Annotated in this window: 60 protein-coding genes and 1 riboswitch (2 of these 61 only partly in view); of the genes, 35 read left to right on the top strand and 25 right to left on the bottom strand. The window is 38.8% G+C overall.

Features of this window, described 5'->3' with window-relative positions:
- Positions 1-309 carry the 3' portion of a recombination mediator RecR gene (recR, locus tag LDM93_RS06455; RefSeq protein ID WP_223891392.1) on the top strand. 261 nt of this gene lie to the left of the window's left edge, so the window shows 309 of its 570 coding nt (coding positions 262-570); its start codon lies beyond the left edge, outside the window; its stop codon occupies positions 307-309.
- A 24-nt stretch (positions 310-333) separates the two neighbouring features.
- Here recR and LDM93_RS06450 read toward each other — a convergent pair whose 3' ends face one another.
- Together LDM93_RS06450 and LDM93_RS06445 are read right to left on the bottom strand one after the other, a co-directional pair.
- Positions 334-1,377, bottom strand: a complete 1,044-nt coding sequence (locus LDM93_RS06450) for a DHH family phosphoesterase (protein WP_223891391.1) — start codon at positions 1,375-1,377, stop codon at positions 334-336.
- 100 nt (positions 1,378-1,477) lie between these two features.
- Positions 1,478-1,876, bottom strand: a complete 399-nt coding sequence (locus LDM93_RS06445; protein WP_223891390.1) for an Rrf2 family transcriptional regulator — start codon at positions 1,874-1,876, stop codon at positions 1,478-1,480.
- Positions 1,877-2,024: 148 nt separating this feature from the next.
- Between LDM93_RS06445 and rpsO the strand changes: the two genes are divergently transcribed.
- The 3 genes from rpsO (at position 2,025) to dnaK (ending at position 4,994) form a co-directional block, all read left to right on the top strand.
- A complete protein-coding gene (rpsO, locus tag LDM93_RS06440) occupies positions 2,025-2,294 on the top strand; it encodes a 30S ribosomal protein S15 (RefSeq protein WP_008244083.1) in 270 nt (89 codons plus the stop codon).
- Positions 2,295-2,548: 254 nt separating this feature from the next.
- Positions 2,549-3,088, top strand: coding sequence for a nucleotide exchange factor GrpE (gene grpE, locus LDM93_RS06435; RefSeq protein WP_223891389.1), 540 nt, complete (start codon positions 2,549-2,551; stop codon positions 3,086-3,088).
- Positions 3,089-3,119: 31 nt separating this feature from the next.
- Positions 3,120-4,994 (top strand): molecular chaperone DnaK, encoded by a 1,875-nt coding sequence (dnaK, locus tag LDM93_RS06430; protein ID WP_223891388.1) that lies wholly within the window; start codon positions 3,120-3,122, stop codon positions 4,992-4,994.
- 225 nt (positions 4,995-5,219) lie between these two features.
- Here dnaK and LDM93_RS06425 read toward each other — a convergent pair whose 3' ends face one another.
- The gene (locus LDM93_RS06425) at positions 5,220-6,542 is read right to left on the bottom strand and encodes a BamA/TamA family outer membrane protein (RefSeq protein ID WP_223891386.1); all 1,323 of its coding nucleotides are present in this window, start codon (positions 6,540-6,542) and stop codon (positions 5,220-5,222) included.
- A 91-nt stretch (positions 6,543-6,633) separates the two neighbouring features.
- On the opposite strand from LDM93_RS06425, the gene LDM93_RS06420 reads away from it, so the two are divergent.
- Complete coding sequence (locus LDM93_RS06420; RefSeq protein WP_223891384.1) at positions 6,634-6,933, top strand: chorismate mutase; 300 nt, start codon at positions 6,634-6,636, stop codon at positions 6,931-6,933.
- Here the strand turns inward: LDM93_RS06420 and LDM93_RS06415 are convergent.
- On the bottom strand, positions 6,930-7,124 hold the full coding sequence (locus LDM93_RS06415) for a DUF6726 family protein (protein WP_223891382.1): 195 nt from the start codon (positions 7,122-7,124) through the stop codon (positions 6,930-6,932). The genes LDM93_RS06420 and LDM93_RS06415 overlap by 4 nt on opposite strands.
- A gap of 126 nt (positions 7,125-7,250) precedes the next feature.
- Here LDM93_RS06415 and LDM93_RS06410 point away from each other — a divergent pair, with 126 nt between their 5' ends.
- Positions 7,251-7,904: a response regulator transcription factor gene (locus LDM93_RS06410; RefSeq protein ID WP_223891379.1), complete on the top strand. Its 654-nt coding sequence runs from the start codon at positions 7,251-7,253 to the stop codon at positions 7,902-7,904.
- Positions 7,861-9,063 (top strand): HAMP domain-containing sensor histidine kinase, encoded by a 1,203-nt coding sequence (locus LDM93_RS06405; protein WP_223891377.1) that lies wholly within the window; start codon positions 7,861-7,863, stop codon positions 9,061-9,063. The genes LDM93_RS06410 and LDM93_RS06405 overlap by 44 nt, the downstream gene beginning before the upstream one ends.
- A gap of 8 nt (positions 9,064-9,071) precedes the next feature.
- Here the strand turns inward: LDM93_RS06405 and LDM93_RS06400 are convergent, their stop codons facing one another.
- The 4 genes from LDM93_RS06400 to LDM93_RS06385 all read right to left on the bottom strand — a co-directional run bounded on the left by LDM93_RS06400 (position 9,072) and on the right by LDM93_RS06385 (position 11,673).
- Entirely contained in the window at positions 9,072-9,464 is a 393-nt protein-coding gene (locus LDM93_RS06400; RefSeq protein WP_223891375.1) for a CBS domain-containing protein, read from the bottom strand.
- Between the two features lie 11 nt (positions 9,465-9,475).
- Positions 9,476-9,826, bottom strand: coding sequence for a transcriptional regulator (locus LDM93_RS06395; RefSeq protein WP_223891373.1), 351 nt, complete (start codon positions 9,824-9,826; stop codon positions 9,476-9,478).
- A complete protein-coding gene (locus LDM93_RS06390) occupies positions 9,823-11,358 on the bottom strand; it encodes a DUF1538 domain-containing protein (protein ID WP_223891371.1) in 1,536 nt (511 codons plus the stop codon). The genes LDM93_RS06395 and LDM93_RS06390 overlap by 4 nt, the downstream gene beginning before the upstream one ends.
- Positions 11,359-11,475: 117 nt before the next feature.
- Positions 11,476-11,673 carry a DUF2892 domain-containing protein gene (locus LDM93_RS06385; protein WP_223891370.1) on the bottom strand — a complete coding sequence of 66 codons (198 nt, stop codon included), beginning with the start codon at positions 11,671-11,673 and terminating at the stop codon, positions 11,476-11,478.
- A 316-nt stretch (positions 11,674-11,989) separates the two neighbouring features.
- Between LDM93_RS06385 and LDM93_RS06380 the strand changes: the two genes are divergently transcribed.
- The 4 genes from LDM93_RS06380 to LDM93_RS06365 are packed head-to-tail and all read left to right on the top strand — an operon-like array spanning position 11,990 to position 14,705.
- Positions 11,990-13,243, top strand: a complete 1,254-nt coding sequence (locus LDM93_RS06380) for a porin (RefSeq protein WP_223891369.1) — start codon at positions 11,990-11,992, stop codon at positions 13,241-13,243.
- Between the two features lie 14 nt (positions 13,244-13,257).
- A complete protein-coding gene (locus tag LDM93_RS06375; protein WP_223891368.1) occupies positions 13,258-13,785 on the top strand; it encodes an FMN-binding protein in 528 nt (175 codons plus the stop codon).
- Between the two features lie 6 nt (positions 13,786-13,791).
- Positions 13,792-14,265 carry a hypothetical protein gene (locus tag LDM93_RS06370; protein ID WP_223891367.1) on the top strand — a complete coding sequence of 158 codons (474 nt, stop codon included), beginning with the start codon at positions 13,792-13,794 and terminating at the stop codon, positions 14,263-14,265.
- The gene (locus LDM93_RS06365; RefSeq protein ID WP_223891366.1) at positions 14,262-14,705 is read left to right on the top strand and encodes a hypothetical protein; all 444 of its coding nucleotides are present in this window, start codon (positions 14,262-14,264) and stop codon (positions 14,703-14,705) included. The genes LDM93_RS06370 and LDM93_RS06365 overlap by 4 nt, the downstream gene beginning before the upstream one ends.
- Here the strand turns inward: LDM93_RS06365 and LDM93_RS06360 are convergent.
- Positions 14,591-15,637: an FAD:protein FMN transferase gene (locus LDM93_RS06360; RefSeq protein ID WP_223891364.1), complete on the bottom strand. Its 1,047-nt coding sequence runs from the start codon at positions 15,635-15,637 to the stop codon at positions 14,591-14,593. The genes LDM93_RS06365 and LDM93_RS06360 overlap by 115 nt on opposite strands.
- Entirely contained in the window at positions 15,637-17,571 is a 1,935-nt protein-coding gene (locus LDM93_RS06355; RefSeq protein ID WP_223891362.1) for a thioredoxin domain-containing protein, read from the bottom strand. Before LDM93_RS06355 ends, LDM93_RS06360 begins: the two co-directional genes overlap by 1 nt.
- Before the next feature lie 100 nt (positions 17,572-17,671).
- On the opposite strand from LDM93_RS06355, the gene dsbD reads away from it, so the two are divergent.
- The 8 genes from dsbD to LDM93_RS06315 all read left to right on the top strand — a co-directional run bounded on the left by dsbD (position 17,672) and on the right by LDM93_RS06315 (position 26,575).
- Positions 17,672-19,459, top strand: coding sequence for a protein-disulfide reductase DsbD (gene dsbD, locus LDM93_RS06350; protein WP_223891361.1), 1,788 nt, complete (start codon positions 17,672-17,674; stop codon positions 19,457-19,459).
- 183 nt (positions 19,460-19,642) lie between these two features.
- Complete coding sequence (locus tag LDM93_RS06345; protein WP_223891360.1) at positions 19,643-20,899, top strand: hypothetical protein; 1,257 nt, start codon at positions 19,643-19,645, stop codon at positions 20,897-20,899.
- Positions 20,900-21,028: 129 nt separating this feature from the next.
- Entirely contained in the window at positions 21,029-21,889 is an 861-nt protein-coding gene (locus LDM93_RS06340; RefSeq protein WP_223891359.1) for a S1 RNA-binding domain-containing protein, read from the top strand.
- 35 nt (positions 21,890-21,924) lie between these two features.
- A complete protein-coding gene (locus LDM93_RS06335) occupies positions 21,925-22,371 on the top strand; it encodes a YidB family protein (RefSeq protein ID WP_223891358.1) in 447 nt (148 codons plus the stop codon).
- Positions 22,372-22,564: 193 nt separating this feature from the next.
- A complete protein-coding gene (locus tag LDM93_RS06330; RefSeq protein ID WP_223891357.1) occupies positions 22,565-23,488 on the top strand; it encodes a glutaminase in 924 nt (307 codons plus the stop codon).
- A 172-nt stretch (positions 23,489-23,660) separates the two neighbouring features.
- Entirely contained in the window at positions 23,661-25,223 is a 1,563-nt protein-coding gene (locus tag LDM93_RS06325) for an endonuclease/exonuclease/phosphatase family protein (protein ID WP_223891355.1), read from the top strand.
- A 2-nt stretch (positions 25,224-25,225) separates the two neighbouring features.
- Entirely contained in the window at positions 25,226-25,660 is a 435-nt protein-coding gene (gene hemJ, locus LDM93_RS06320; protein ID WP_223891353.1) for a protoporphyrinogen oxidase HemJ, read from the top strand.
- Positions 25,661-25,780: 120 nt separating this feature from the next.
- Complete coding sequence (locus LDM93_RS06315; protein ID WP_223891351.1) at positions 25,781-26,575, top strand: DUF2231 domain-containing protein; 795 nt, start codon at positions 25,781-25,783, stop codon at positions 26,573-26,575.
- 15 nt (positions 26,576-26,590) lie between these two features.
- On the opposite strand, the gene LDM93_RS06310 is transcribed toward LDM93_RS06315, so the two are convergent.
- The 7 genes from LDM93_RS06310 to glmU form a co-directional block, all read right to left on the bottom strand.
- Positions 26,591-26,944 carry a c-type cytochrome gene (locus LDM93_RS06310; RefSeq protein WP_223891350.1) on the bottom strand — a complete coding sequence of 118 codons (354 nt, stop codon included), beginning with the start codon at positions 26,942-26,944 and terminating at the stop codon, positions 26,591-26,593.
- Positions 26,945-27,010: 66 nt separating this feature from the next.
- A complete protein-coding gene (truA, locus tag LDM93_RS06305; protein ID WP_223891349.1) occupies positions 27,011-27,736 on the bottom strand; it encodes a tRNA pseudouridine(38-40) synthase TruA in 726 nt (241 codons plus the stop codon).
- A gap of 22 nt (positions 27,737-27,758) precedes the next feature.
- Entirely contained in the window at positions 27,759-28,781 is a 1,023-nt protein-coding gene (locus tag LDM93_RS06300) for an LptF/LptG family permease (RefSeq protein WP_223891348.1), read from the bottom strand.
- Positions 28,774-29,511, bottom strand: coding sequence for an A24 family peptidase (locus tag LDM93_RS06295; RefSeq protein WP_223891347.1), 738 nt, complete (start codon positions 29,509-29,511; stop codon positions 28,774-28,776). Before LDM93_RS06295 ends, LDM93_RS06300 begins: the two co-directional genes overlap by 8 nt.
- Positions 29,508-30,197 (bottom strand): di-trans,poly-cis-decaprenylcistransferase, encoded by a 690-nt coding sequence (locus LDM93_RS06290; protein WP_223891346.1) that lies wholly within the window; start codon positions 30,195-30,197, stop codon positions 29,508-29,510. Before LDM93_RS06290 ends, LDM93_RS06295 begins: the two co-directional genes overlap by 4 nt.
- The gene (coaBC, locus tag LDM93_RS06285; RefSeq protein WP_223891345.1) at positions 30,190-31,434 is read right to left on the bottom strand and encodes a bifunctional phosphopantothenoylcysteine decarboxylase/phosphopantothenate--cysteine ligase CoaBC; all 1,245 of its coding nucleotides are present in this window, start codon (positions 31,432-31,434) and stop codon (positions 30,190-30,192) included. Before coaBC ends, LDM93_RS06290 begins: the two co-directional genes overlap by 8 nt.
- A 1-nt stretch (position 31,435) precedes the next feature.
- Positions 31,436-32,728, bottom strand: a complete 1,293-nt coding sequence (gene glmU, locus LDM93_RS06280) for a bifunctional UDP-N-acetylglucosamine diphosphorylase/glucosamine-1-phosphate N-acetyltransferase GlmU (RefSeq protein ID WP_223891344.1) — start codon at positions 32,726-32,728, stop codon at positions 31,436-31,438.
- A 76-nt stretch (positions 32,729-32,804) separates the two neighbouring features.
- On the opposite strand from glmU, the gene trmA reads away from it, so the two are divergent.
- Positions 32,805-33,935, top strand: a complete 1,131-nt coding sequence (gene trmA, locus LDM93_RS06275; RefSeq protein WP_223891343.1) for a tRNA (uridine(54)-C5)-methyltransferase TrmA — start codon at positions 32,805-32,807, stop codon at positions 33,933-33,935.
- Between the two features lie 8 nt (positions 33,936-33,943).
- Here the strand turns inward: trmA and LDM93_RS06270 are convergent, their stop codons facing one another.
- Entirely contained in the window at positions 33,944-35,524 is a 1,581-nt protein-coding gene (locus tag LDM93_RS06270; RefSeq protein WP_223891342.1) for a glycosyltransferase family 39 protein, read from the bottom strand.
- A gap of 315 nt (positions 35,525-35,839) precedes the next feature.
- Between LDM93_RS06270 and LDM93_RS06265 the strand changes: the two genes are divergently transcribed.
- Positions 35,840-36,565, top strand: coding sequence for a glycosyltransferase (locus tag LDM93_RS06265; RefSeq protein ID WP_223891341.1), 726 nt, complete (start codon positions 35,840-35,842; stop codon positions 36,563-36,565).
- Positions 36,562-37,203, top strand: a complete 642-nt coding sequence (locus LDM93_RS06260) for a lipid-A-disaccharide synthase N-terminal domain-containing protein (protein WP_223891340.1) — start codon at positions 36,562-36,564, stop codon at positions 37,201-37,203. Before LDM93_RS06265 ends, LDM93_RS06260 begins: the two co-directional genes overlap by 4 nt.
- Before the next feature lie 321 nt (positions 37,204-37,524).
- Here the strand turns inward: LDM93_RS06260 and LDM93_RS06255 are convergent, their stop codons facing one another.
- From LDM93_RS06255 to LDM93_RS06245, 3 genes are all read right to left on the bottom strand, one after another.
- Positions 37,525-39,888: a hypothetical protein gene (locus tag LDM93_RS06255; RefSeq protein WP_223891339.1), complete on the bottom strand. Its 2,364-nt coding sequence runs from the start codon at positions 39,886-39,888 to the stop codon at positions 37,525-37,527.
- A 331-nt stretch (positions 39,889-40,219) separates the two neighbouring features.
- Entirely contained in the window at positions 40,220-40,900 is a 681-nt protein-coding gene (locus LDM93_RS06250) for a toxin-antitoxin system YwqK family antitoxin (protein WP_223891338.1), read from the bottom strand.
- 17 nt (positions 40,901-40,917) lie between these two features.
- Positions 40,918-41,349, bottom strand: a complete 432-nt coding sequence (locus LDM93_RS06245) for a CoA-binding protein (protein ID WP_223891337.1) — start codon at positions 41,347-41,349, stop codon at positions 40,918-40,920.
- 53 nt (positions 41,350-41,402) lie between these two features.
- On the opposite strand from LDM93_RS06245, the gene ilvA reads away from it, so the two are divergent.
- From ilvA to LDM93_RS06215, 6 genes are all read left to right on the top strand, one after another.
- Complete coding sequence (gene ilvA, locus LDM93_RS06240) at positions 41,403-42,614, top strand: threonine ammonia-lyase (protein WP_223891336.1); 1,212 nt, start codon at positions 41,403-41,405, stop codon at positions 42,612-42,614.
- The gene (locus LDM93_RS06235) at positions 42,614-43,522 is read left to right on the top strand and encodes a phosphatase (RefSeq protein ID WP_223891335.1); all 909 of its coding nucleotides are present in this window, start codon (positions 42,614-42,616) and stop codon (positions 43,520-43,522) included. Before ilvA ends, LDM93_RS06235 begins: the two co-directional genes overlap by 1 nt.
- 52 nt (positions 43,523-43,574) lie before the next feature.
- Complete coding sequence (locus tag LDM93_RS06230; protein ID WP_223891334.1) at positions 43,575-45,269, top strand: acetolactate synthase large subunit; 1,695 nt, start codon at positions 43,575-43,577, stop codon at positions 45,267-45,269.
- Entirely contained in the window at positions 45,269-45,748 is a 480-nt protein-coding gene (gene ilvN / locus LDM93_RS06225) for an acetolactate synthase small subunit (protein ID WP_223891333.1), read from the top strand. Before LDM93_RS06230 ends, ilvN begins: the two co-directional genes overlap by 1 nt.
- Before the next feature lie 69 nt (positions 45,749-45,817).
- Positions 45,818-46,777, top strand: coding sequence for a UDP-3-O-(3-hydroxymyristoyl)glucosamine N-acyltransferase (gene lpxD / locus LDM93_RS06220; protein WP_223891332.1), 960 nt, complete (start codon positions 45,818-45,820; stop codon positions 46,775-46,777).
- Between the two features lie 50 nt (positions 46,778-46,827).
- Positions 46,828-47,058: a hypothetical protein gene (locus LDM93_RS06215; RefSeq protein WP_223891330.1), complete on the top strand. Its 231-nt coding sequence runs from the start codon at positions 46,828-46,830 to the stop codon at positions 47,056-47,058.
- Positions 47,059-47,094: 36 nt separating this feature from the next.
- Here LDM93_RS06215 and LDM93_RS06210 read toward each other — a convergent pair whose 3' ends face one another.
- Complete coding sequence (locus LDM93_RS06210; protein ID WP_223891327.1) at positions 47,095-47,547, bottom strand: PAS domain-containing protein; 453 nt, start codon at positions 47,545-47,547, stop codon at positions 47,095-47,097.
- A gap of 78 nt (positions 47,548-47,625) precedes the next feature.
- Positions 47,626-47,701: riboswitch (cyclic di-GMP riboswitch) on the bottom strand.
- A gap of 122 nt (positions 47,702-47,823) precedes the next feature.
- On the opposite strand from LDM93_RS06210, the gene metH reads away from it, so the two are divergent.
- On the top strand, positions 47,824-51,330 hold the full coding sequence (metH, locus tag LDM93_RS06205) for a methionine synthase (protein ID WP_223891325.1): 3,507 nt from the start codon (positions 47,824-47,826) through the stop codon (positions 51,328-51,330).
- Between the two features lie 132 nt (positions 51,331-51,462).
- On the opposite strand, the gene LDM93_RS06200 is transcribed toward metH, so the two are convergent.
- Positions 51,463-52,047 (bottom strand): cytochrome b/b6 domain-containing protein, encoded by a 585-nt coding sequence (locus LDM93_RS06200; protein WP_223891323.1) that lies wholly within the window; start codon positions 52,045-52,047, stop codon positions 51,463-51,465.
- A gap of 104 nt (positions 52,048-52,151) precedes the next feature.
- Between LDM93_RS06200 and LDM93_RS06195 the strand changes: the two genes are divergently transcribed.
- Positions 52,152-52,370 (top strand): DUF1653 domain-containing protein, encoded by a 219-nt coding sequence (locus LDM93_RS06195; protein ID WP_223891321.1) that lies wholly within the window; start codon positions 52,152-52,154, stop codon positions 52,368-52,370.
- Here the strand turns inward: LDM93_RS06195 and LDM93_RS06190 are convergent.
- Entirely contained in the window at positions 52,367-52,549 is a 183-nt protein-coding gene (locus LDM93_RS06190) for a CPXCG motif-containing cysteine-rich protein (RefSeq protein ID WP_223891319.1), read from the bottom strand. The two genes, LDM93_RS06195 and LDM93_RS06190, sit on opposite strands and share 4 nt — an antisense overlap.
- Before the next feature lie 54 nt (positions 52,550-52,603).
- On the opposite strand from LDM93_RS06190, the gene LDM93_RS06185 reads away from it, so the two are divergent.
- The gene (locus tag LDM93_RS06185; RefSeq protein WP_223891318.1) at positions 52,604-53,896 is read left to right on the top strand and encodes a M20/M25/M40 family metallo-hydrolase; all 1,293 of its coding nucleotides are present in this window, start codon (positions 52,604-52,606) and stop codon (positions 53,894-53,896) included.
- A 23-nt stretch (positions 53,897-53,919) separates the two neighbouring features.
- Here LDM93_RS06185 and nth read toward each other — a convergent pair whose 3' ends face one another.
- Positions 53,920-54,570, bottom strand: a complete 651-nt coding sequence (gene nth, locus LDM93_RS06180) for an endonuclease III (protein WP_223891317.1) — start codon at positions 54,568-54,570, stop codon at positions 53,920-53,922.
- 114 nt (positions 54,571-54,684) lie between these two features.
- On the opposite strand from nth, the gene LDM93_RS06175 reads away from it, so the two are divergent.
- The 4 genes from LDM93_RS06175 to fbaA all read left to right on the top strand — a co-directional run.
- Positions 54,685-55,533, top strand: a complete 849-nt coding sequence (locus LDM93_RS06175) for a peptidylprolyl isomerase (RefSeq protein ID WP_223891316.1) — start codon at positions 54,685-54,687, stop codon at positions 55,531-55,533.
- Positions 55,534-55,561: 28 nt separating this feature from the next.
- Positions 55,562-56,167 carry a hypothetical protein gene (locus LDM93_RS06170; protein ID WP_223891315.1) on the top strand — a complete coding sequence of 202 codons (606 nt, stop codon included), beginning with the start codon at positions 55,562-55,564 and terminating at the stop codon, positions 56,165-56,167.
- A 71-nt stretch (positions 56,168-56,238) separates the two neighbouring features.
- Entirely contained in the window at positions 56,239-56,724 is a 486-nt protein-coding gene (locus LDM93_RS06165) for a hypothetical protein (RefSeq protein WP_223891314.1), read from the top strand.
- A 22-nt stretch (positions 56,725-56,746) separates the two neighbouring features.
- Positions 56,747-57,299: the 5' portion of a class II fructose-bisphosphate aldolase gene (fbaA, locus tag LDM93_RS06160; protein WP_223891313.1), read on the top strand. It continues 521 nt past the right edge of the window; only the first 553 of its 1,074 coding nucleotides appear in the window; its start codon is at positions 56,747-56,749; the stop codon falls past the right edge of the window.

The following is a 57,299-nucleotide window of genomic DNA, read 5'->3' as shown; positions in this document are numbered from 1 at the left end:
CAAAGTGCTAAAGATATCTTGACCATTGAAGAGAGCGGACAGTTCGATGGTGTCTATTATGTGGTTACAGAAGTACATGATCTGGATGACGCACATTTGTTCTATGCCGTAGGAGGTGTAGATGAGATCATCTTTGCTTTCCCTCCGAGTATTGCTACAGATACGATGATACTTTATATAGAAGATAAGCTTAAAGGTCTTGATATACACTTTACCAAGATAGCGCAAGGTGTTCCTACAGGGGTAGAGTTGGATAATATAGATGTGATGTCACTCTCACGCGCATTAGAAGCGAGAGTGAAGATCTAGCAGCGTATCTATCGGATATATAGTTTATTCGCACTTCTTATCGATATAATCCTGTACAAACTTACGCACATCAGCATAGACAAAAGAATCTTTGTACCCTTCTATCTTTCCACCGCTTGCATTGGGGTGTCCCCCACCATTCCCTATGTGAGCAGCCATTGCTGAGACATCCAGTTTATTGTTGCTTCTGAGTGAAAAGTGCCCTCTGAAGTTCACATCCATATAGAAGTCATAGTCATCATTTTCTACCATACAGGTATTTCCTATAATGGATGTATTGCCCACATTGTAGCCAAGTATCCCCTTATAACCTTTATAGGTTATAGTAAGACGTTGTTTGTCTCTTGTGAGCAGGTCTGTGACATAAAAGGCAACGAGATTGTCTTTGGTGTTGTTCTCTGCCTGTCTAAAAAAAGATTTTTTAATCTGGTGTAGATCATCATCTAGTTGTATAGGTGCATTTTCATCATTGACTCTTTGTTTCGCTGCTTCTATAAGAGAGAGTTTAAAGGCTCTGTCCTGTGCCGGAAATAAAATACGGTTGACTTCTCTTGCTCCGGAGATCATACCAAGCATTACTTTTCCATATTCAAAAAGGGTGTCCTCACTAAGCCAAATATCTATGGCATTGATCGCTTTTACGATGCTAGCTAAGTCACTATTCTTATCAAAGTCATAATGTTGTTGCAGCCAGTCATAGGTGATCAGTGTAGCACAACGTGTTGTGTCAAGTTTATACCAGGCAAAACGTTCTGCAGCACTTGCTCCTGTAGCATGATGATCAAGCAGTTGGAGCTTCGCACCGATACGTACAGCTTCTTTTTCTATCCAGGTACCTTCTTTGGTAGTGAGGTTGAGGTCTGTGATGAGAATGAGTGCTTCGACATCATCTCCATGTAAAAACTTATCCTGTTCTATCTTTTTAACAATCTCGCCAAGTCTTGCGGGTACTTCAGGACCATAGTTTGCATTATAGCAGTCGATGGTGTCGAAACATTGTTCCGAGAGATATTGACATCCATAGCCATCAAGATCTATATGGGAGAGGTGGTAAACATGTTGTTTCATAAAAATATGCCTTTTTGAGGTTAAAATATAAGTGCATTATACAATGAAGTACTTGTAGGGTCGATAGAGTCAACCCTGAAGAGGAGAAAGAAGTGTGTATTTAAAGTATGTCGCCTAGCGTTAAACCATTTAAAAAGTCATCTATCTTCGTTTGAAAATTTATCAGAAAAGGTGAGATGGCACAGCTTCCTATGGTCCCGTTTGGACAGGTACTTGTATAGCTGGTACAGTCAAACACAGCAGGTGATTTACCTTCAGCAGCAAAAATGATATCATTCACACTGATTTCATTCACATCTTTGGCTAAGATAAATCCGCCATGTGCACCTTTACGTGATTCGAGGATGCCTTTTTTTGCAAGACTTTGTAAAATCTTTGCAAGAAAACTTTTAGGGATACACAGTTCATTCGCCAACTGTTCTGCACCGATAGGAATGTCAGATTTTCGTATAGCATCTAAAGAGAGTAGAGCATATTCACTTGCACGGGTCAATAGCATAATAAAACCTTTTTATTAATTAGGAGTATTTTACTCTAATTTACATTAAAGTAGGCATGGTATGTGTCAATATTCGTCTAAGCTTATTATGCTATTATTGCGTTCCCAAATTGAATTTTGGAAATTAAATACCAATCAGGAGGTCATTATGGCTTTAGATCAGGCGAAAAAAGCAGAAATTATTGCTAAATATGCTAGAGGAAACGGCGACACAGGTTCAACAGAAGTACAAGTAGCTCTTATTACAGAGAGAATCAAATACTTAACTGATCACCTTAAAACAAACAAAAAAGATCACTCTTCAAGACTAGGACTACTTAAACTAGTAGGTCAAAGAAGAAGACTTATGAGATATCTTAAAAATACAGATCTTGCTAGATGGAACACTATCAAAGCAGATCTTGGTATTAGAAACTAATACTGCATCCCTTATCAGCCTTTGGCTGGTAAGTTTTATACACATACATACACACTTTTCCCCCTCAAATCACCAAAATTTTCACTCGTACACACAAGTTACACATCAATCTGCTAACCTATCTTTAGGCACATTCTATTAAGTTTAGTCATATTCACTCAAGTAGTACTTGACAAAGGTACACTCAATGTTGTATAATTGCCGCAAGCATTAGATATGAAGGTGCAATATTTATAACCAAAGGAGGTCTGTATATGAGTCAAGAGAATGAAAATCTTGAAGAGTCTCAGGCTGAAGAAGTCGAAGAGCAAACAGAAGTAGAGGAGACTGCGGAAGTTGACCCTCTTGAAGCTGCGCTTGCAGAAGCTGCTGACTATAAAGATAAGTATCTCAGAGCCCATGCTGACTTTGAAAATGCTAAAAAACGTTTAGAGAAAGATAAAATGAATGCAGTGGCTTATGCAAATGAGAGTTTTGCAAAAGACATTTTGGCAGTCATGGACTCTTTTGAAAATGCATTGGCATCTATGGAAGAGAGTGGAGACAGTTCTGAAGTCTTAGAAAAGATGAAAGAGGGTGTAAACCTTACGCATGAACAACTGAAAAAGGTTTTAGAAAAAAACCATATCAAAGCAGTTGAATGTGAAGGTGAATTTGATCCGGAAGTACATCAAGCGATCATGCAAGTTGAAAGTGATGCACATGAAACAGGTGAGATAGTTCAAGTGATGCAAAAAGGGTATACGATAAAAGATCGTGTACTCAGACCAGCGATGGTTTCAACCTGTAAATAAACAAATAAAATAGAATAGTTAAGGATTTAATATGGCAAAAGTATTAGGAATAGATTTAGGAACAACAAACTCTGCAATGGCAGTGTTTGAAAATGGTGAAGCAAAGATCATCGCTAACAAAGAGGGTAAAAATACGACACCTTCTATTGTTGCATTTACAGATAAAGGTGAAGTACTTGTAGGAGAGTCTGCAAAAAGACAAGCGATCACAAACCCTGAAAAGACAATTTATTCTATTAAAAGAATTATGGGTCTTATGATGAGTGAAGATAAGGCTAAAGAAGCGCAAGAGAAACTTCCTTACCACATTATAGACAGATCTGGTGCATGTGCGATCGAAGTGGCAGGTAAAACCTATACACCACAAGAGATCTCTGCAAAAGTACTTATGAAAATGAAAGAAGATGCAGAAGCATACCTTGGTGAAGCAGTAACAGATGCAGTTATTACAGTACCGGCATACTTCAATGATGCACAAAGAAAAGCAACAAAAGAAGCTGGAACGATCGCAGGACTAAATGTACTTCGTATCATCAATGAGCCTACAGCAGCTGCACTTGCGTATGGGCTTGATAAAAAAGAATCAGAGCAGATCGTAGTTTACGATCTTGGTGGTGGTACATTTGACGTTACTGCACTTGAAACAGGTGACGGTGTGGTTGAAGTTATGGCAACAGGTGGTGATGCATTCCTTGGTGGTGATGACTTTGATAACAAGATCATTGATTTTGTAGCAAATGAATTCAAAGCTGAGACTGGTATCGATGTTAAAGCGGATGTGATGGCACTTCAAAGGGTTAAAGATGCGGCTGAAACAGCAAAAAAAGAGCTTTCATCATCAACTGAAACAGAAATAAACCTTCCGTTCATTACGGCTGATGCATCAGGACCAAAACACTTAGTGACAAAGATCACTAGAGCAAAATTTGAATCACTTATTGGTGACTTGGTAGCAAGTACGATCAAAACGGTTCAAGGTGTACTTAAAGATGCGGGTCTTAACACTTCAGATATCAATGAAGTGGTGATGGTCGGTGGTTCTACAAGAGTACCATTGGTGCAAGAAGAGATGAAAAAATTCTTTAGTAAAGAGCTTAATAAATCTGTGAATCCGGATGAAGTGGTTGCACTTGGTGCAGCTATCCAAGGTGGGGTACTTGCAGGTGATGTGAAAGATGTACTTTTACTTGATGTAACGCCATTGAGTCTTGGTATTGAAACGTTAGGTGGAGTAACAACGAAAGTGATCGAAAAAGGAACAACGATCCCAGCGAAGAAGTCACAAGTGTTCTCAACGGCAGAAGACAATCAACCAGCGGTGAGCATCCATGTACTTCAAGGTGAAAGAGAGTTCTCAAAAGACAACAAATCACTTGGTATGTTCGAGCTTAGAGATATCCCGGCAGCACCAAGAGGTGTACCACAGATCGAAGTCACATTTGATATTGATGCGAACGGTATCCTGACTGTATCTGCGCAAGATAAAGGTACGGGTAAATCTCAAGAGATCAAGATCACTGGTTCGTCTGGACTTTCAGATGAAGAGATCGAAAAAATGGTTCAAGATGCTGAAGCACACAAGGCTGAAGATGAAAAAAGAAAAGAAGTAGTTGAGGCAAGAAACCAGGCGGATGCATTGGTTCACCAAACGAAAAAGTCATTGAGTGATCTCGGTGAAAACTTTGATGCGACAGAAAAAGCAAGTATCGAAGCGGCTATCGAAGAGCTTGAAACTATACTTAAAGATGACTCTGCAACAAAAGAGCAGATAGAAGAAAAAGTAAAAGCATTGACTGAAAAAAGTCACAAGCTTGCTGAAGCTATGTACGCTAAAGAACAAGGCGGTGCAAACCCTGAAGCAAAAAAAGCAGATGATGACGATGTTATCGATGCAGAAGTAGAGTAAGATTCTACTTTCATAAGCAATACTTTGTATAAGAGGCTCACGCCTCTTATACTTAGGATAAAATTGAAAATAAGAAATAATGATTTTTTATTTTGAGTTTTACTAAGTTTGTAAATACGACAAGTCGTATGAGCCAACTGCTGAAGTGCCCAACGGAAATGCCCTTGGGGTATGACTCAGCGTCAGTGTAGCTTCATTGGCTTTGCCAATGAAGCGTTCTATGAATCAAAAGTCAAACGGATGCTGTGCCATCAGCCACATATACGTACCTTCTTCTCCATATGCTACATCAAACCGTACCGGTAACTCCGATACGAGGGCCCGTATGCTGAGACCCGCATCATATTTCATGTCCTTTACAAGATCAAGATTGTATTGGTCATGCACCCGTCCTGCCTCTGCAAAGAGAACGACCTGAAACCAATCTACTTTTGCGGGTATCCAATCAATGTCCTTTAGAGGATTGTAGTCGATGATAGCCCTGTATTCCGCAGTCACGTAAAAGGCTGCTTTGTCTGAAAAACGATCCTGGTCATAGCCTCTCATTCTGTTGAATCCGCCTAATCTGGCACCTTCCCACATAGGGGGACGATGTGCATCAAACCCGGGAGAGATCTCAGTGTCGTTGTCCCAAGAGAAAGAGTAACCTGTCCACATACTTAGGGCAAGAACATTTTGTTTGGTAAAAGAAAAAGTATCAAGCTCAATGTAGTGATTGTATTTAAACTCTAAAAAATCCCAACTCTGAAGGGAGTCTCCCCAGCCAAAATCTTTGGAGTATTGCAGTTGGAACTGGTAGCCTCTGGAGGGATTAACATCAAAATCTGTATTATCATGGGCAAGGAAAAACCTTAGACCATTGGTATTCCATGTGGGTAGATCTGTCCCGTTTTCCCACCAAATAGAATCTTGCCACAACTCTGTATTCTCCGTATTGTCTGTTTGGAAAAATGTCTTTATTCCTATAGAAGTTCTACCGCTTATAAAAGGTATACCACCTCCGCAATCCTCTCTTCCCACACAAAAACCGCCTTCTAGTCTGTAGAGACCCTCAGGATTATCTACTCCTTCTCCTATGGGAAGTGTATATCTGAAGGTAGTCGTGAAGAAGTCTGAATCCCCTGAACTGATGTAGACATTATCTTTGTCTGAGGTGTGTGAGCCCTCTATATAGTAGCGGTTTTTGGGAAAATAACTTTTTAAACCCATAAAGGAAAAAAAGAGTCGATCAGTGTAAGGAAGTTTAAAGTCAGAAAAAGAAATAAACCCTCCGGAAAAGGTTGCTTCATCTGGTTGTTCATTGATGATAACATCTTGAGGCAGACCAGTAAACAGAGTTGCAGCAAACCTGGTTTGGGGTTGAAACAATCCTCTCTTAACAGCACTGATCCCACCTGCAAATCCTGTAGCGTCACTGGAAAATGCATAAGGTAAAAAAATCCACTTTTTATTTTTTGTTACATTTGTATCTTCTGCCGCATTTAATAGACTACTTAAGAGAAGCATGATGCTAAACAAATATTTAAATATAATTTTTTTATTTTTCATTTAACCATTATAGCAAAGAATGTAAAGAATATTATTTAAGATATTTTTAGGCTATAATACAGCTATTATAGAGAGTATCCAAGGATAGAATATGGAAATTAAAAAGTGTAGCACGCTTGAAGAAGCGAGACATGAGATTGACAGTGTAGACAGAGAGATAGTAGAATTGATCGCTAAACGCAATGAGTATATTAAACAGATAGCACATTTTAAAACCAGTGTAGAAGAGGTCAAAGCAGAGGATAGGATAGCAGATGTGATCGCCCATGTAAGAGAACAAGCTATTTCTCTTGGCTTGTCTCCTAATCTTATCAATGATCTCTATGTAAGAATGATAGATGAGATGGTGGAAAGTGAAATTTCTGAATTTAAGAACGCACAGAGGTATTAATCCTCTTCGTTCTCATTTTCATCCTCATCCTCTGAGCCTGAAACTGCATTGACCGCTGAACCTGCTACATCTACAGTCGTACCTACAACAGAGCCTGCAACAGAGATAGGAGCCGTTACTATTTGTGTACATCCAGACAGTAGCAATAGGGTAAGAATAGCGTAGAGTGTTGATTTTTTAAGATTTGGCATTTAAATGCCTCCTTGTAGTGAATTGTTGCTTTTTGTAATGCGGAGGGATTATAGCGTAAAGACTCTGTGTACGTATCTACACAAAGAGTATGCTAAAATACATTATGATTTAGATAAAGGTTTGGCATGAAGATATTATTACTTGAAGATGATGTGATATTACAGGAGATCATGGAGGAATTTCTCGTTGAAAAAGGGTATACTGTAGAGAGTTTTTTTGATGGTGAAAAAGCACTTGATTCGATAGGTTCGAGTTCTTATGATATGCTGCTTTTAGATGTGAATGTACCCAACATTGATGGTTTTGAAATTCTTTCATATTTACGTGAGATCGGTAATACCACACCGGCTATATACATCACCTCTCTTGCCGGGGTAGAGGATCTCAAAAAAGGTTTTAATATAGGTGCAGATGATTACCTGAAAAAGCCTTTTGAACTTGAAGAATTAAATGCCCGGATAGAACATATTGTCAGGCTTTACCGTTTACAAGAAGAGATAGAGTTTGACGGCATGAGGTTCATCCCTAAAGCACATCAAATTTTTTTAAAAGACGGTGTCATTGAAATGAGACAGAAAGAATCACAGGTACTAGAATATTTTATCCGCAATATGGGGAAGATCATTTCTTGCAATGAGATCATAGAAAATGTCTGGGATGATGAAAATATTCCTGCTCATGCGACGATTCGTACGTATATTAAAAATCTGAGAAAGATGTTTGAAAAAGAGTATTTTGAGAACATTAAAGGAGAAGGTTATCGTTTTAACATCGTATGAGCGTAAATCACTCTTTAGTTTTTTAGCTGTTTATCTGATATCAGTTTTTATATTACTCGCTATCATAGGGTTTCTCTTTTTTGAAAATAACCGTACATCGATGCAGAATGCCATGAAGTTTGAAATGATGTATCAGGCACGTATGTTATCTTCTTCTATTGTGATGAAAGCTATGCATGATGATTCTAACAGTGAGATGGATTTGGCGAGTCAAAATGACTTCTTAAAACATTTAAAACATTGTCGTTTTCAAGTAGGGTACTACAATAAAGACAAAAGACCTATCTACACGGAAATCGATGACTTTAAAGTAACTGATCAAGGCTTTTTCATTGAAAATGGAAGTGCTTATACCATCATAGAAGACAAAAGTAAGCATTTAGGTGTACAGTATATCGTGTTAAAAGAGAATGCACTTTCAAAAAATGTACAGAGTTTACGTATTAAGATCATAGGCTACCTGGTATTATCATTCATACTTATGGGGATAGTAGGATATTTTTTAGGACGTCTGTTTCTGAGACCGGTCAGGGAACAGATAGAGTCATTAGATAATTTTATTTCAGATACCACGCATGAACTCAATACGCCAATTTCAGCCATATTGATGACGATACAGTCTCTTAAAGACATTGACCCTAAAAAATTGCAACGTTTGGAAGCCAGTGCCAAAAGACTTTCTGTGATGTACAGTTCTCTCACCTATAGACTTGAGGGTAAGGTGGAACATTCAGAGGTATTATGTTTTTCTGATGTTGTAAAAGAGAGAGTTGAATATGTGAAAGAACTCATCGATTCTAAACGTCTGCATATCTCACTGGATCTTGAACCTACAGAAGTCTTGATGCCTAAAACATCGGCGTATAGACTCATAGATAATTTACTCTCTAATGCTATCAAATATTCTGACGTGGGAGATCATATTTTTATTACGCTGAAGGATCATGTGTTAAAAGTGAAAGATACGGGAGTTGGTATAGATAAAAAGGTACAGGATGATATCTTTAAACGTTATTATAGAGAAAATGATGAACGTGGCGGTTTTGGCATAGGGCTGAATATCGTACTTTCTATTTGTAAACAATACAAAATAAAATTGGATTTGAAGTCTAGAAAAGGAGAAGGAAGTACATTTATACTTACTTTCCCTACTGTATAAAAATAAAGTTACTCTACACTATCCATAAGGATACCAATAATATCGGTCATGGTGAGGATACCGTAAAGTTCATTGTTATCTATGACCAGTAAACGTTTGATACTGTTCTGTACCATCATTCTAGCAGCATATTTTACATCAAGTTTCGTAGATACAGAGAAGGCTGGTGTTGTGGCGATGTCATAGACATTAAGCAGGTCAATGTCACCATCTTCCGCAACAATACTTTGTAAAAGATTTTTAAAGGTCAAAAGACCATAGGCACCATCCTCTGTGTTTTTATCTACAATAACAGAACGTACATGATGTTTTTTCATGAGACTAAGGGCTTCTCTTACCGTGGACATCGCTGAGATTATGACTAAATTATCTTTAGTGGTCATTACATTTTCTACTAACATTTATTTCTCCTTTATATCATCGATTTAATATCATGCTCAAATTTGTGTAACTCTTTGGTATCTAAGCCTGCTACATGACTGAGTGGCAAAGTAAATGCCAGTCCGCTATTTTCCGGATTATCCAAGTCAAATTCTCCGCGTAGTACCCGCATGACATGCAGTGAGAGTTTTCTTGGTAAGACAAAAAGCAGCATAGAGACATTTTCTTCAAGTGTGAGACCAAAGAATACTTTTTTCTCTTCAAGCCCGATATTCTTTCCATGTAAAATAGTAACAGAACCTGCTCCTGCTTTCTTGGCAGCTTCTATAGCTGCCTCTTCATCTTTATCCTGTATGATGACGATCAGTGCTGTAAATTTCATAACGCTTCTCCTTCAATATTGGATGGTTCTACCTTCTGTTTCTTTTTATAATACTCTGCATGAATACCATACCCCATTACAGTAAGCATAGGGAATAATGAGGCAAAAGCTATGAGGCCAAATCCATCTATCAGTGGATCACACCATTCCAGATTTTCTGCCAATCCCAAGCCCAGTGCTGCAACTAATGGTACAGTCACAGTTGAAGTGGTAACACCACCACTGTCATAGGCGATAGGTATAATGTATTTTGGTGCAAAATAGGTAAAGATTATTACCAATATATACCCGGCAATGATGTAATAGTGTATAGGATCACCAGCGACGATACGGTATGAACCTAAACCAATTCCAATAGCAACACCAAGTGCTACTATCATTCTAAGTATATTTTGTTTAATCTTCCCTTCGCTTATCTCTTCTGCTTTAATAGCGATGGCCAATAGTGCAGGTTCTGCCATCGTCGTTGAAAAACCTATAAGGAATGCGAACAGATAGATAAGGAGATAGTTTCCCATATCTGTAAGTTGAAAGGCTATCGTCTCGCCTATAGGGAAAAGTCCCATTTCAAGTCCTACGATGAATGCATAAAGACCCAGGATCACCATAATGATACCTGTGGCAATCTTATGTAAGTGTGCTACAGGTTTTTTGATAATGATATACTGAAAAAAGAATATCACTGTGAGAATAGGGGCAACATCCTTGATCACACCCAGAAGTTCCATAAAGGTATCCATTGCTGAAAAAGTATAGGCCGTTGCAACAGCCTTTGTATTTTCAAGTATTTCTGTAACAACCGGTGCTGCAGGACCTGACTCTCCCAGATTGTAAACGATGATACCGTAAATTTGTACAAATATCATGGGTGTCAGGGATGCAAAAGCGATGAGACCAAAGCCGTCTATGGCAGGGTTACGGCCCTTGATACTTGAAGATAGACCTATACCCAGTGCTGCAACAAGCGGTACGGTGACGGTTGAAGTGGTAACACCACCACTGTCGTAAGCCAGTCCGATGATCTCTCTAGGGGCAAAAAACGTCACAATTACCACCAAGATGTACCCTGTAATGATATAGTAAGCTATAGGGTGTCCAAGCAAGATACGAAGTGTTCCTAATGCAATGGCAAAACCTACAGAGAGTGCAACTGTCATACGAAGCCAGAAAGCATCTATTAACCCGTTAGAGATAAGTGCAGCTTTGTCAGCGATCGCTATAAGTGCCGGCTCTGCTACAGTAGTTGAAAAACCTATGGTAAAAGCAAAAAGTAAAAGCCAAAAGACCGAGCCTTTTTTAGCAAATTCTATAGCCAACCCTTCACCTATGGGAAAGATACCCAGTTCAAGACCACGGATAAAAAGTGCCAATCCTACTGCAACGATCGTAAGACCAATGACAATCGAAGCTAGATTTTCAGGTACAGCTTGGATGATGATACCTTGAAATAGTGCGACGACAATGATAATGGGAAGGAGATCTTTAAAAGAATTTTTTAGATCTCCATAAAATATATTTAAACTTTCTTTCATTGAAAGAAATTATATCTATTATAAGATTATTATATGCTATAAAAGGTGTACTTTCCTCTAGTAAAATATTAAACTGTACCCTTTGGCTCCAAGTCTCAGCGTTCAGCGTTTAGAAACTTAGTCATTCTTGGGTTTACACCCGGTGTTGATGCCAAACAGGGCATAGGGTGGGCACCATCCGATAATAACAGTTAAGAGGAGGACTACACCTATAACATCAGCAATGATATTGCCATTCATGATTCCCCAACCCAGTAAAGCTACACCAATGACAGCTCGAATGATCCTATCTATTTTTCCTATATTGCATGTCATGACTGACTCCTTTAATGATGATAGTGCCATTATGACATAGTGGTGGGGAGTAAGTGTGTAACGCATGTCGTATCTTTGTAGAATAGAATATGCAATCTTGCCTTTATACAAAGATTTTGCGGTATATTTTCATTTTCAACAAGATATTAGTTTGTAACTACGGTACAGGAAATGGTGAAAATGATTTAAAAGTATTTTGTTTTTATTTTAATAATTGTTATCAATTTAATAAACTCTTAAGAATTTTTTTGATAAATTTCCGCACAGATAATAATTTAGATAATAATTATCAATTTTAAAAGACAAGGGATTAAAAATGAAAAGATTAGCTACGGCATTAAGCCTATCAGCAATATTGGCAACGGGTGTGCAAGCTTCATCACTAGAGGAGAGAGTGGCAGCATTAGAAGAGCAAAACACTGTACTTACAGAAGAGGTACTTGCTACACAAACAGGTGGTTTTACACTGGTAGACACACAAAAATCATACAGCGGTATGGGACCTGCAGCTTCTAAAATCTATTTTTCTAAAAACCCACTCTCTATAGGGGGATATGGTGAGATGTTCTATGCTAACCCTGACAATGGGGATGATTTTGCAGATGTCTATAGATTTATCACTTATATCGGATACAAATTCAATGACTGGATCGTACTGAACACAGAGATAGAATTTGAACATGGAGCTGATGCTGGAAATGGCGGTAAAGTAGTTGTAGAGTTTTTATATCTTGACTTTTTACTTAGTGAGCAGGCAAACCTAAGACTTGGGCATGTATTGACTCCAATGGGTCTGGTAAACCTCAGACATGAACCGACACTTTTCAATACAGTACAAAGACCAGATATTGAAAAACACCTTCTTCCTAGTACTTGGCATGAAAACGGTGCATTGGTTTATGGTAGATTTGATAGTGCTGATATTGACTATACAGCAGGTGTGATCAATGCATTGAATCTAAACAGTCAATATACAAGAGGTGATGATACTCAGAGTAAATGGATAAGAGAAGGAAGACTGGGTGCGAGTAAGGATGCATCTTTTGAACCGGCATTTGTAGGACGTGTGGATTATACTGGTATCAATGGACTTATGGTCGGTGCTTCTGTCTATTATGGAAATGGTTCAAATGTTAAAGATCCAAAACCTGATGAAATTCAAGATGTATCAGGACTGACAACTACGATGTTTGATATCCATGCAAGTTATGATAACGGACCATTCTCAATGTACGGACTTTATACACAAACGAACCTGGATGGTGCAGAGAAGTTAAGTGGTAATGCAGTTGAAAAAGCAAGTGGATATTATGTGAATGCATCTTACGATGTCTCTTCTTTGGTAGGACTGAATTATAAATTACCGGTTTTTGCACAGTACCAAGATTTTAACCCTGTAGAAAAGACAGTGGATGGATCAAATGAAGATACATTTCAGACAGAAATTGTTACAATCGGCTTAAACTTTTTCCCTGCAGATCAGGTGGTGCTGAAGGCTGATTACGCGATGAAAGAAGTAAATAATGTAGATAGTAATACATTTTCTTTTGGCCTAGGCTTTATATTTTAATACGTGGATACACAATGAAACAAATCTTTTTTACACTGCTCTTTGGGATGCTTCTGTCCCAAAGCGGTGTGGCTAAAACGAAACCATCAGTGGATGATGTGATAAAATCCTCTTTTACCGGAGTGAGTAACATAGAGCCTAAGCAGATCATACTGACAAAAAAACAGTTTTCTCAGGTACAGTCCAGAGCGAAGGCAGCTGTGAGAACTAAAATTTATCGTTATTACGATATTAAAAGTAAGAATGAAAGATTGGGATATGCGGTACTCATAGCAAGAAAAGTAAGAGGAAAGAAGGCTACTGTACTCTATGCATTTGATAACTGCGGCAAATTGAAGTTTACGGAAATTATGGCATTTGGCGAACCGCCGGAGTATATACCAAACAAAACGTGGATGGGCCAACTGCAGAATAGAGATGCCTCAGCAACACTGACTGTAGGAAAAGATATACCAACGATCAGCGGTTCTACACTCTCGGCAAGATCGATCACCGAAGGTGCAAGAGTGGCCAGAGCTATTTATGAAATTGTTTTAAAGTAATATGCAATGAAATTTTTAGTCACAAAAGATCTGGCACACTCTACACTGCTTAGTTATTTGATGGGCAGTGTTGTATTTGCGATACTCTTCTATCTTGGATTTGATATAGTACTTCATGCGTATGTGATCGGTTTGGATATGCATAGTATTTCGGTGACACTTTTTGGTGATGCAGAGAACTTTGTGGAACCTGTATTGATAGACTCCCTTTTACTGCAGGTTCACATCGATCTCTTTATGACACTGTTTGCCATTGTGATACTTTCCTCTATCTATATTCGTCTCTATTCAAGTAAAGGTATGACCAAATGGGTCGTACACCTTCTGTTTATTTTGGGTATGTTAGCTCCCTTGGCACTTTTAGTCGCATATTTTGTCAGTGCATATTTTACAGCTGTATGGCTGATAAGCTTTGTACTTTGGCATATTCTAGCATCTATAGTTGCTGTTATAACCTTAAAGAAACTCCTGTTCAAATGAAACATATAGCACTTTACAGTCTTCCTATAAGATATATGCTCATTTATATCATGTTGATCTTAATGAGCGGGGTATGGCTCTTTTTGCTTTCACAAGGATTGGGGTGTAGTGAGAGTATCATCGCTACTATGAAAAATGTCATCAATGCCCCTGCAGATAAAAGTATAGAAGGGCTGGTAGAAGTAGTTACACCGCATCTGTTTGCCATTGGTACACTGATCTTTGTAACAGCACACTTCATGTTGTTTAGTACCAAAGTGTCACAAAAAATCTCTTTGATCGTGGCAATGGTTCTTTTTGTTTTTGCGTTGTTTGATATTTTTGCTTACTTTGCAATTGCGTTTGGACTCGTAGTATCAGGATGGATCAAACTTGTAGCAGTGTCAAGTTTTGTGTTGTTATTTGTGGTGATGCTCGGATTGGTCGGGTTTTCTTTGTAGTCTAACCACTCTATAGTTACAAGATTGGTTAAATTTCCATAGAGTATCTTTCCTTCTCTATCTACCAACACAAAGCCAATATCTTCCCTCTCTTTTAAAAATGCCAATGCTTCTCTTCTAGGCATGACTGAGAGTGCTGTAGCATAGGCATCGATCTTGGCATTGTTTGCGGTGGTAAAAAGTGATACGGAAACAAATTCACGGCCCTGTGAAGCTGTTTTGGGATTGATGAGGTGATGTTCCTCTTTGGTTGTAGCAAACCTCCTGTAGGTTCCGCTTGTAGAGATGGAGAGTTGCGTTTTTTTGCTTTTGATTTTGGCAAATGTCTGTTCAGAATAGGGGGATTGCAGGTAGACTTCACAACGATGCAAACATCTGATATCTCCGCTCAGTGCAATGATCCCTTCTGTGATATTTTGTTCATGAAGATACTGAGCCACTTTGTCTGCCCCATACCCTTTGCCCATGCCGCCCAAGTCTATGGTAATATTTTCATCCGTGATGATCTGCTTGTTATCTATAGATATACCGTGGATATCCAGATGGGCACTGCGTAACGCTTGTTTGGAGGGAGAGTAGGTTTTTTCTTCTCCAAAATGGTAGAGCTTTTTTGAGATCGATCCGATTGTGATATCAAAGTAGCCATGGCTCTGATGATAATACGATCTTGAAAGTGTAATGGCTTCAGCCAAATAAGGATCATACTTTACATGGTGGTTTTTGTTCAGTTTTGCCAGTGTGGCAGTCTCATCATAGGTAGAGAGAGAATCTTCGATACGCTTTAGCAGTTCAAAGGATTTGGTGATTTCCTGATTGTACTGTTGCGGCAGTGAGATACTGACAAAGGTCCCCATAAGTACTTGTGTACGTTTCTGTAACCCTTCATGTGCAAGTAAGAACAGAGGAAACAGGAAAACAAAGAGAAGTCTCATTAGCGTTTCTCTAAAATTTCTATAATCCCTTTAAAATCTTTTTCATGCCCAAAACAGCTATTGGAGTTACATAGCATAAAGCCGTCATTGGCGTCACTTTTCAAAAGTGAGAAAGGATGGGGAAGGGTATCCAGGTCTTTAATATGCATTTTGAGTGCATCTTCTTTGGCTTTGATAATGACATCATCTTTGAGATAACGAATCACCATACGGCTCATGCTTGGTGTAGAGATGGGTTGGCGCATGACATCATAAGAGTAGATCTCCAGTGTTTTAAAGACAAATTTTTTATAGATGACATCGACCAAAGAAGAGATGCTGTAAAGTACGGAGAGCATAGTTGCAACGGAAGAAGGATAGGAGCTGTCATAAATGTCCGCATTGGTTTCAAACTCTCCTCTTGAGAACTTCCATTTCCCTTGGTCAAAGTATTTTTCAATGGCACTGTTCGTAAGTTTAGTTGCCGTAATAAGATACGTTTCATCGAGTGTACTTTCATACGCTTCGATGAGGACTTCTGCAAGATAGGCATAATCTTCCAAAAAAGCTTTGATCTTCGGTTTTTTACCAATGAGTGTAGAGTGAAAGAGTTCAGCATTGATGTACATACTCTCCAGCAATGCATCCAGCGATCGGATGGCTTGTTTGAGATAAGCGTTATCTATACGAGAGGCTTTGAAAAGGGTTTTTATCATCATGGCATTCCATGAAACAAGTATTTTTTTGTCTATGAAAGGGTGGGTACGTTTTTCTCTGCGTTTTTTAAGTGCCTGTATCGCTTCATCATAGTAAGGGATCTTATGATGATGGGCAGGATCATCTATACGGACGATGTTCTTACCTTCAAAGTTTCCTTCTTTTGTGATATGCAGTGCCTTGGCAAGTGCAGCATGTCCTTGACTAGGGATACCTGCTTTTTCAAAGGATTTTAAAGCCTTTTCATAGGTATAGACAAAGTATTTGCCTTCTTCTCCTTCTGTATCGGCATCAGAGGCAGAGTAAAAAAGCCCATTTTCACTCATGTTTTCCATCATAAAGTCTATCGTTTCAAAAGCGACAGACTTGTAAAAGTCATCTCCTTTAACGTTATATGCTTTGAGGTAGACTTCTGCCAGTAGGGCATTGTCGTAAGTCATCTTTTCAAAATGAGGTATAAGCCATTCATTATCGGTAGAATAACGGCAAAAACCACCCTCTACAAGATCTCTTAATCCACCTTTGGCCATACAAGTGAGTGAGTGCAGTGCCATGTTTCGTGTTTCTTTATCTCCGGTGATACGGTATAGATCCAACAGTAAATCAAGCATAGACGCTTGAGGGAATTTAGGTGCTTTGTTAAATCCCCCATTGGTATTATCAAAAAGTTGTTTGGCTTGATCTGAAACCCTTCCGATGATGCTAAGGTCTAGTTTTGTGGCTTGTATTTTATCTTCTTTGGGATTGAGAAAACGGAGTATCTCATCAGCTTTTTCTGTAAGCAGCGCTTTTTCTTTACTATATTTATCAGCGATCACTTCGAGTAAACTTGAAAAACTCATCATCCCGTAACGAGGTTCATCAGGTATGTAGGTAGCGGAGTAAAAAGGCTTTTGTTCCTGTGTCAAAAAGATAGAAGTAGGCCAACCCCCCGGACGTTGGTTCATCAGCTGGTAGACTTCTTGAAAATGTTTGTCTATGTCCGGACGCTCTTCTCTATCTACTTTGACTGCAATGAAATGTTCATTCAGGATCTTTGCAGTCGCTTCATCTTTAAAAGACTCATCTTCCATAACATGGCACCAGTGACAAGAACTGTACCCTATGGAAAGAAAGATAGCTTTGTTCTCTTTTCGTGCTTTTTCAAAGGCTTCTTCACCCCAAGGGTACCAGTCTACAGGATTGTCAGCATGTTGCTGTAAGTAAGGGGAGTGTTCATTTTTAAGATGATTTGCCATTTTTAACCTTTATTGTTAACCAATTATTGGTAATATTACACAGCTTATACACGAATAGTACTATAGAATAGTATAAAAGTTTAATATAAAAGAGAAAATAATGAATGATTTAGTAAAAAAGTTACTCTTATTGAGTTTAATTTTAGGTGCATTTGCATCTGCAGGGTTTGAGAGTGTCTTGAAAAAACAGAAATTCTTATCGCCGGATGAAGCATTTCAGGTAACAGCTGTACTTGAAGATGAAGTAATAGAAACAAAAATTATCATGGCAGATAAAATTCATGTTTATGCAGATACATTACATTACAGGATCATTTCTCCTTCTTCTCTAGAACTTACTGTTACAAAACCGAAAGCACATGATTTTGATGGTGATATGGGTTATGAAAAAGAGTTACTTGTTAGCATTCCTACAAAAGATATAGAGTCACAGGTGAAAGGTGATTATACGCTTGAGATAGAGTTTCAAGGATGTTCGGATACAGGTATCTGTTATCAGCCTATTAAAAAAACCTTTGATTTTAAAGGTGTAGAACTCGGTCTGTTTGAAAAGATATCAAAACTTGTCAAAGAGGGAAATACAGCGAAAATAGCAGATATACTGGTCAATGAAAGTTCCATATTCATTTTACTTCTTTTCTTCATTTTTGGTTTATTGTTGGCATTGACACCGTGTATCTTTCCTATGATACCTATCTTGTCTTCGATTATCGTTTCACAGCAGGGGGGAAATGAAAAACCAAGTGTAGCGCAAGCGTTTTTTACTTCCTTGGTCTATGTCGTTTCTATGGCTATGACCTATACAGTTGTAGGGATCATAGCAGGATTGGTTGGTGCAGATATACAAACTGCGATGCAAACACCTTGGGTCTTAACTCTTTTTTCTGCGATGTTCGTCGCTTTGGCATTCTCTCTTTTTGGATACTACGAGATAGGTCTTCCTGCTTCATGGCAGTCGAAACTGAGTAGCGTAAGTGACAATGCCCAAGGGAAAGGTATAGTAGGTACAGCAATTATGGGACTACTCTCTGCACTGATCGTTGGACCGTGTGTTGCACCACCGCTTGGCGGGGCTGTACTGTTCATCTCCCACACTGGGGATGCCCTTCTGGGTGGGTCCGCACTGTTTATCATGAGTATAGGTATGGGGATGCCGCTGCTTATTGTAGGATTGGGTGCAGGTAAATTTATGCCAAAACCTGGTGGATGGATGACAGCGGTTTCTCAAACGTTTGGTGTCATGATGCTAGGTCTTGGTATTTTTATGCTTTCACGTATACTTCCAGAGAGTCTTACTATGATACTTTGGGCATTGTTGTTGATAGGTACAGCACTCTATATGGGTGTATTTAACCCTAGCAGTGCAACACAGGGTGCAAAGAAACTTTTTCAGCTTTTGGCTATGGTGTTTTTACTTTATGGTGTATCTCTGTTCATCGGTGGTATCAGTGGTGCAGATTCCGTGATCAGACCTTTTGAAAGATTTACACAGTTGAATACTGGTCTAGCAAATACTGTACCTAGGAGTGCAGATAAAGAAAGCCATAGAGGCTATAGCGTTGACCGCCTTATGAAAGAGGTAGGTGAGTCAGAGAAGCCGGTGGTGGTGGACTTTGGTAAAAAGTCTTGTACTGCATGTACAGAACTCGAAGAGATCACATTTCCAGATCCACGTGTACAAGAACATCTTAAAAACTTCACTTTTATCAAGATAGACCTTACAGATAATACGGATGCAGACAAAGCATTACTTAAAAAATTTGAACTGTTCGGTACACCGAACATCATCTTTTTTGATAAAGCTAATAACTATTTACCTGAAAAAAGTTTAACTGGATTTATTCCTCCCGAAGATTTTGCTACACATTTGGAAAGCATACTAAAATAACAGAAAGGGTTGTTTAAACCCCTTTCTGTAAACATGTACCCCTCTTTTTCTCATATACACAGTATCAAACGCATTTATTTTAAAAGAAGAATATTTAAACTGATTAAAAATTAATCAGTTTAATGATTAAATAATATTTTCAGTATGTTATCATTTTGTACAAAATTACAAGGAATGAACAATATGAAAATGACAAAGATGAGTTATGTTGCAATCGCAGCAATGGGTATAATGATGGGAACGACTGCTGCAGTGGGAGCTGAAGAGGCAGTTGAAGTAAATAGTGTAGCAGATGTATTGAGCAACGGGAAGTACTCTCTTCAAATCAGACCAAGATATGAATTCGTAGATCAGGACAATGCCAAAGATAATGCCAATGCATTTACTGTAAGAACCGTCATCGGAGCAAAATTTGATGCATTGGGTGTTGATGGTCTGTCGGCAGCATTGGAAATGACAAATGTGAGCAATTTCGGTGCAGATAATTATGCACCGGCAAGTTCAGGCTATTCTATCGTTGCTGATGGTGAACAGACCAGAGTCACGCAGGCAAATATTTCTTATGCCAAAGATGGTTTCATCGGTATGGTAGGAAGAAAAGGTGTGAATTTAGACAATCAAAGGTTTATCGGAACCGTAGGCTGGAGACAAATGCCTCAGACGTATGATCTTGCATCCGTAGCGTATAAAGGTATAGAGAAGCTTGATCTTATGGCAGCATATGTTTGGGGAATAAATAGGATTTTCGATAGAGATCTAGGCGGATTAAAGACTCCGAACTTTGATACCAATACGGTTCTATTGCATGCTTCTTATAAAGCTATGCCTGAGTTGACCATTACTGCTTATGATTATATGGTTGCAAGTTTTGCTGATCATATTGGTATCAGAGCAGCAGGTGGAACCACATTGGACAGTGGGGTTAAATTGAACTATATGGCAGAGTATGCAAAGCAAAATGATCCATCACTCACTGAAGAGAGTGCACCATTCAATGATGCTGAACCTGAACAAGATGCTGATTACTATAGATTTGGATTAAGCGGGAGTCACCTTGGGTTTACTGCGGGTGCATGTTATGAAGTATTAGGAGAAGCTGGAAGCGGTGCAAGTCCATTTAGTACACCACTTGCTACACTGCATGCACATAATGGATGGGCAGATATGTTTTTAGCGACACCTGCTGACGGTCTTCAAGACCTTTCTTTTAAACTAGGCTATGCTGATAAAACATTTGGAAAGATCTTGGGTGTATATCATAAGTTTAACAGTGATGCAGGAAGTGTAGATTATGGTTCAGAGTTTGATATGGTCTATACCAGAAAAGTAATGGAAGATGTAAATATGATGCTTAAAGGTGCAGTATATTCAAAAGGGGATGCTGCTACATCATACGTAGATACGACAAAATACTGGGTGATGTTTGACTATAAATACTAATAGTGTTTGCATGTAGAAGGATATTTATTCTTCTGCAGTAAGTAGTAGTGCAGGTTAGTGCATTATTCAGCTATAATGTCACTATCACATTGTGAGTATATCACAATACAAAGAAACGGAATAACACACATGAATGAAAAATCAAAAAATCTACATATCGAAATTGGAAAGATCAACACCCTGGAAGTCGCTAGAGATACGGACTTTGGATTGTTTTTAGAATCAAAAGATGACAGCGAAGTACTGCTTCCAAATGTATACGTCATGGAAGATGAGATGCCTATAGGGGCACTGATAGATGTATTTGTTTATACAGATTCAGAAGATAGACCTGTAGCTACCACTAAAATGCCTTATGCCAAATTGGGTGAATATGGCTACTTTACAGTGGTTGATTACAAGTCTTATGGAGCATTTGTAAACTGGGGACTCCCAAAAGACCTCTTTGTTCCTCTTTCACAACAAAAAGAGTATTTTAATATAGGTAAAAAATATCTTTTACGTGTCTGTCTGGATGAACAAACAGGTCGTCTTTATGGTACACAGAAAATAGGTAAATATTTAAATAGAGATATGAGTGGCCTACATCAAAACAAAATGTTGGATGCCATTGTTTTGGCTAAGACACCGCTAGGGTTTAAAGTCATAGCAGATAATCAGTATGAAGGGATGTTATTTAGCAATGAGATCTTTGAAGAGTTGCGCATCGGTGACCGTAAAAAAGTCTATATCAAAAATGTACGAAAAGACTATAAACTTGACCTTTCATTACAACCCATTGGAAAACAGGCAAAGATAAGTGAGGCTGAAGGCATTATCTTGCAATTACTGAAAGAAGCGGATGGGACATTGCCTTTTACCTATAAAAGTGATGCCGAAGATATCAAAAAAGTTTTTGGTATGAGTAAGAAAAATTTTAAACGTACTTTGACAGAACTTATCGAAGCAAAGAAGATACAATTGTTAGATGATGCAATTGTCTTATTGTGATAGACTCATTTTAGAAATAGTAAAGGGGAAAAAAGATGGAACTAATGGATTTGTTGAAAGCAGCTGCCTCTATCATTCATAATAATGGTGATGATGCAACAAAAGAGCTTAACATAGATGATATCGCCAACGCACTCAATAGATTGGTCGGAAATGGTTCTGGTGGACTTGACCTGGTGAAATTTGTAGGTGGGTTGTCTCAAAATGGTTTGGGTGAGATCGTAGGTTCATGGCTGGGAAACGGAGAGAACAAATCTATTTCCATAGAGCAGATGACTACACTTCTAGGTTCTGATAACATTGCTTCTTTTGCTTCAGAACTTGGAATATCTCAAGAGAGTGCAACTGCTGCTTTGGCTGAAGCAGTACCTCAGGTTGTAGATCAGGCAACCAGAGGAGAAGGTACGATTATGGATGAAATGCTTTCCAATACAGGTGGGCCTACCGGGGCTATGGAAATGCTTGGAAAGATGTTTCGTTAAACGCTTTATAAAGATAATTTTGCAACATTATTTAGCTATTTTTATACATTATAAAATATGTTAGATTATAAGGTTTTAGTTTTTTAATTATTATTGCATACAGGGTAAAATGAGGATGATATAAATGCTTGTCCAAACTTGATATAATAGAAAATAGATCTATAGTATTCAAGAATTGTTAAAGGTTGCAAATATGGATTATCAGTTAATTTTGAATGAGATAGCCGAAGAGATAATGTCTTTACAGGACAAAGGAAAAGTGGCCAATTATATTCCAGCCTTGGAAAATGTAAACCCCGAACAATTTGGAATGTCACTAACACTTTTTGATGGCACTCAATATAATGTAGGGGATTTTAATACACTTTTTTCCATTCAAAGTATTTCAAAAGTTTTCACATTTACACTTGCACTTAAATTTTATAGTACAGGTTTATATAAGCGCATTGGACGTGAACCATCAGGTAATCCGTTTAATTCACTCGTACAGCTTGAATATGAACATGGTGTTCCGAGAAATCCATTTATCAATGCTGGGGCCATTAATGTCACAGATACTTTGATGAGTTATTATGGTGACAGTACAACCGCTTCAAAAGAGATTATGCAGTTCATTCAAGATATAGCAGGAGAACCTTCTCTTACCCATAATGAAATAGTTTCGACATCGGAAATGGATCATGGTTTTCGAAATATGGCACTTGCAAATCTCATGAAAAGTTTTAACAATCTTGACAATGATGTACATGATGTTGTGCAGACCTATTTTCGGCACTGTGCTATTGAAATGAATACAAAAATGCTCTCAAGAGCTATGCTTTTTTTGTCCAATCATGGGATTGACCCCATAAGTGGTGTAGAATATCTTAGTGAACAGCAGGCAAAGCGTGTTAATGCAGTGATGCTGACCTGTGGACACTATGACGCTTCTGGCGATTTTGCATTTCATGTCGGGCTACCCGGAAAGAGTGGCGTAGGAGGCGGTATTGTCGCAGTAGTTCCAAAAAAGATGGGGATTTGCGTTTGGTCTCCAGGACTAAATGCTCAAGGGAATTCTCTTGCAGGGACTTTAGCTTTGGAGCTGTTTACATCAAAAACAGGAATGTCAATTTTTTGATGTAGTTTGATGAGGATCATTCTAATCTAAGAAAAGAATAGAAAACCTTATAAAGTGATATATGTATAAGGTTTTCAATCCAAAGGTCTACTCTTTTTATGACAATATGTCATACTACCCGCATACTTTTCAATGACTTAGATAAAATACTCTTAAAACTATAGGATGTTACGTGCGATACCTGCTTTTATTTTTACTGCCTTTACTTCTTTTCTCAAAACCGTTTAAAGTGGCTACATACAATGTAGAGAATCTTTTTGATGCAGAGTATGTAGGTACAGAGTATGATGACTACAGAAAAAAACATAACTGGACAAAACGTATGGTGGACATAAAGATCAACCATGTGGCAGAAGTGATCTGTGATCTGGATGCCCAGATTCTTGGACTGCAGGAGATCGAAAATAGAAATATCTTTGAGCAACTTAAAAAACGACTCTCCCGTGTAGGGTGCGGGTACAGATATTCGGCTATCACTTCTAAAAAAGATGCAGCGATACAAGTGGCTTTACTCTCACGGTTTCCCATTAGAAAACAAAGAGAGTTACAGGTAAGTTATTCGCCACGGGTACGTAACATACTTGAGGTTGAGGTCGATGTAAACGGTGAGTCCTTATGGCTATTTGTGAACCATTGGAAGTCCAGAGCGTATCATGGCGTTGAGAGTAAACGTTTGAAGTATGCAAAGGTACTCAAAAAACGTTTAGAGGCTTTGTCAGAGTCAAAACCTTACATTGTTCTAGGTGATTTTAACACAGACTATGATGCCCATTTAAGTCTTGAAAAAAAGATAAATGATACGAATGGAAGAACAGGGTTGCATCATGTTGTGAACATAGCGAAGGATGGACGTCTTGTGACTGAGCCAGATATGCTTCAAAATGTTAGCGGGTACCATTATACACTATGGAAAGAGTTAGAGTTGGAACAGCGATGGAACACGAAGTTTTATGGTAAAAAAGGCACAGCAGACCACATCATCTTGCCCTCAACGCTATTTGATAAAAAAGGCATAGAGTATGTCAATAACTCTTTCAAGGTATTTAGAAAAGCATATCTTTTTACAAAACGCGGGTATATCAACAGGTGGCAGTATAAAAAAGGAAAACACAGAGGTAAGGGCTACTCTGATCATCTACCTCTATATGCCTATTTTGATACGAAACCATATGTTCCAGGTACAGATAAAATAGATATTAAAACAAAGCCAGAAGTAAAAAATATCGCATATCTTTATACAAAAGAGAGTTTGGAAAACGAAGTCATACTCAAAGATGCCATCGTGGTTTGGAAGCATAAACGAAATGCGATGATTAAACAGTCAAAAGAGGGTAGAGGTCTCTTTTTATACGGCTGTGCAGGTGAACTTAAAGTTGGCAAGAGGTACGACTTACTTGTACGGGCTGTAAAAAGCTATAAAGGTTTAAAAGAAGTAACGCATGTTTATATTTTAAAGTCACTAGGCCAGGGAGATATTTCTGCGTATCTACTAAATCAAAGAGATCTCGCTAAAAAAATAAGCTATCGGCAAAATGAAGTTATCACAAATTTGAAAGGTATATATAAAAATAAACATTTTTATGTTGAAGGTCGAAAAATCCCCATCTATTTTAAAAATAAAAAAGGTATGCCACCCAATGGTGCAAAGCTAAAGATACACAATGCACTTCTAGGGTATTATAAGAAATTACAGTTAGTTGTTTACAGTAAAAAAGATTTTGAGATATTGGAGTAAATATGGCATATTATAGTTGGATTTTGGCATTTCATGTGATGAGTTTTGTGTCGTGGATGGCGATGTTATTTTACCTTCCAAGACTGTTTATCTACCATCGTGAAAATGCAGATACCAAAGCATTTACAGATATTGTAGAGATTCAAGAGTATAAACTTTTTAAGTATATAGGTGTACCGGCTATGTGGGCAACGATCATCTCCGGTGCTTTCATGCTTTATTTAAATTCAGGCATTTTTTCAAGTGGTGGATGGATGCATGCTAAATTGCTACTTATTGCTTTTCTTATAGCCTATCATTTCTCTTTAGAAAGAATTCGTAAAACGCTTATCGATGATCCACACTATAAAAGTAGCAAATACTTTAGGATCTATAATGAAGTACCGACCCTGCTTATGATATTTATCGTCATTATGGTGGTGGTTAAACCCTTTTAATGCATTTGTGTTATAATCAATCACTATAATCTTAGGTAAATACCAAAGCTTTAGTGTATACCACAAGAGAGAGATTGACCTCTCTTCAAAAAGAAATATATTATAAAAAAGGAAAATAGTATGGAGTTACCAGCTATCACATTACCAAAAGTAGAACTTCCGTTTGATATCCCTGTTTTATGGCACCCTGTAGTAGATCATTTTGTCATTGCTCTACCTGTTGTGATCCTCTTGTTAGAGCTTATCAATTTAGTGATGAGAAAGAAAGCAATAAGCGGTACATCTTTCTTTTTAATTTTTTTAACTGTGTTAGCAGCGGTTGGCGCATATTTTACAGGGTTGGTAGATGGGAAAGAAGCCTATCCTGCATTGAATGAAGCAGCCAAGGAAGCCCTTGCTGAGCATAAAAATTTAGGGACATACCTGATGTTGACATCAGGGATTGTGTTACTCTTTAAATTGCTTTCCATGCTCACAGATAAAAGTATTATAAGAGCCTTGTATATTGTAATTCTCATCGCATTTGTTGCAGGTATTTTTGAACAAGGTGAAGAGGGTGGAGAACTTGTGTATAAACATGGTCTAAATGTTGAACAAGTCAAAGTATTGGATGATGAACTCTTTGATGTCAACGAGGAACTGGATGAAGCCATAGAAGAACTGGAAGAAATGAAAGCTTCAGAAGAATCTGAGAAAGCAGAGGCTGTAGAAACAGGCAGCACTCAGGCTGAAGTAAAAACAACCGTAGAAGACACTCCCGTAGAAATCATTCCGGTAGAAACCACCCCGGTGGAAAGCACTCCAGCTGAAACTATCCCTGAAAGTATTAAAACTGAAGTGAAAGAAGAAGCAGAACCACTAGAGGTAGAAGGTATGCCAGAAGAAGTAGTACAGCCGGAAATTGCTACGCATTAAGTGGATAGTTTTACTTTACGATCCACCATCCCCTGCGGGGGTATACTCTATTTCATAGCGCTCATCATCCACTTTTGTTTCTAAATTGGATAGATACTTTGCCATCTCTTTGGTTTGATTTTCATCCAGTGCTTTGGCAAATGATATCATGATCGTACCAAAGGCAGAACGGGTCTTCCCCTTTTGTAAATCTTTAAGCCTTCTAAGTAATACATCTTCTCGTACGCCTTGTAGTCTGGGAGATGCACCCATACCTTCTCCATACATTCCATGGCACCCATTACATCCATTTTTCAGATAAAGTGCTTCCATTTCGCTATTTGCATGAGAAAAGCATAATAAGGCAGTCAAAATCAAGAGTTTCTTCAAAGTGTATATCCTTATTTTCATATCATGACATTCTAACAAAAAAATGTGGGTAGAAAATGAAAAGAGTTACCCATAGATAATTTTTGCTAGATAAAGTCCTTCTGGAGGAGCGAGTTTGGTGGTGTGTTTTGTTTGGCATTTAAGTTGTTCTCTAAGTTGGATCTCACTCAATTCACCTCTGGCACAAAGCATTGCTGCATCAACCATCATGCGTACCTGAGAGCGTAGAAAGCCATTCGCTTGAAAATAGATAAAATGATAGCCGTTACGTTCAACATAATCGGTACGATAGATCTCCCGAATGGTAGTATGTGTGATGGTACCTGTCTTATGAAAGAAATTAAAATCATGTTTTCCTTCAAATATTTTTAGTGCTTTGATCAGTAGAGAAGGATCAAATGCATCATAATAGGAAATATATTTTTGTTCAAACACAGAAGGTTTGTGTGTTTTAAATACATAACGGTAGAGTCGTTTCTTCGCGCCAAAGCGTGCATGAAAATCATTTGCTGCAAAAGAGATATGTTTAAAAGCAATATCTGTTAATTTTCGATTTAAATTACGTTTGAGTTTCTCCAGGTCATTCCAGAAATCTGGTAGATCAAAGTGTATGACCTGGCCCGTAGCATGCACACCTGCATCAGTTCTTCCGCTCCCCACGATAGGTGAATTTATCTGTAAAGAGACAAGTGCCTCCTCTATGGCAGTGCTGATGGTCATTTTGGTGGATTTTTGTTTTTGAAAGCCCTGATACTGACTTCCATCATAACTGATAATGGCTTTTACACGCATAGAGAGACCTTTAGAAAAACCATTAGAAATATTTGGCTACACGTTTTTTAAAGAGCCATTGTCCAAGTATCGTAATGATCATAATAGATAGTATCAATAGGAGAGGCGTTCCCCATTTTTCTAGAGAAGATGCGATGATATAGAAGAATAGTGTAGTGATAAAGATAACGAGAAATGAACGGTTTTGTTGATAACGAGGGTTTATCATGGTAAAGGAAGCAACAAGATACACTGAAAGAAAAGGAATGAGGCTTATGAAAATATAAAATAGTATTCTGTGCATGACCTTCTCGCGACTTTCTTTACCTTCACTCCAATATGAGGCGATACTTTGAAATTGAAATCCTTGGCTTTGTGATCTATCAAAAATTTCCGCTGTTTCGTACTCTGCTTGTTGTAATTTTGTTTTTGTATACGTATAACCGTACCCTTTATGCAGAAGTAGGGAAGTCACATTTTCATTATGGTTGATTTGACCCCTTTGAGATGAAAAGAACTGTTCATCTGCTTTATTGGTACGATTATAGATAACGATATCATGAAACGTCTTGTCTGTCTTCTCTTTGACATACATATAATAGTTTCCAAACTTTTGACCTAGCTCACCAGGAACAATGTTCAGTTTTGCTTCACTTCTCTTCTCTTCTTTGAAGGCTTTATAGAATTGTTTACTCAGTGGCATAGCCAGAAAAGAAATGCCGGCCAAGAGGAATGAAAATAGAAGACCGAGTAGTAGCAAACTGCTGAGTATCTTTTTTGATTTCAGGCCCAGTGCATAGAGTGCGATGAGTTCATTGCCTTGAGAAAGATTGATAAGGACATTAGCCAAAGCAGCGATAAAAGAGAGTGGTATCGTATAAAAAATAATCTCTGGTATAGAATAACTGTAAAGTAAGAGTAATTCTGCAAAATTGATCTGTATTTTGGAAGTCAGTGAAGATATTCTGACAAAAAATACGAGAGATATAATAAGGTAAAATGGTAGGAATATCGTCAAAAATGACTTTGTAAAGTTTGATGATATATAGCCTCTTACATTAACCATAAATGATCGTTTCCAAGAGTTGTGTGGCTTGTGTATGATAGAGGTACACAATAAATGTAGCTAAAGCCAAGAAAGGTACGAAAGGTACACCTTTGTCTCTCCAAATAAGCGCAGGCACCATGGCTAACAAGGCAGAGAGAAAGAGTGCAACAAAAAAGTTTGGGAATCCAAGCAGGGCACCCATCGTTCCAGCGACAATGACATCTGCACCACCCATAGCTTGTTTTCTTGCAATGAGTGATGAAAGCAGGCCTATAAGGTAAAGTCCTCCTGCAGCGATGCTTGCATAGAGAAGTGCCATCAGAAATTCAGGTTGTACAAGGGCAAAAATGAGTGCTGCAAAGTTTACATTGTCAGGGACTGCCATATATTTGAAGTCAATCATCACAAGAGCAAGTAGTGCAGCAAATGAAGCAGCAATAAAAGGCAGATACCATACCAATCCTAACTTGAAGTAGAGTGCAACAAAAATGACACCTGTAAGCAGTTCAACTATGGGGTATTGTGCAGCTATTTTCTCTTTACAAAAACCACATTTACCACCTAGTGCTATCCATGAAAAAAGAGGGATGTTATGATACCACTTAAGCGGGGTTTGGCAGCTTTGGCATTTGGATGCAGGGAAAACAATACTTTCACCTTTGGGTATACGGTAGATGACCACATTCAAAAACGATCCTATCATAATTCCAAATATAAAAACAATGATGCCTGTAACTGTTTCTATCATTTAACACCTCCAAAGCGTCGTGTACGTTGTTCAAAATTTTCTATGATTTCCTTTAGCTCTTTACTTGAAAAATCAGGCCAGAGCGTAGGAGTAAAATATAATTCACTGTAAGAGATTTGCCACAACAGAAAGTTGGAAATACGTTCTTCTCCGCTGGTACGTATAAGTAGATCTATATCGCTATACGGTGTTTGCAGTGCCGCAGAGATATCCTCTTCTGTCACACTTGTCTTACCTTCTGCAATAAGGCCGTTTACCGCAGATGTTATTTCCGCACGTCCACCATAATTTAATGCCAGTAACTGCGTAAGACTGGTATTGTTTTTAGTGAGTTCTTCCGTTTTTTTAATACGATCCTGTAGAGACTTGCTAAAGGCTTCAATATCTCCGATAGCTTGAAAACGGATATTATGCGATTGATAGGTTTCCAGTTCTTTTTGGAGGTATCGGTCAAGCAGTTTCATGAGGAATTCTACTTCAAGTTTAGGACGTTTCCAGTTTTCGGTACTAAAAGCATAAAAAGTAGCTGTCTCTATACTTTTATGTGCAGCGCAGTAAGTCGTAATATCACGAATGATTTCTGCACCTGCTTCATGTCCTTTGGTACGATTGAGGCCACGTTCTTTTGCCCATCTTCCATTGCCATCCATGATGATAGCAAGATGCTTTATTGAATTTTTAGACATGGGCCTCTTCTTCATGGATGAGCTTTTTTGATTCATCTAATATCTTATTAGAGAGCGTGAGTTTATCTGCACGTCCTAGGGAAACTTGTGTGTCCTTGGTAATAAACGTAATTTCATTTTCGTTACCACCAAAACTTTTGGCATCCTTTAAAAGGTTATAACATACAGCATCCACCCCTTTTTTATCTAAAAGAGCTATGGCATTGTTTAATCCCTCTTGGGTATCCATTTCAGCTTTAAAGCCTACAGTTTTTATAGCACCTTTGTCGATAGATGCCAGTACATCGGTAGTCTGCTTTAGTTCAACGCTCCAGGTATCTCCGAGTGCTGATTTTTTAAGTTTACCACTTTGTGGCTCTTTTGGTGTAAAGTCTGCAACAGCTGCCACCATAAACAAATAAGGTATTTTCACCTTGTGGTCATGTGTGGTTACTTTTTTAATAGAGTGCTGCGTAGCCTCTAAAATATCTTGTGCATCATCAGCTTTTATGGTTGTAATGGCAGATGGCATGTCATCAAACCCCATCGTAGAGATATAGGATACATCTGCACCTCTTAAATAGAGTGCGACAGAGAGTGACTTTGCCATTTTCCCAGAGGAAAAGTTTGATATATAGCGTACTTCATCCAGTTTTTCCCGTGTTCCGCCACCCGTTACAATGACAGATCTGTTTTCCCAAAATGGATCACTACATAATGCCTTGGCGACTTCAAAAAATATCTCTGTTGGTTCTGCCAGCCCACCAGATCCGGTATCACCACAGGCAAGAAGTTTATCTTGTGGATGAATGATATTATAGTGATTGTTTTTTAAAAAGGTAAGGGCATTACATGTAGCAGTTTTTGCCAGCATCTGTGTATTGGCTGCAGGAGCAATGAGGATCTTATCTTTAAATGCTAATGCAGTTTGGGTTAAAATATTATCCGCAATACCCTGTGCAATTTTGTTAATGGTATTGGCTGTTGCAGGAGCGATCACAAACACATCACACTTTTTACCGATCTCAATATGATTGAGCTCACTGGCCCAAGATTCACTTGTCTCTGTTAAAACAGAATTGCGTGTAAGGGCTTCAAAAGTCAATGCAGATACAAAGCGCTCGGCGGAAGGACTCATGACAACATGTACTTGAGCCCCTGCTTTGACAAAAAGACGTGCGAGATCACACGCTTTATAGGCTGAGATACTTCCTGTAACACCTAGGAGTACAGATTTACCGCTCAAATCAATTTGCATATTATTTGTCCCCAAAAAATTTATAAAAGAAATTTTTAACTGTTCTCAAAGGTGCTCTTGATATAGCAAGCTCACCTTGTGCCACGTTTTTGTTGATGGTACTTCCAGCTGCTATCATCACATCATCTTCTATGGTTACAGGTGCAACCAGTTGTGTATCAGAACCTACAAAGACATTTTTACCGATCTTGGTCTGGTATTTGTTTTTTCCATCGTAATTACAGGTAATGACACCTGCCCCAATGTTCGTACCTTCATCTATGGTTGCATCTCCCATATAAGAGAGGTGCCCGGCTTTGACCCCTGTCAGTGTGGATTTCTTCACTTCAACAAAGTTGCCGATATGTGTGTCGATGAGTTTCGAATGTGGTCTTACTCTTCCCATAGGACCTACATCAGAATTCTCTATATACGCATCTTCTATGACAGAGTGTGTTTTAATGTGTGAAGCAATGATATGAGAACTACCCTGGATGCTCACACCATTCTCCAATATACATTCACCTTCAAAAGTGGCTCGTGAATCAATGTAAATGGTCTCTGGTAAACGCATAGAGATACCGGCTTTCATCCACTCACTTTTGATACGTCTTTGAAGTATCTCTTCTGCATGTGCAAGGTCAAGCTTGGAGTTCACCCCTTTAAATTCTTCTTCTTCCACAATGACCGGATGTACGATTTTCCCTTCGTCTACTGCCATCTTGATAATATCTGTGAGGTAGTATTCTTTTTGTGCATTTTCGTTACTGAGAAGAGGGATGTAACTTTCCAGTAATTCTTTTTTGACGCAGTAGACACCTGCATTGACAGTCTGTATCTCTTTTTGTGCAGGAATGCAGTCCTTTTCTTCCACGATCTCTACGACATTTCCTTGGCTGATAACCACACGTCCATAACCAGTAGGATTGTCCAGTTTGATGACAGACATGTTGATATCCGCATCTCCCTGCATCAGTGATTTAAGTGCAGACATCGTGACAAGCGGCATATCACCATTGAGTATCAATGCTTTAGAGTGTGTAACCTTGACACCTTTCATAGCCCCACCTGTACCTGGAAACTGTACGGCGTCTTGTATGTGGAAATGTATGCCGCTATAGTGAGCCTCTATAGCTTCTTGAATACGTGCTGCCTGATGGTAGAGTACCACGGTGATATCATCAGAGATCTGCTGCGCTGCATCTATAGCATGAAAGAGCATAGACTTTCCGGAGATTTCATGAAGTACCTTTGGGGTAGTGGACTTCATTCTTGTACCTTGACCTGCTGCGAGTATAACAACACTTATAGACATTTTGGACCTTTTGGGTAAAATTACAGATATATTTTATTATTGTGATTATATCCAATGCAAATTAAAGGTATGAAATTTGAACTGTAAACATTTTGGAAGTTGTGGCTCCTGTGGCCTCTATGAGATAGGGTATGAGGAACAATTAAAACAAAAAGAGGAGAGGGTTTCCGGACTTTTGGCTCCTTTTTATCAGGGAGACTTGGAAGTTTTTGATTCTCCTAACGATCATTATAGAGCCAGAGCAGAGTTTCGCATTTGGCATGAGGGTGACAGATGTGATTATGCGATGGGAAAGATGCAAAGAGATGGTGTAAAGAATAAAGGTGCCATTAATATAGAAGAGTGTCCTAAAGTTATAAAACCTATAGAAAAGCGTATGTGGAAGTTACTTGAAAAGATCAATGCATCTACAGCAGTGTTAAAACAACGTCTTTTTGCCGTGGAGTTTTTGGCAACAACTACCGATGAGTGTCTTGTCACTATGTTGTACCATAGAAAACTCGATGATATTTGGAGTGCTGAGGCAAAAGAGCTTGAAGCAGAACTGAACTGTAAGATTATGGGACGAAGCCGTAAACAAAAAGTGATTCTTTCGGATGAATTTGTCACAGAGAAGTTGGAGATTGATGGAAAAACATTTTCCTATGTTCAATATGAAAGCGGGTTTACACAGCCAAATCCTACAGTCAATGTTAAGATGATAGAATGGGCGATCAAGCAAGCCAAAACTGTAGGGGGCGGTGATTTTTTAGAGAGTTACTGTGGTCTGGGGAATTTTACCTTGCCTCTCTCTCATTACTTTGATAAAGTGTTGGCTACAGAGATCAGTAAACGCTCTATTCATGCAGCACTTGAGAATTGTGCGCTGAATAGTATTGAAAATATTACTTTTGCAAGACTGGCATCTGAAGAGATGACAGAGGCTTTGAATGGTGCAAGAGAGTTTTCCAGGCTCAAAGAGATAGATCTGGAAAGCTACAATTTCAGTACGGTATTGGTAGATCCGCCAAGAGCCGGATTGGATGAGGGAACTATAGAACTTATTTCAAAAATAGAAAATATTATCTATATTTCATGTAACCCTGAAACACTTGCAAGAGATCTTGAAACACTGGTCCAGACACATGATGTTGTTGAAGCAGCAATGTTTGATCAGTTCCCACATACGGAGCATGTAGAGAGTGGCGTATTTCTGCAGAAGAAATAAGTTACATGTCAAGGTGCACGATTTAGTTTGTTGTAAAGCTCAGCTTTGATGAGGATGGCGTATTTCCCTTTGAAGCTTGTCTTGTCAGTAATAAGTTTTTGATTGATCTTATGCATATTCTTTTTCCTGCGATACGTAATGATCATTCCATCAGGATGGTTTCGTATAAACTTATTGATTTTTTCTTTACCTGTTAAGACTATGATAGGATCATGGAGTCTTCCTAAGAAATGAAATTGACCATGGTATTTTTTATCATGTGCTACTACTATACCTTTTTGTTGCAAAGATGATATTTCCTGTGAAAATCTAGAAATGTCTTGTGCTGTTAAAAAATTGTGAATTGAAAAATGTACTGCAAAAACAGCTACTATAATACTTAATGCCATGGCCTTTATGGCATGGTTTTGTGTCATAAATGTCTTTTTTAAAAGATAGATACCAAGAGCAAAAAGTAAAAATGCAGAGAGTAAAAAAGCAGTGCTGTCAAGAGGAAACTTGACTGATTTAGGTACAACAAAAGGGACAATAGCAAATACTATTGCAAAGAAAAGATAGGTATATCCTATGGACTTTGTATAGTTTTTTATGCTAGGAGCAGTAGTGGTTAGAACTCTTGCACAAAAGAGGGAAAACGCAGCAATTTCAGGCAAGATATAATGTACTTGCTTACCACTGATAAATGAAAAAATAAGCAGTGCAGAGAGCATCCAAACTAACAGCATTTTCAACCCATCATCAAAAGCTTTCTTTTTAAGTGACGTATAAAATGCTTTATGGAATGACCATGGAAAAAGTAATAATGGCAAAAGAGCAAGATACCACCAAATGGCTCTTTGATGCGCAAAAGAGTTTACCATTCTATCCGCTGTCTGCCCCCAAAAGATAGCATGTTGATACGCTTCACCACCGGCAATACCTGCGGGAATCGCCCAAAAAAGTGCAATGGCAACACCCCCTAAAAATGCCAATAAAAATTTAAAATAAATACGTTTATCTACTTTTTCAGAACTCCAATAAGAGGCGAGTAGTAAGAGTGGAAGAAGGTGCACTAAAATGACCGGCCCTTTGGTGAGTACACCAAAGCCAAATGAAAGTGCGATGAGGACAAATGGAATAAACGTCTGTTTTTGTACAGCCTGTACGATACCAAAAACACCCAAAAACACCCAAAAAGTCAGTATGATATCAAACATAAAAAGTGAATTATAAAAAGTAAATATCAAGGTACCTGCCAGGATCAGGAGAGTATTTTTGGCACCTTGAATATCTTCTTTCCACAAGGTAAGATAGAGTTTATAAGCCAGTACGAGTGTCCCGAAACCAAAGAGCATAGGAATAAAACGTATATTGGTTTCATTCACACCCAAAAGTGACCAGTTTAAATGCACTAACCAAAATATAAATGGAGGTTTGTGGTGGTAAGGCTCACCATTGAGCAGTGGAACCAAAAAGGAGCCTTTATCCCACATTTCCCATGCAACACTTAGATAACGTGTTTCATCAATGATCCAAATAGGACGAAAATAAATGCCAATAGCTGCGATCAGAATAAGTATTAAAAAGGGGATAGAGAGATGTTTCATCATGATTGGTACTTGTTTCCTTGAGTATACATATAAATCAAATAAATATCGTCTTAACTTTTGCAGATAGAATTAAGTCTTTCTTGAGTGTAAAACCCATGATGGAGATATTTAACGGTAAGTATATCCTTATTCTCTTTAACATCATTTTCGATGTAATTTTTTTTATTTATTTTCTATTGAAAGCGAAAGATCAATCAAAATAGTACATTATAATATGCAAAAAAGAATGCCAGGAAAACCATTGAGCGGACTTATGTTATAGTACGTTATAATGTTGGGAATCTACATTAAAACAAATTATGGAAATATGATCAGATGAAAGATAATTATAAAATGAGTATCATTGTACCTGTCTACAATGAGGTTGATAACCTTGATAGGATAGAGGCAACTTTTACAGATTATTTTGCTCAAAGTCAGACTAAGAGTAAAGTGATATTTGTGGATGACGGCTCTACTGATGGTAGTTTTGAGAAAATGATAGAAATTTGTAAAAAAGATAATTTCAGCTATATAAAATTTGATAAAAACTATGGATTGAGTACGGCTATCAAAGCAGGCATTGATGTTTGCGATACAGAGCTTGTTGGGTATATCGATGCAGATCTGCAAACCACACCATATGACTTTGATCTACTACTTGAAGAGATAGACCAGTATGAAGCAGTCATTGGATTTAGAGGGAAACGAAAAGACACTTTAAGTAAAAAAGTACAATCCTCTTTTGCCAACTCTATTAGACGTGCTTTGATAGATGATGGCGTGATCGATACGGGATGTCCTCTAAAGATCATTAAAGCAGATGTGGCAAAAAAAATACCTTTTTTTGACGGAATGCACCGTTTTATTCCTGCACTGATCAAACTTCAAGGTGGCCAGATACAGCAAAAAAGCGTTCAACATTTTGAACGCACTGCAGGGGTATCAAAGTTTAATATCTTTAATCGTTCCATCAAACCGCTTCAAGATGCTTTTGCCTACCGCTGGATGAAAAGTAGATATATTACCTATAAAGTTGAAGAGAGTAACCCTGGTGCATGAGTAGTGGATGGCTCTCGTATGGACTGTTTGTCTATGTTATAGGATTCAGTGCACAAATTCTTTTTTCGGCACGTCTTCTTGTACAATGGATACAGTCAGAAAAAGTGAAAAAAGTACTCACCCCGGAACTCTTTTGGGAATTGAGCCTTATGGCCTCTTTTTTACTCTTTGTATATGGGTGGTTACGTGATGACTTTGCTATCATGTTGGGGCAATCCATCACTTATTTTATCTATATAAGAAATATGCAGCTTCAAGGCTCTTGGAGAAAGATCCCCTATTTTTTACAAATCTTTTTATGGATTTTCCCTGCACTGATCGTTCTTTATGCCTACAACAATAACCAGATCGATATGCACCGTCTCTTTAAAAATGAGGATATTCCTTTATTTCTTTTACTTTGGGGGAGCATCGGGCAAATTCTTTTTACCTTTAGATTTGTCTATCAATGGATCTACTCTGAAAGGATGAAACAATCCCATTTACCCTTTGGTTTTTGGATGTTAAGTCTGACAGGTTCACTCATGATATTGAGTTATGCCATTTTCAGAAAGGATCCTGTTTTGCTTTTGGGACAACTTTTTGGATTTATCATTTATACCCGTAATATTATACTAGGACTTAAAAAAGAGTCATAAAGAGATTTACTCTCTTAATCGTAAGGTCTAGCAATAAAGAGTCTTATAGCATAGGCTCGCCATGATCAGTTTTCTACTGTATAGGTAAAGTGTAGTATCTCTTCGTAAAAAATCATTGCTACAGTTGTCTATGCTTCTCTCATATGATTTTCAAGCCAGTCACTATTTTTATCTGTAGTGCATTAAAGAAGTAGTTCGGGTTATGTGTTTAATTTTTGAAAAGTGAATGCATCAGTAGAAACAAAAAGTCTAGTAAAAACCCTTCAATAAGAAGGGAAAAGGAACTTACTCTTTAGGAAGTAAGTTCAAAGAGAGTTGGAATTACTTCCAACCATCTTTCACAATTTGTGCAGATTTTTTATAAGGATATTTTTTAACCAATTGTTTGACTGAAAGTTTTTGGTCTCCTTCTCTCATAAAGTGTGCCAATGTGACTGAAGCCCAATAGTCATTTTCATATTCAGTACCTTCTAATTGTATAGCTACACCATCTTTGTTGACAGCGTGACATGCAGAACAGGTAACCGGTCCGGCATATTTACCATCAGGGCTGTACTGAAGTGCTTGTTGGTGGGTTGTCACATCTACTGATCTTTCATCACCATCATATCTTGTAGAGTAAAGACCATGTGTTGACTCATGACATGTTTGACAAGCAAGGTTACCGTGTGCTTTAGAGTATCTATAGAGTGAATATTTGTTAGGCTGATCGATAGGGAAGTATTTACCTCCGGTATCTTGCTCAACAAACGGTGCTAAGTGACAATCCGCACAGTGAGGCTCAGAAGCTGACAACCACCAGTCATTACCAGCAGAAGCTGCCAAGTACGGTACATCTCCACCTGTTTTATGGTTCCAAGGCTTAAGATCCAGTTTACCATCTTTGCCCACATTTTTAACCAATGTTGCGGATTTATGATCTGCATAGTAACTGAGTACTTCATCCGTCTCACCTGTTGATTTAGGGTCTGCCCAAGAAGCAAACTTCTTCATGTCTCCACCTGTTAGACCTGCTACAAGTTCTTTAAGAGATTTATTTCTAAGTGTTTTCCCCTCTTGTTTGGAATCATGTGTCAAGTCATCCGCAGCATAAAGTGCTTGTGCCACTTTTGTGTGACAGTTTGTACAGTACAGACCTCTAAGTTCACCAGCATCTTTACCATGCTCATCTTTAGTTGCAACATTTTCGAGCTGCCACTTACCATAGGCATTGAGGAAGAATGGAGGTTTTGCATTAGGGTTGGAGTGTGCATCACGTCTTACATAACATCCACCACCAGAATTTCTGATATCACCTTTAGAGAATCTTGCTTCACCATATCTGTCTGTTACACGGAACGGGTTCGTATCATCATTCATATTAGGGTTTTGGAAGTGTGTCGGGTGACATGATTGACATGACTGTGATCTACCGGCAGCATCAGGCATAGGTACCATCGCAAGGTGGAATCCGTGGACCGCCTCTGAAAGAGGTTTTGCTTTCACCGTTTTGTAACCCATAGCTGTGACTCTTGGCTCCTGAAGGTTACCCGAAACGTTGTCACCATGACAGTCAGTACAGTTAACAAAACCGACCTTACCTAAACGCTGTGCAGGTGCATCATTACGATAGTCAGAGAGGAATGTGGTTCCATGATGCTTATCATGAAGTGCAAGAATATTGATAGAACCTTCGGAAAGTCTCGCCATATACTCAGATGTATCTGGATATGATTTCCAATACGTATACTCTTCATCCCCCTGTGTCAAACCTTCATCTCTGGCCATTTGAGCTGCTTTACCAGTACGTGAGTGACAGGCATAACAGTTAGGAATATCTACAGGGTTTGTACCGAAGTAAGAAACCGCGCTTCCATCAGGTTGTTTTATTTGCTGTCCTGCACCAGTATGAAGTTCAACGGTTGAGTATTGGAATGGTTGGAAATCTCTTTCTGTGACTGTACGAAGTGAACCTTTTCTTGTACTGTCGTTAAATGCAGTTAACGGAAGTCCCAGTGCATCCCATAAGTGTGAAGCTGTAAGGACAAGTTTTACATCTTTCACAGGAGGCACTAGGGTATCTGTCATCACAACATTTCCACCATCTTTACCAGCATATGTCATGTATCCGGTCATAGGTGCACCTGAAGGACCATGATCCACTTTAACCTGGATCTGACGACCCACTCTAAGTCTGTCTTTTTCTGTTACACCTGCAGGCATCGTACCTTCAAGGTCTTTATAGATAAAGAGGTGTGTCCAAACGTAGTTGGCAACATTATCACCCGGGCTGTCCAGGTGACCATCCCCATCGGCATCTTTAGGTACCGTCCAGTACTTCATTTTATTCCCTTCTGAGAATGAATTGTCTCTTGTGTAAGCAAAAACTTTTACATTATCATCTGGTGTCATGAGTTTAGGAAGGTTATCCCCTTTACCCACCTTGATCGCTTGTGATTGGATTGAGTTGTATGGAGGAATTACACAACAGTAGCTCATATCAAAACCAACACAGTGCATACCAAGTTCGTAGTTCACGAACATGCTATAGTCTGCTTTTGGTTGATAAACAGTTTTCCCTTTTATTTTTACTGCTTCTAATTTATCCATCGAAAACGGTGGCGTTTTGTCATAGTCAGCAGCAGAAAAAACAGCAGTAGTAAGTAGTGACAAGGCTACAGTGCTTTTTACAATTTTTGAAATCATTTTAGTCTCCTTTTAAATTTGATTACCATTCATTTTTGCATGTCTGTTGTTAAGAGAACTTTAAAATTTCATAAAAATACAAATATTTTAATATAATTAATGATTATTATTTTGGTAAAGAATAGTTATTATAATTTTTACGAATAAATGCGAAAATATGAGGTTTTAATGGAGGAGTAAGTACGTCAATTTAAAGAGGAAAAAAAGTGTATGTAGACCTCTGATAAATTAACTGTTGATGGCTAGAGAGTAAAGCATATGCAAAGGTAAAATTACTCAGTAACATGTACCTTTTGCATCATTTGATAGAGTTGAGTTTACATGTCCTGTACTATTGCACTTTTCTATTGTTAGGATTAAAATCTAAACCATGAAGTGCTTCTATGGTCGCATCCGGTTTTTTAGCCTGTGTTTTTTTCATCACATTAATAGGTCTGTCCATTTTATAGAGTTCTGTTCTGATCACTTTTCCATTTTTGTCATACCATCGCTTATTACCCTCTTTATATCCATGCGTGTACATCACATCATTGTTAAGTGTCCCGTCTTCATTATACTCTTTTTGTAATCCTTCCTTTTGACCATTTTTAAAAATGACCTCAGAGGCAAGTTGCCCTGTACTGAAATAGTATTTCTCAGGACCCTCTTTATGATCATTGATATAATTGACTTCTATACGTAGTGTACCGTCAGCAAAGAATACCTTATTCATACCATGACGTTTACCTTTTTGATAATGGATCACTTCAAGATGATTTCCATCTCTGTCATACCAGTTGAGCGGACCATCTCTTAATCCTTTAACATTGTTTACTTCAAATGCCAGTTGACCAGTGTTATAATAGACTTTTTCAAGTCCATCTTTGACACCTTCTGTAGTCTCTGTTCTTGTACCTTTTATATATTCTATTTTTGTTTTGACTACACCATTTTCAAAATGATCTGTAAAAAGTTCTGCATGTAGTGTAGCTGTACCAAGTAAGGTCAGTGTGATTGAAAGTATTTTTTTCATGTTTATCCAAATAAATGTTATGCTATTAAGGCTTGATGTTCAATTTTAGAACAGTAATTCTGTACCACTTTCATACCTGCATCTTTAGCTTTTTGTGCTGCTGCATTATTCACCAGTCCGAGTTGCCCCCAAAATACTTTGATGTCACCTCTTTTAATACAAGCATCTGCAATAGCATCAAATGCAGCGGGTTTTCTAAAGATATTCACCATATCGATCTCGAAAGGGATCTCTTCAAGTGAACGGTATACTTTCTCTCCTAATATTTTCTCTTCTTTAGGGTACACCGGGACTATTTTATACCCTGCATTTTTAAGATATCTTGCAACCATATTGCTTGCTTTGCTTTCATCCGGTGAAAGACCAAGTATTGCGATTGTCTTGACACTTTCAAATATTTCTTTCATCTCTTCACGGTTAGAGTTGACGCGTGGCATTTCACATTCCATGCTTTATCCTTAATTCTGATATAATTCTGTCAATATAATAGCTAGGAAAGATAATGTTAGACTTAAAAAGTATAGAGAAAGCCTATGAAAGAGTATCGGATGTTGTGCATCGTACACCCTTTTCCTATGCCCCTATTTTAAGCCAGATGAGTGGCTATGAAGTGTACCTTAAAAAAGAGAACCTTCAACGTACCGGTGCATTTAAACTCAGAGGGGCTTTTAATAAAATTGCTTCTCTGATAGAAGCGGGTGACAGAGGTGGAGTTGTCGCTTCATCTGCGGGTAATCATGCACAGGGGGTAGCTTTTTCAGCAAAACATTTTGGTATCGAAGCAACCATTGTAATGCCAGAATCAACACCGCTTACGAAAGTTATGGGTGTGAAAGAGTTTGGTGCCAATGTGATACTATATGGATCTAACTATGATGAAGCCTATGCCTATGCCGTGAAATTCGGGGAAGAAAACAATTATACATTTGTACACCCTTTTGAAGATGATGAAGTCATGTCAGGTCAAGGTACTGTAACCCTTGAAATGTTTGAAGATATCGATGATCTTGATGCTATGGTTGTATGCGTAGGTGGAGGAGGACTGATCTCGGGTATGTCTGTAGCCAGTAAAGCCTTGAATCCTGAGTGTAAGATCATAGGTATTTCAGCAGAAGGCGCACCTGCAATGAAACAGTCTTACGATGCAAAAACACCTATCGATACAACTTCGGTGAGAACCATAGCAGACGGTATAGCAGTGCGAGATACTTCACCGATCACCTTAGGGTATATTTTAGATAACGTGGATGTATTTGAGACAGTGGGTGAAGATGAGATCGCTGCAGCTATACTCTTTTTGCTGGAAAAACAAAAAGTATTGGTAGAGGGGGCAGGTGCTGTAGGTGTTGCTGCACTTTTACATGGGAAGATAGACTTACCTAAAGGTTCAAAAGTAGCTATAGTACTGAGTGGAGGAAATATAGATGTGACGATGCTTTCGCTTATCATTGAAAAGGGGCTTATGAAGTCTGCACGTAAGATGAAACTTCTTGTCACACTGGTAGATAAACCAGGTGCCCTACAGTCATTTACCGAGATACTTACCCAAATAGGTGCAAACATTGTACAGATAGGGTATGATAGAACTTCTATAGATCTGGAGTTTGGTGATGCTCATGTCTCTGTATCTTTGGAGACCAAGGGTGTGGAGCATCAGGAAGAGATAAGAGCACAACTCAAAGAGGGCGGATTTTCTTTTAAAGAAGAGCATTAATGATAGCGATAGATCTAGGTTCAAATACTTTACGTGTCTTAGAGTATGACTGCACAACAGGTTCACAGATAGCAGAGTATGAAAAGACCGTTAAAACAGCAGATGGTTTAGTGCAGTATGGGGTTATCAATAATGACGCTGTAAAGAGGGTCATCTCAGCGATACAAGAAGCACAAGAGCAGATAGATTTTTCCTCTTCACTAGTGAGGGCGGTGACAACTGAAGCTGTACGCAGAGCAGTGAATTCAGATGAAGTCCTTTCTCAGATCAAAAAAGAGACAGGTGTGACTTTTGAGATCATCTCTGGAGAAGAAGAAGCAAGACTTACCTTACTCGCTGTGAAGCATAGACTCCTAACACTGCAACATACTTCGGATAGTTTTGTACTTATAGACATAGGCGGGGGCTCTACTGAACTTATCTTTCATTATGAAAAGGAAACAGTTTCTAAAAGTTTTCCCTTGGGGATAGTGACCATTGCCCAAACCCATGAAACACTGGAGAACATAGAAAAAGTACTTCATAAAGAGATGGCTGAGATGCAAATATTTTGTGACCAACTCTATAAGAGAAAAGGTAAAGTAAATACCTTTGTGGCCACAGCTGGAACCCCTACGACTGTAGCAGCTATGAAACTTGGACAAAACTACGAAACCTACGATGCATCGAAGATAAACGGTACTTCTCTTGAAATAGGTGAGTTAGATTTTTACTTAAAAAAATTACTCTCCATGCCATTTGAAGAGAGAGAAATCGCTGTGGGTACGGGACGTTCTGACCTTATCGCTGCAGGTATACTTATCTATAAACAACTTTTTATATTGTTGGGATTTAAAAGTTGTGTAGTGATCGATGATGGCTTACGTGAGGGTGTTGCGATAGAAGCTTGCGGGAATGAGACCCATTAAACTCTAATCTTTTTTAGATATAATCAAAAAAAATTTAAATGGAGTGTAAACCATGCAGATGAGTGGTGCACAAATGGTGTGTGAAGCGATTATCGCCGAGGGTGTTAAGACCGTATTTGGTTACCCTGGCGGGGCTATCATGCACGTTTATGATGAAATTTACAAACAAGAGGGGTTTGAGCATGTCTTGAACCGTCACGAACAAGCGTCTGTTCACGCAGCAGATGGTTATGCAAGAGCTACGGGTGAAGTAGGTGTTGCGATGGTTACAAGTGGACCAGGATTTACAAACGCAGTCACTGGACTGGCTACAGCTTATATGGATTCAATTCCTATGGTCGTTATCTCTGGACAGGTGCCTTTAGCGCTTATCGGTACAGATGGATTTCAAGAGATAGATGCTGTAGGTATATCCAGACCCTGTACAAAACATAACTTTTTGGTACGTTCGCTAGAAGAACTTCCTCGTTTATTGAAAGAAGCATTTTATATCGCGCGTTCTGGAAGACCGGGACCGGTACTTATCGACATTCCTAAAGATATCACTGTAGATATCGGTGAGTTTGTCTATCCTGATTCTGTAGACATCCCTACGTATAAGCCGACATACAAAGGAAATAAAAGACAGATAGACAAAGCGGTCGAAGCGATAAAAAAAGCAAAGAAACCTTTACTTTATATCGGTGGTGGTGTTGTGCTTTCAAATGCAAGTGATCTTGTACGTGAATTAGCAGTAAAAACACAGATACCAGCAGTTGAAACATTGATGGCGAGAGGTGTATTGGGTGCAAAGAATCCATTACTTCTTGGTATGTTGGGAATGCATGGAAACTATGCATCCAATATGGCAATGTCAGAGACAGACCTGGTTATCTCTTTGGGTGCCAGATTTGATGACAGGGTTACAGGTAAACTTTCTGAGTTTGCCAAATATGCGGATATCATTCATGTAGATATTGATGCTGCGAATATTGGTAAACTTGTTGATGTTGATTATCCTATCGTAGGTGATGTAACGGAGGTACTTGAAGCGATGTTACCGCTTCTTGATGGTATAGATACAGACAGATTCCAGGCATGGAGAGAGATATTGAATCGTTATGATGAGCTTCACCCTCAATCCTATGTAGACTCTGATGAGGTTATCAAGCCGCAATGGGCCATAGAACGTATCGGTGAACTGGTAGGTGAAAATGCCATCATTACTTCAGATGTGGGTCAGCATCAAATGTGGGCAGCACAGCATTATCCGTTTGACAGACCACGCCAATGGATCAATTCGGGTGGATTGGGAACAATGGGCTTTGGTTTTCCTGCAGCACTGGGTGCTAAAAGAGCCTTCCCGGATAAAACCGTTATCAATGTTACAGGAGACGGTTCGATCCTGATGAATATGCAAGAACTTGTAACCGCGGCTGAGTATAAAATACCCGTCATCAACCTTATACTCAATAACCACTTCCTGGGGATGGTTAGACAGTGGCAAACGTTCTTCTATGAGAAACGCTACTCTGAGACAGACTTGACATTCCAACCAAATTGGAAAGCCTTGGCTGAGGCATGTGGTGGAATAGGGTATGACGTTACCACTAAAGAAGAGTTTGATGCGGCTATCAAAGATGCTATAGAACAAGATAAGGTATGTTTTATGAATGTTGCCGTGAACCGTTTTGAAGATGTACTTCCTATGGTACCTGCCGGCGGTGCACTCTTTAACATGATGTTACCGCAAAAAGGAGAGAAATAATGGAAAGTTCTATGAATAAAAGACGTGTTATTTCTGTGATCGTATTGAATGAGAGTTCTGTTCTTGCACGTGTCACATCACTTTTTGCAGCACGTGGGTATAACATCGCATCACTCACTGTGGCACCTATACCTGAGAGTGAAATGTCACATATTACGATCGAAACGAATGGTTCTGCCAAAGTCATGGAGCAGATCACTAAGCAACTGCATAAGCTGATCCCTGTATATAAGGTTATTGAGCATGAAGAGATGGTTGAAAAAGAGATGGTATTAGTGAAGTTTCCTATTACAGAACACTTAAGTGATATCGGAGCATTGTGTGCGGCTTATAATGGTGGTATCGCAAATGTGGGTAAAGAGATGATCATCGCCATGGTAGCGGATGATCCAAAACGTACACAGCATTTCATAGAAGCAGCACAACGTTACAACCCTTTTGAGATTGTACGTGGCGGTGTTGTCGCTATAGAAAGATAAAAGATACTCTACTTCTGTCACTTTCCTGTAAGGAGAGTGATATCTACTTTAAGTTAAAAGGACCACTTTATGACTTACCCACTCTCAGAAATAACAGAACATATTGGCTTAGACTTTCAAGGTGAAGATCTCATTATAGAAGGGATACACACACTGAGTGAAGCTACATCCACACAACTTAGTTTTTTTACGGATAGTAAATATGCTTCACAATTGGCAGATACCAAGGCTGCTGCGGTACTGATCGATGAAAAGCATGCAGGGTTACTGCCTTCTGGAACGATTGCGCTGATTACAGATGAAGCGTATCTTAAATTGGCACTGGCCTCTAAGTTCTTCGCACATAAACTTGGGAGTGAGGCCTCACAGCCTACTGTCGGTGAGGCATGTGATATAGATAAGAGCGTCTCTTTTGGTAAAAATGTCAAACTGGGCGACAATGTTACACTCTTGGCAGGTTGCTATGTGGGTGATAATGTGACGATTGGTTCAGGGACACTTCTCCATCCAAATGTGACCCTGTATCATCATACAGAAATAGGTTCTGAGTGTATCATTCATAGTGGTACAGTGATCGGTTGTGATGGGTACGGTTTTGCACATACAAAGCTTGGTGAACATGTGAAGATCTATCAGAATGGTAATGTTGTTGTAGAAAATGATGTAGAGATCGGTGCAAACTGTGCCATAGACAGAGCCGTATTCGGTACAACATATATCCGTAAAGGTACCAAACTCGATAACCTTATACAGATCGCACATAACTGTGATGTCGGTGAGCATACCCTTTGTGCTGCTCAAGTGGGTCTTGCAGGTTCTACGACTTTAGGCAGAAATGTAGTCATGGGTGGACAAAGTGCCACTGCAGGACATTTGGAAGTGGGTGACTTTGCAACTATCGCAGGGAAAGGCGGTGTTACCAAGTCTCTTGAAGGTGGCAAAACCTATGCAGGTTTTCCTGCTATTGATCATAAAATGTGGTTGCGTTTGCAAGCTAAAATAATGGGGTTGGTCAAAGGTAAAAAATAGTTAAGTCATTGTAATATAATCATTGATATTAAAAATTTAAAGGAGAATATATGAGTGGCACAGTAACAAAAATAGATGAAATGACCTTGAGTGGTACAAAAGATGGGAAGATCACTGTTACGACGGTATCAGAACCTTATGGTCCAAAGAGTGAAAGTGTAGCAAGTATCGGTATTTCCCTGCAAGCAGGAGCTGAAGAACCAGATTGGAAAGTACATATTCCTAAAGCAAATATCGATGCAGTGATCGAAGCATTGGAAGAAGCGAAAAAAAGTTTATAGTTTTCGAAAGAAACGTTAATGGGCTTGACCCATTAACTATATTTCATTATTCTTCATGACCTTGTATTTGTCGAAAGCTCTTTGCATGAGGTCTTTATCAGGAATTTTTCTTCCTGCAATATATCCGATGATATTGCCATCATCGTCTAATTTAGGTTTTATCCACACAACAACATTGTAATATTTGCCTTCACTGGTCATATTTTTTACAAAACCTTCCCAGTAGTTACCACCTTTTATTGTTTCCCATAACTCTTTGAACGCTGCTTTTGGCATATCCGGATGTCTGTTTATACTGTGTGGTGATCCAATGAGTTCTTCTTTTGTATAACCGGTAAGTTCACGAAATTTACGGTTAGCATAAGTAATGATACCTGCCGTATCTGTTTCCGTAATCATCACACCACCATCAAATGGTACCTCTATATCTACAGGATCTGGTTTTGTGATTTCTTTACCGGTAATAGTGTTTTTAACTGTTTTTCCCATTTTTTCTCCATGGACAATAGATATGTTACATTAAAAGTGTTATAGGACAGAAAGAAGTACAAATGCAGATCAAGCACATTTGGCAGTTTGGCAATCTACATTGAGACCCATCACTTTCTGTCCTCACTTCACAATGAGTTTAGCCTTAAATATAATAGATAATATAATATCTATCTATCGCTTATATGAACATGATACTATAGCTTAGGACTAAGATTTAATCATATTTTCTTCATACTTTGCTACAATTACAGAATTATGATAAAGGGGCGTTTTTTGTCTATTACAGAAACAATCAAATCACTTTTACAAGAGCGTATACTCGTCATCGATGGTGCGATGGGTACACAGATACAAGACCTTACAGTTCCAGCTGAAGCATGGATAGATGATAAAGGTGTGGATCAGGAGGGATGTAATGAACTGCTTAACCATACAGCACCAGAGCTTATAGGGCGTATCCATAAGCGGTATGCTATGGCGGGTGCTGATCTACTCAAAACGAATACTTTTGGTACGATGCCATGGGTACTGGATGAGTATCAGATGGGTGAACGTGCCTATGAACTTTCCAAAAAAGGCGCTCAGCTTGTCAAAGAGGTCTGTAATGAATATGGCACGCAAGAGTCACCGAAGTTTGTCTTAGGTTCAATAGGACCGGGGACAAAGCTTCCCTCTCTGGGACACATTCATTATGACGAAATGTATGAGGGATATAAACTTGTTGCACTTGGGCTTATAGATGGGGGATGTGATGTCTTTCTTTTAGAAACATGTCAAGATCCTCTACAGATCAAAGCTGCTTTACATGCCTGCCAGGACGCAAATGAAGAGAGAAATGTTCAACTTCCTATCATGGTATCCGTAACGATAGAGCTTAGTGGATCTATGCTGATAGGTACCAATGCTGAGACTATTGTTACTATCTTGGAGCCATTTGATATTCTCTCTTTAGGATTGAACTGTGGTACAGGTCCGGATCAGGTTAAAAAGCATCTCAAAACACTCTCTGAGCTTTGTGCTATACCTATCTCGGTACATGCGAATGCGGGACTTCCTCAAAACCGTGGAGGGTATACCTACTATCCTATGGGGCCGGATGAATTCACCGAAAAACAACTGGAGTTTACAGGGTATGACGGCGTAAGTTTTCTTGGTGGATGTTGTGGTACAACGCCTCAACACATTCAAGCACTCAAAAAAGCAGTGGAAGCTTTAGTACCCAAAAAACCTACGGGTAGCATAGAACCTTCTATTGCTTCACTTTTTAATACGGTAGAACTTTTCCAGGAACCAGCACCACTGCTCATAGGTGAACGAAGTAATGCTACGGGTTCTAAAGCATTTAGAGAGCTTATCTTAGCCAGTGATTATGAAGGTACACTGACTGTAGGCCAGGCACAGGTGCGTGATGGGGCGCATATGCTTGATGTCAATGTGGAGTTCGCAGGGCGTGACGGGGCTAAGGATATGCGAGCGGTCATGGAGCTCTATAACCAGAAGATACCGCTTCCTCTGATGCCCGATGCAACACGACCCAATACCATAGAAGAGGGGCTTAAGTGTATCGGTGGAAAGCCTATCATCAACTCAACGAACCTGGAAGATGGAGAAGAGAACTTTGAAACCTATTGTAAGTTAGCCAAAAAGTATGGGGCTGTGCTTGTCTGTCTTGTGATAGATGAAGAGGGGATGGCAAGAAGCAAAGAGAAGAAAGTCGCAGTGGCTAAACGAATGTACGAACTTGCCGTGCACAAACATGGACTGGAACCTCAAAACATTATGTTCGATATGCTGGCCTTTACTGTGGGTACGGGTGAAGAAGAAGATAGGTTAGCGGGAAAGAATGCCTATGAAGCCATTAAAGAGATACATGAGATCTACCCTGAAGTAGGTTCGACACTTGGACTTTCAAACATTTCATTTGGTTTGGAAAAACATGCGAGATTCTATTTGAATTCTGTTTTCTTGCATCACTGTGTGCAGGCAGGTATGACCTCTGTGATCATTAATGTGAAGCACATTATTCCACTGGCTAAAATGACAGCCGAGGACATTGCTATTTGTGAAGAATTACTTTTTACACCAGATGAGAAATCACTCTTTAAATTCATCGACCATTTTGCAGATGCTGTGGTAGAAGATGAAGGTGCAGATGAAGCCTATGAAGCTATGAGCAATGAAGAGAAGATCAAAAAACTTCTTATGGATGGTGACAAAGAACGGATGATACCTTTGGTAGAAGAGGCACGTCATGAAATACACCCGGATGTGATCGTAAATGAAATCCTTATAGACGCGATGAAAGTGGTGGGTGAACTCTTTGGTTCAGGGCAGATGCAGTTACCATTTGTGCTTCAAAGTGCTGAGACGATGAAAGCAACGGTAGATTACCTCAATCCCCATTTGACCAAGCAAGAAAAAGAGACAGATACCACACTGGTCATAGGTACTGTGAAAGGTGATGTACATGATGTGGGTAAAAATCTTGTAGATATTATCCTTTCAAATAATGGATTTAAAGTAGTGAACGTCGGGATAAAAACCGAACTGCAGGAGTATCTCGACATTGTAGAGAAACAATCTATCCAGGCGATCGGTATGTCCGGACTGTTGGTGAAGTCCACGGCGGTGATGAGAGAGAATCTTGAAACGATGGCCGAGATGGGTATGGAGATACCGGTACTTTTAGGAGGAGCAGCACTTACACGCGCTTTTGTAGATGATTTCTGCAGACCTATTTATAAAGGCCCTATATTCTACTGTCGTGATGCATTTGACGGCGTTATCGCTATGAGTCGTATCGAGAAGTATAATGAAGATAACGCTGTAGGATTGGATACGCGTCTGGCCGGAGATATGGAAGAACGTGTTGAAAAAGTAAAAAAAGAGGTTGTGATACCACCGTTTGAAGAGATAGAAATGCCTGAGAAGGTAGAGATACCCACACCGCCATTCTGGGGAAGAAGAGTCCTTCAAAAAGAAGACTTGGATCTCTCTATGATCTACGAGTGGATCAATACACGTTCTGTCTTTAAGATGCACTGGGGTTATAAGAGCAAAGGTATGGATAAAGAAGCCTATCAAAAGCTCATAGACGAGACCGTCTATCCTGCTTTTGAACGTTTGAAAAAAGAGTTTATCGAAAAAGATCTTTTTGAACCGACGATCATCTACGGATATTATCCTTGTAGGAGTGATGATCAGGAATTGTTCTTGTTCGATGAGAGTGAAGGGTGGAATGTCGATGCCAATGCCAACCGTGAACCTTTAAACAAAGTCATCGGTAGGGCAGTCACAAAATTCTCTTTTCCTAGACAAGGCAGAAAACCTCACCGGGCACTTTCCGACTTTTACAGACATGACAGACACGATGTCATTGCACTTACCTGTGTGAGTGCAGGTGCGAAATTCTCTGCCTATGAAAAAGAGCTTTACGATGCAGGTAAATACCTGGAGTATAATATGGTACACGGGCTCTCAGTGGAACTTGCTGAAGCACTGGCTGAAGTGGTACACAAACAGATACGTTTGGATCTCAACATCACTGCCGAAGATGAAGGTCATACTTTACGTGATGTACGTATGAACCGTTACCAGGGGGCTAGATATTCGTTCGGGTACCCAGCATGTCCCGATCTGGAACAGAGCAGAGAGTTGTTTGATATGTTAAAACCTGAAGAGTTTGGTATAGAACTCTCTGAAACATTCCAGATAGTTCCCGAACAGAGTACTACTGCCTTGGTGGTGCACCATAAAAGTGCGACGTATTATTCGTTATAGGATCTTAACCTGTTCCTGTGATCTATATGGGAACAAGGGTTAAACTTCATGGTTAAATATCTTAGTAATGTTATATGCCAAACCCAACATCTCATGTTGGTTTAGTCACATATATATCGGGTTAAAAACAGATCAAGTTCTGTTCCCTCCATGGATCATATCTGAAATAATCCCTTTTTCATCTCTGCTCTCAGCAACAATAACCCCGATAATATGCAGGGGTACAAAGATCAATATGGCATTGTAAACAAGTTCATGGGTTTCTTTGATGTCATGGGCTGTATCTTTTGTAAGAGAAAGTGCTTCATAAAAGTGAATGGTCAATCCTGTCATTGCCATAAATAGAAGGCCAGCATAGAGAAAGACATAACTCAGAGTTACCATTTTTTTATGTAGCGTCTTTTCTTTGTAGTTCAGGTAGTTCATTTTCCCACTTTGGGTAAAAAAGAGCAGGAGTCTCCAAAGGAGCAAAGCGGCCAATGCATATCCTAAGAGGATGTGCCACTCCCACATAGGAGCACGGATGGCTGTGGCAAGTCCTTTGGCTTGATCAGCCGTGACTGCAATGTTTATCTCTGAAAGTTTTTGAGTAAGAAGTTCAGCATTGGCTCTCCAACTTAAAAAGGTTTTTCGTAAAAATACTGTTCCTAACAGACCTAAAATGACTGTTGCATGTACCCAGTGCCAAACTCTAAAATCTAAACGCCATTGTTTCACATTTGATCCTTTTGGGTTAAAATCTATAATCATAATTATATTATAGTAGCTTTATGAAAATTTTTATATACTAGATTAAATATATGAAGAGAAGGACGTCTAAAATGAAATTAGAAAAAGGAGTGTATAGACACTATAAAGGGAATCTTTATGAGGTTTTCATGACAGCACAACACTCAGAGACTGAAGAGTGGATGGTGGTCTATAAGGCTTTGTATGGTGATGAAGGAATGTGGGTACGTCCCTATGAGATGTTTGTGGAAAAAGTTGAGGTAGAGGGTGTCTTTATACCTCGCTTTGAAAAGATAGACGGTGAAGGTTAGATCCCTTCCATTTTTTTCGCCTCAAAACTCACTAAATTCTCTCCAGAAAACCTAAAAAGAAGTTCTATGGGACGACAGCATACTTCACAGTCTTCTATATAATCGCTTTCTTCCTCAGAACTGTCCAGTATCATAGAGATACGTTCCCAGCAGTAGGGACAGGTAAAGAAATGTTCCATGAATGGTCCTAATTTTTTATGTGATTGTACTATAATTTGCAAAAAAGAGTATATATGTCATCCATCATCGAACACTTTCAAACCCTGACACAGATCCCACACTGCAGTAAAATAGCAGATAGATTATTGGAATTTTTAGTTACGTTTTCTAAAGAAAGAGGGTATGACGTTGAAGTAGACGACGTTAAAAATATTTACCTATCAAAAGGGAAACCGACACTTTGTCTTCAAGCACATTATGACATGGTCTGTATGGGCAAGGCTCCTGTTTTGGAAACCTATATAGAAGATGGCTGGATGAAAGCCAAAGATTCTTCATTGGGTGCAGATAACGGTATGGCCATAGCGATGATGATGCAGCTTATGGATGAAGGCCAAGAGTTAGAGTTTCTATTTACTTCTGATGAAGAGGTGGGACTCATAGGGGCAAACAAAGTTGCTTTTGATCTTAAAAGTCCATACATGCTAAACCTGGACAGTGAAGATGAAGCAGAAGTCTATATAGGGTGTGCAGGCGGCGTCGATATTACAGCTTCAAAACAAGACAGTTATGTGGATGGAACTGGGTATTGTTATGAAGTGGCAGTCAAAGGACTGGTGGGTGGACATTCAGGTGTAGATATAGATAAAGGTATTCCTTCTGCGATAAAAGTACTGGGTGAGTATTTATATGAACAGAAGATCACACAGCTAGCAAGTATGTATGCAGGAGAACGACGTAATTCTATTCCGGCGAATGCAGTGGCCATTGTACGTAGTGAATCGAAGTTGGAGAATACAGAGTTGGTCAAAGTACGTGAACTCACCGAGAGACCGAAAGTATTGCGTGAGGGTGATAAAACCATAGAGATGTTACATAGATTTAAGCATGGCGTACATGCACAAAATGAGGAGCTGGGTATTCCTGATGTCAGTATCAATCTGGCTATTATTACAGCAGATGAGAAAGGCGGACTTCTTGTAGAAACAAGTGCACGTGCCATGGATGCAGTGAAGCTTGAAAATATTTCAAAAGAGACATTGGCATTTTTTAATGCTTACGGTTATCAAGTAAAACTTGAAGATAAATACCCTGCATGGAAACCAGACATCAGTGATTTTACAAATCTTGTCAGTCAAGAGATGCAATCTGTGTTCGGTAAAACAAAGATGATGGCGATACATGCAGGACTTGAATGCGGTGTGATTGCAGAGAAATACCCTGCTATGAAGTTTGCTTCCATCGGTCCAACGATCCGTTACCCTCATTCTACTAGAGAGATGGTGGATTTGGAATCCGTTGAACGTACGTTTGAAGTAGTGAAACAGATCATAAGATCAGTGAATGAAGAGCAGAAGAGGTATTGAAGTAAATAGTGCTAAGATAATCCTTACACTTTAAAGGTTTGTTTTGTTTTGCAATGGGCTTCCATAAAGCATCCTTCACACTCAGGTTTGACCGCTTTACATCTGTAGCGTCCAAACAGTACCATCGCTTGATGAAGTAAGTGTAGGTCTGTTTTGAATTTTTTACTTAATTCTTCTTCACATTTTACAGCGGTTTTGGCATCAGAGAGTCCTAAACGGTGTGCGACCCTGTATACATGGGTATCCACCGCCATGAGATTGGCACCGGTATACTCTATCATGACGACGTTGGCTGTTTTTTGACCTACCCCTGCAAGCTTGACCAGCTCATCTCGTTCCAGCGGGACTTCATTGCCATAGTATTCTACCACACTCTGTGCCATTTTGATGAGGTTTTTGGCTTTGTTGTTAAAAAATGAACAGGTATTAATGTATGATTTGACTTCATCCAAGTCGGCATTGGCAAGAGATACTGGGTCTGGATATGCTTTAAATAGAGCAGGGGTGATGATATTCACACGTTTATCTGTACATTGGGCAGAGAGCATAACTGCAATAAGCAGTTCATAAAGATTACGATACTCTAATTCAGTGACAGAATCAGGATAGTGTTCAAGAAAGATACTTTTTATCTCTTCTATCTCTTTTTTGGTTGCTTTTTTGACTTTTGCCATACTTATTGCCTTCCTCTAATAAAATACTAAATAGAATATTAGCACATTAATAAATGATTTACCCAAGAGGGATATACTTCTTCTTAAAATTTAAGTAATTAAGGATTATTCGAAATGTTAAAACTAGCAAAAACTTCACTTCTCGCTGTGGCTGTCATGGCAACATCAGTAGTGGCGTCAGACATACTCGTAACCGTCAATGGTAAAAACATCACCAAACAGGATGCACAAGCATTTGTGTCTGCCTCTGCACCTCAGGCAAACTTCATGGAACTTGCTCCTGATGAGAAAAAAATGGTTACAGAGAGACTGATAGAAAAAGTCCTTTTTACAGAACTTGCAGCACAAGAGGGCATAGATAAAAAGCCTGAATTTAAAAGAAACATGGAAAAGATCAGAGATGAACTTTTAGTCAACATGTGGATGAAAGAACAGATGGATAATGCGATTGTAAGTGAGAGTGAAGCAAAAGCATTTTATGATAAAAACGCTGAAAAATTTATGGAAAAAGCTTCTATGCATGCAAGACATATCTTACTTAAAAATGAAAAAGATGCACAAGATATTATTGATACGCTAAAGCCACTTAAAGGTGAGGCACTCAAAGCAAAGTTTATCGAATTGGCTAAAGCTAAATCTACAGGACCTTCTGCACCAAATGGTGGAGATCTTGGTACGTTTAGTAAAGGTCAGATGGTACCGGAGTTTTCAAAAGCAGTGTGGGCACTTGAGAATGGTCAAATCACAACAAAACCTGTGAAAACACAGTTTGGTTACCATGTGATCTACCTTGAAACAAAGACAGAAGCGAAACCGGCTTCTTACGAAAAAGTGAAAGATAAGATCGTTACTTCACTCAAGCAACAGCAGTTTACTGTTAAAATTAAAGAAGTGGCAAAAGAACTTAAGAGTAAAGCTAAAATTGTAGATATGACAGAAGAAGTGAATACAAATAAAAAGTAATTTTTAAGTAAAAAATAGGGAAAAGAATATGACAAAAATTTTTACGTTGTTGGGGTTATCGTTTAGTGTAATGATCACTTCAGTATCTGCAGATGATTTAAAAAACAGTTTAACAAATATGTTAAATACGAAAGAGACATCAGGGATAGTGGACCTAGGTAATATCAATTTAGATGCAAAGCCTAAACAACCCAAAACAAGATCTTCTAAAGCAGTGATCGCTACGGTCAATGGGCATAAGATCATCAAAAAAGAGGCGGACAGTTATCTTAAACAGCGTACACAGGGTAAAATCAGCGATTTTGACCACTTACCGCCAGAACAACGTTCACGACTCATTCAAGAGTTGGTACTTCCTGTCATGGTACTGGATGCGGCAAAAAAAGAGTTGTCTGAAGAAGAGAAACAGGCAGTCTATACACGTACATGGATGCAAAAAGAAGCACGTAAGATCAATGTCACTAATGAACAGGCTTTGACAGTCTATAATCAGTTAAAACTACAAGCCCAAGAGAATAATGCTACCCAAAAGATCCCACCATTTGACAGCATTAAGGATAAACTTAAAATCCAAATCATTGAGAAGACTTTGATCGATAAACTGATAAAAGATGCAAAGATAGAAGTATTGTAAAATGTTTATTAATTAGTAATTGGTAAATATTAGGTAAAATACACATAACATTATACAAAAGGAAATTGAGAATGAAAAAAATGCTTGTACTATTAGGTCTCACGTTGGCATTCACAACACATTATGCTGTAGCTGCAACTGCTGCGGGTAAAGTGAACGGTATGACGATTACTGTTGAAGAGGCAAATACTGCGCTTAATACACTTACAAAAGGTAAGATGACGTGGGAAAAACTTCCAGCTGATGGTAAAAAACAACTGATTGAAATGATGGCACCAGCTAAACTGGTAGCGGCAGAATCAAAAAAATCTTTAACGGATAAAGAAAAAGAAGCTGCACTTGCAGGTTTCTGGATGCAGAAAAAAATGGCAACAACGGAAGTGACTGACAAAGAAGCCCAAGATGCATATAATAAAATGAAAAAAGCAGCAGAAGCAGCAAAAAGTACACAAACAATACCGGCATTTGATGCAGTGAAAAATAACATTAAAATGCAACTTGCACAAGAAAAAGTTGTGGGTCAATTGATGAAAAATGCAAAAATAAAAGTAAAATAATTTCATAAAAAGGAAATTGTAAATGTCTACAAAAGTTCTAGATGTAGTGCCAGCAGGTGTCGTGACAGGGGATGACCTTCAAAAGTTATTTAAAATTGCAAAAGAGGAAGGGTTTGCTTTACCTGCGGTGAATGTGGTGAGTACCTCTTCAGTGAATGCTGTACTTGAAGCTGCAAAAAAAGTAAATTCTCCTGTAATGGTCCAGTTTTCAAACGGTGGCGGTGCATACTATGCAGGTAAAGGATTGCCATCAGACGAGGCAGCTATCTTAGGGTGTATCTCGGGTGCACAGCATGTACATACGGTAGCTAAAGCTTATGGTATACCGGTTGTGCTTCATACCGACCATGCAGCTAGAAAACTTCTGCCTTGGATAGATGCACTGCTTGATGCAAGTGAAGCGCATTACGAGGCGCATGGGGTTCCTCTTTTTTCTTCTCATATGATCGACCTGTCTGAAGAGCCTATTGAAGAGAATATCGCTACATGTAAAGCGTATTTGGAACGTATGTCAAAGATCGGTATGACACTTGAAATAGAATTAGGTGTAACAGGGGGAGAAGAAGACGGTGTAG

The organism is Sulfurovum sp. TSL6, from assembly GCF_019972115.1.
GTDB lineage: Bacteria > Campylobacterota > Campylobacteria > Campylobacterales > Sulfurovaceae > Sulfurovum.
The sequence above is the reverse complement of the archived record's forward strand: the minus strand, read 5'-3'. Positions and strand labels throughout refer to the sequence as shown.

What these genes read in the sequence shown, in the direction of transcription:
- LDM93_RS06260 (WP_223891340.1), top strand. Translation starts at nt 36,562, where the DNA reads ATGAGTAGTGGATGGCTCTCGTATGGACTGTTTGTCTATGTTATAGGA.
- LDM93_RS06175 (WP_223891316.1), top strand. Translation starts at nt 54,685, where the DNA reads ATGTTAAAACTAGCAAAAACTTCACTTCTCGCTGTGGCTGTCATGGCA.
- LDM93_RS06400 (WP_223891375.1), bottom strand. Translation starts at nt 9,464, where the DNA reads ATGTTAGTAGAAAATGTAATGACCACTAAAGATAATTTAGTCATAATC.
- LDM93_RS06425 (WP_223891386.1), bottom strand. Translation starts at nt 6,542, where the DNA reads ATGAAAAATAAAAAAATTATATTTAAATATTTGTTTAGCATCATGCTT.
- LDM93_RS06390 (WP_223891371.1), bottom strand. Translation starts at nt 11,358, where the DNA reads ATGAAAGAAAGTTTAAATATATTTTATGGAGATCTAAAAAATTCTTTT.
- LDM93_RS06185 (WP_223891318.1), top strand. Translation starts at nt 52,604, where the DNA reads ATGTCATCCATCATCGAACACTTTCAAACCCTGACACAGATCCCACAC.
- LDM93_RS06415 (WP_223891382.1), bottom strand. Translation starts at nt 7,124, where the DNA reads ATGCCAAATCTTAAAAAATCAACACTCTACGCTATTCTTACCCTATTG.
- LDM93_RS06420 (WP_223891384.1), top strand. Translation starts at nt 6,634, where the DNA reads ATGGAAATTAAAAAGTGTAGCACGCTTGAAGAAGCGAGACATGAGATT.
- LDM93_RS06410 (WP_223891379.1), top strand. Translation starts at nt 7,251, where the DNA reads ATGAAGATATTATTACTTGAAGATGATGTGATATTACAGGAGATCATG.
- LDM93_RS06235 (WP_223891335.1), top strand. Translation starts at nt 42,614, where the DNA reads ATGATAGCGATAGATCTAGGTTCAAATACTTTACGTGTCTTAGAGTAT.
- LDM93_RS06335 (WP_223891358.1), top strand. Translation starts at nt 21,925, where the DNA reads ATGGAACTAATGGATTTGTTGAAAGCAGCTGCCTCTATCATTCATAAT.
- LDM93_RS06445 (WP_223891390.1), bottom strand. Translation starts at nt 1,876, where the DNA reads ATGCTATTGACCCGTGCAAGTGAATATGCTCTACTCTCTTTAGATGCT.
- lpxD (WP_223891332.1), top strand. Translation starts at nt 45,818, where the DNA reads ATGACTTACCCACTCTCAGAAATAACAGAACATATTGGCTTAGACTTT.
- LDM93_RS06330 (WP_223891357.1), top strand. Translation starts at nt 22,565, where the DNA reads ATGGATTATCAGTTAATTTTGAATGAGATAGCCGAAGAGATAATGTCT.
- LDM93_RS06345 (WP_223891360.1), top strand. Translation starts at nt 19,643, where the DNA reads ATGAAAATGACAAAGATGAGTTATGTTGCAATCGCAGCAATGGGTATA.
- LDM93_RS06195 (WP_223891321.1), top strand. Translation starts at nt 52,152, where the DNA reads ATGAAATTAGAAAAAGGAGTGTATAGACACTATAAAGGGAATCTTTAT.
- LDM93_RS06385 (WP_223891370.1), bottom strand. Translation starts at nt 11,673, where the DNA reads ATGACATGCAATATAGGAAAAATAGATAGGATCATTCGAGCTGTCATT.
- LDM93_RS06265 (WP_223891341.1), top strand. Translation starts at nt 35,840, where the DNA reads ATGAAAGATAATTATAAAATGAGTATCATTGTACCTGTCTACAATGAG.
- LDM93_RS06380 (WP_223891369.1), top strand. Translation starts at nt 11,990, where the DNA reads ATGAAAAGATTAGCTACGGCATTAAGCCTATCAGCAATATTGGCAACG.
- dnaK (WP_223891388.1), top strand. Translation starts at nt 3,120, where the DNA reads ATGGCAAAAGTATTAGGAATAGATTTAGGAACAACAAACTCTGCAATG.
- ilvA (WP_223891336.1), top strand. Translation starts at nt 41,403, where the DNA reads ATGTTAGACTTAAAAAGTATAGAGAAAGCCTATGAAAGAGTATCGGAT.
- grpE (WP_223891389.1), top strand. Translation starts at nt 2,549, where the DNA reads ATGAGTCAAGAGAATGAAAATCTTGAAGAGTCTCAGGCTGAAGAAGTC.
- LDM93_RS06315 (WP_223891351.1), top strand. Translation starts at nt 25,781, where the DNA reads ATGGAGTTACCAGCTATCACATTACCAAAAGTAGAACTTCCGTTTGAT.
- LDM93_RS06370 (WP_223891367.1), top strand. Translation starts at nt 13,792, where the DNA reads ATGAAATTTTTAGTCACAAAAGATCTGGCACACTCTACACTGCTTAGT.
- LDM93_RS06230 (WP_223891334.1), top strand. Translation starts at nt 43,575, where the DNA reads ATGCAGATGAGTGGTGCACAAATGGTGTGTGAAGCGATTATCGCCGAG.
- LDM93_RS06170 (WP_223891315.1), top strand. Translation starts at nt 55,562, where the DNA reads ATGACAAAAATTTTTACGTTGTTGGGGTTATCGTTTAGTGTAATGATC.
- LDM93_RS06360 (WP_223891364.1), bottom strand. Translation starts at nt 15,637, where the DNA reads ATGAGACTTCTCTTTGTTTTCCTGTTTCCTCTGTTCTTACTTGCACAT.
- LDM93_RS06365 (WP_223891366.1), top strand. Translation starts at nt 14,262, where the DNA reads ATGAAACATATAGCACTTTACAGTCTTCCTATAAGATATATGCTCATT.
- LDM93_RS06340 (WP_223891359.1), top strand. Translation starts at nt 21,029, where the DNA reads ATGAATGAAAAATCAAAAAATCTACATATCGAAATTGGAAAGATCAAC.
- LDM93_RS06245 (WP_223891337.1), bottom strand. Translation starts at nt 41,349, where the DNA reads ATGGAATGTGAAATGCCACGCGTCAACTCTAACCGTGAAGAGATGAAA.
- LDM93_RS06290 (WP_223891346.1), bottom strand. Translation starts at nt 30,197, where the DNA reads ATGTCTAAAAATTCAATAAAGCATCTTGCTATCATCATGGATGGCAAT.
- ilvN (WP_223891333.1), top strand. Translation starts at nt 45,269, where the DNA reads ATGGAAAGTTCTATGAATAAAAGACGTGTTATTTCTGTGATCGTATTG.
- LDM93_RS06295 (WP_223891347.1), bottom strand. Translation starts at nt 29,511, where the DNA reads ATGATAGAAACAGTTACAGGCATCATTGTTTTTATATTTGGAATTATG.
- LDM93_RS06255 (WP_223891339.1), bottom strand. Translation starts at nt 39,888, where the DNA reads ATGATTTCAAAAATTGTAAAAAGCACTGTAGCCTTGTCACTACTTACT.
- LDM93_RS06210 (WP_223891327.1), bottom strand. Translation starts at nt 47,547, where the DNA reads ATGGGAAAAACAGTTAAAAACACTATTACCGGTAAAGAAATCACAAAA.
- LDM93_RS06190 (WP_223891319.1), bottom strand. Translation starts at nt 52,549, where the DNA reads ATGGAACATTTCTTTACCTGTCCCTACTGCTGGGAACGTATCTCTATG.
- LDM93_RS06250 (WP_223891338.1), bottom strand. Translation starts at nt 40,900, where the DNA reads ATGAAAAAAATACTTTCAATCACACTGACCTTACTTGGTACAGCTACA.
- dsbD (WP_223891361.1), top strand. Translation starts at nt 17,672, where the DNA reads ATGAATGATTTAGTAAAAAAGTTACTCTTATTGAGTTTAATTTTAGGT.
- truA (WP_223891349.1), bottom strand. Translation starts at nt 27,736, where the DNA reads ATGCGTGTAAAAGCCATTATCAGTTATGATGGAAGTCAGTATCAGGGC.
- nth (WP_223891317.1), bottom strand. Translation starts at nt 54,570, where the DNA reads ATGGCAAAAGTCAAAAAAGCAACCAAAAAAGAGATAGAAGAGATAAAA.
- LDM93_RS06215 (WP_223891330.1), top strand. Translation starts at nt 46,828, where the DNA reads ATGAGTGGCACAGTAACAAAAATAGATGAAATGACCTTGAGTGGTACA.
- LDM93_RS06165 (WP_223891314.1), top strand. Translation starts at nt 56,239, where the DNA reads ATGAAAAAAATGCTTGTACTATTAGGTCTCACGTTGGCATTCACAACA.
- rpsO (WP_008244083.1), top strand. Translation starts at nt 2,025, where the DNA reads ATGGCTTTAGATCAGGCGAAAAAAGCAGAAATTATTGCTAAATATGCT.
- LDM93_RS06355 (WP_223891362.1), bottom strand. Translation starts at nt 17,571, where the DNA reads ATGGCAAATCATCTTAAAAATGAACACTCCCCTTACTTACAGCAACAT.
- hemJ (WP_223891353.1), top strand. Translation starts at nt 25,226, where the DNA reads ATGGCATATTATAGTTGGATTTTGGCATTTCATGTGATGAGTTTTGTG.
- glmU (WP_223891344.1), bottom strand. Translation starts at nt 32,728, where the DNA reads ATGTCTATAAGTGTTGTTATACTCGCAGCAGGTCAAGGTACAAGAATG.
- LDM93_RS06395 (WP_223891373.1), bottom strand. Translation starts at nt 9,826, where the DNA reads ATGAAATTTACAGCACTGATCGTCATCATACAGGATAAAGATGAAGAG.
- LDM93_RS06270 (WP_223891342.1), bottom strand. Translation starts at nt 35,524, where the DNA reads ATGATGAAACATCTCTCTATCCCCTTTTTAATACTTATTCTGATCGCA.
- coaBC (WP_223891345.1), bottom strand. Translation starts at nt 31,434, where the DNA reads ATGCAAATTGATTTGAGCGGTAAATCTGTACTCCTAGGTGTTACAGGA.
- LDM93_RS06450 (WP_223891391.1), bottom strand. Translation starts at nt 1,377, where the DNA reads ATGAAACAACATGTTTACCACCTCTCCCATATAGATCTTGATGGCTAT.
- LDM93_RS06300 (WP_223891348.1), bottom strand. Translation starts at nt 28,781, where the DNA reads ATGGTTAATGTAAGAGGCTATATATCATCAAACTTTACAAAGTCATTT.
- LDM93_RS06375 (WP_223891368.1), top strand. Translation starts at nt 13,258, where the DNA reads ATGAAACAAATCTTTTTTACACTGCTCTTTGGGATGCTTCTGTCCCAA.